At 46.1% G+C, this 56,657-nt stretch carries 60 protein-coding genes and 1 pseudogene (1 of these 61 running past the window's edge); 29 read left to right on the top strand and 32 right to left on the bottom strand.

The annotated features are described in order from the left end of the window. Window positions 1–347: 347 nt before the first annotated feature. Entirely contained in the window at window positions 348–764 is a 417-nt protein-coding gene (locus IQ217_RS04020) for a hypothetical protein (RefSeq protein ID WP_194018997.1), read from the top strand. 73 nt (window positions 765–837) lie between these two features. Here IQ217_RS04020 and IQ217_RS04025 read toward each other — a convergent pair whose 3' ends face one another. The 13 genes from IQ217_RS04025 to IQ217_RS04085 form a co-directional block, all read right to left on the bottom strand. Continuing rightward, window positions 838–1,839, bottom strand: a complete 1,002-nt coding sequence (locus IQ217_RS04025; RefSeq protein ID WP_194018998.1) for a cache domain-containing protein — start codon at window positions 1,837–1,839, stop codon at window positions 838–840. Between the two features lie 7 nt (window positions 1,840–1,846). Continuing rightward, window positions 1,847–3,238, bottom strand: coding sequence for an ABC transporter substrate-binding protein (locus IQ217_RS04030; RefSeq protein ID WP_228024095.1), 1,392 nt, complete (start codon window positions 3,236–3,238; stop codon window positions 1,847–1,849). Between the two features lie 48 nt (window positions 3,239–3,286). Beyond that, window positions 3,287–4,354: an AEC family transporter gene (locus IQ217_RS04035; RefSeq protein ID WP_194018999.1), complete on the bottom strand. Its 1,068-nt coding sequence runs from the start codon at window positions 4,352–4,354 to the stop codon at window positions 3,287–3,289. A gap of 13 nt (window positions 4,355–4,367) precedes the next feature. Beyond that, on the bottom strand, window positions 4,368–6,503 hold the full coding sequence (locus IQ217_RS04040; RefSeq protein ID WP_194019000.1) for a hypothetical protein: 2,136 nt from the start codon (window positions 6,501–6,503) through the stop codon (window positions 4,368–4,370). 104 nt (window positions 6,504–6,607) lie between these two features. After that, complete coding sequence (locus IQ217_RS04045; RefSeq protein ID WP_194019001.1) at window positions 6,608–7,039, bottom strand: ATP-binding protein; 432 nt, start codon at window positions 7,037–7,039, stop codon at window positions 6,608–6,610. Between the two features lie 5 nt (window positions 7,040–7,044). Continuing rightward, window positions 7,045–8,934 (bottom strand): PP2C family protein-serine/threonine phosphatase, encoded by a 1,890-nt coding sequence (locus IQ217_RS04050; RefSeq protein ID WP_194019002.1) that lies wholly within the window; start codon window positions 8,932–8,934, stop codon window positions 7,045–7,047. A 115-nt stretch (window positions 8,935–9,049) separates the two neighbouring features. Further along, window positions 9,050–9,376 (bottom strand): anti-sigma factor antagonist, encoded by a 327-nt coding sequence (locus tag IQ217_RS04055; RefSeq protein ID WP_190599736.1) that lies wholly within the window; start codon window positions 9,374–9,376, stop codon window positions 9,050–9,052. A gap of 49 nt (window positions 9,377–9,425) precedes the next feature. Continuing rightward, the gene (glgX, locus tag IQ217_RS04060; RefSeq protein ID WP_194019003.1) at window positions 9,426–11,549 is read right to left on the bottom strand and encodes a glycogen debranching protein GlgX; all 2,124 of its coding nucleotides are present in this window, start codon (window positions 11,547–11,549) and stop codon (window positions 9,426–9,428) included. A gap of 6 nt (window positions 11,550–11,555) precedes the next feature. Continuing rightward, window positions 11,556–11,888 carry an anti-sigma factor antagonist gene (locus IQ217_RS04065; RefSeq protein WP_190599734.1) on the bottom strand — a complete coding sequence of 111 codons (333 nt, stop codon included), beginning with the start codon at window positions 11,886–11,888 and terminating at the stop codon, window positions 11,556–11,558. Between the two features lie 9 nt (window positions 11,889–11,897). Next, window positions 11,898–13,721, bottom strand: coding sequence for an AGE family epimerase/isomerase (locus IQ217_RS04070; protein ID WP_194019004.1), 1,824 nt, complete (start codon window positions 13,719–13,721; stop codon window positions 11,898–11,900). Between the two features lie 24 nt (window positions 13,722–13,745). After that, entirely contained in the window at window positions 13,746–14,342 is a 597-nt protein-coding gene (locus tag IQ217_RS04075; protein WP_194019005.1) for a DJ-1/PfpI family protein, read from the bottom strand. A gap of 41 nt (window positions 14,343–14,383) precedes the next feature. Continuing rightward, window positions 14,384–14,725: a carboxymuconolactone decarboxylase family protein gene (locus IQ217_RS04080; RefSeq protein ID WP_190599731.1), complete on the bottom strand. Its 342-nt coding sequence runs from the start codon at window positions 14,723–14,725 to the stop codon at window positions 14,384–14,386. A gap of 12 nt (window positions 14,726–14,737) precedes the next feature. Beyond that, entirely contained in the window at window positions 14,738–15,313 is a 576-nt protein-coding gene (locus IQ217_RS04085; RefSeq protein ID WP_228025674.1) for a hypothetical protein, read from the bottom strand. 546 nt (window positions 15,314–15,859) lie between these two features. On the opposite strand from IQ217_RS04085, the gene IQ217_RS04090 reads away from it, so the two are divergent. From IQ217_RS04090 to IQ217_RS04125, 8 genes are all read left to right on the top strand, one after another. Further along, window positions 15,860–16,267 carry a putative quinol monooxygenase gene (locus IQ217_RS04090; protein ID WP_338116553.1) on the top strand — a complete coding sequence of 136 codons (408 nt, stop codon included), beginning with the start codon at window positions 15,860–15,862 and terminating at the stop codon, window positions 16,265–16,267. Window positions 16,268–16,291: 24 nt separating this feature from the next. After that, a complete protein-coding gene (locus IQ217_RS04095) occupies window positions 16,292–17,089 on the top strand; it encodes a cupin domain-containing protein (RefSeq protein ID WP_194019006.1) in 798 nt (265 codons plus the stop codon). A 27-nt stretch (window positions 17,090–17,116) separates the two neighbouring features. Then, complete coding sequence (locus IQ217_RS04100; RefSeq protein WP_190599728.1) at window positions 17,117–17,287, top strand: hypothetical protein; 171 nt, start codon at window positions 17,117–17,119, stop codon at window positions 17,285–17,287. 45 nt (window positions 17,288–17,332) lie between these two features. Beyond that, a complete protein-coding gene (locus tag IQ217_RS04105) occupies window positions 17,333–18,136 on the top strand; it encodes a cupin domain-containing protein (RefSeq protein ID WP_194019007.1) in 804 nt (267 codons plus the stop codon). Then, window positions 18,133–18,996: a sugar phosphate isomerase/epimerase family protein gene (locus tag IQ217_RS04110; RefSeq protein ID WP_194019008.1), complete on the top strand. Its 864-nt coding sequence runs from the start codon at window positions 18,133–18,135 to the stop codon at window positions 18,994–18,996. The genes IQ217_RS04105 and IQ217_RS04110 overlap by 4 nt, the downstream gene beginning before the upstream one ends. A 19-nt stretch (window positions 18,997–19,015) precedes the next feature. Next, window positions 19,016–19,891, top strand: coding sequence for an alpha/beta fold hydrolase (locus IQ217_RS04115; protein ID WP_194019009.1), 876 nt, complete (start codon window positions 19,016–19,018; stop codon window positions 19,889–19,891). A 38-nt stretch (window positions 19,892–19,929) separates the two neighbouring features. Beyond that, entirely contained in the window at window positions 19,930–21,039 is a 1,110-nt protein-coding gene (locus IQ217_RS04120) for a TRAP transporter substrate-binding protein (protein ID WP_190599724.1), read from the top strand. A gap of 370 nt (window positions 21,040–21,409) precedes the next feature. Next, complete coding sequence (locus IQ217_RS04125; RefSeq protein ID WP_228024096.1) at window positions 21,410–22,117, top strand: WD40 repeat domain-containing protein; 708 nt, start codon at window positions 21,410–21,412, stop codon at window positions 22,115–22,117. 17 nt (window positions 22,118–22,134) lie between these two features. On the opposite strand, the gene IQ217_RS04130 is transcribed toward IQ217_RS04125, so the two are convergent. Then, window positions 22,135–22,680: a GlcG/HbpS family heme-binding protein gene (locus IQ217_RS04130; RefSeq protein WP_194019011.1), complete on the bottom strand. Its 546-nt coding sequence runs from the start codon at window positions 22,678–22,680 to the stop codon at window positions 22,135–22,137. 346 nt (window positions 22,681–23,026) lie between these two features. On the opposite strand from IQ217_RS04130, the gene IQ217_RS04135 reads away from it, so the two are divergent. From IQ217_RS04135 to IQ217_RS04145, 3 genes are all read left to right on the top strand, one after another. Then, window positions 23,027–23,767, top strand: coding sequence for an SDR family oxidoreductase (locus IQ217_RS04135; RefSeq protein ID WP_228017230.1), 741 nt, complete (start codon window positions 23,027–23,029; stop codon window positions 23,765–23,767). Window positions 23,768–23,852: 85 nt separating this feature from the next. Further along, entirely contained in the window at window positions 23,853–24,086 is a 234-nt protein-coding gene (locus IQ217_RS04140; protein WP_228024097.1) for a hypothetical protein, read from the top strand. Between the two features lie 178 nt (window positions 24,087–24,264). Then, window positions 24,265–24,534, top strand: coding sequence for a YciI family protein (locus IQ217_RS04145; RefSeq protein WP_194019013.1), 270 nt, complete (start codon window positions 24,265–24,267; stop codon window positions 24,532–24,534). A 64-nt stretch (window positions 24,535–24,598) separates the two neighbouring features. Here the strand turns inward: IQ217_RS04145 and psbN are convergent, their stop codons facing one another. Next, entirely contained in the window at window positions 24,599–24,730 is a 132-nt protein-coding gene (gene psbN, locus IQ217_RS04150) for a photosystem II reaction center protein PsbN (RefSeq protein WP_010872260.1), read from the bottom strand. A gap of 85 nt (window positions 24,731–24,815) precedes the next feature. Here psbN and psbH point away from each other — a divergent pair, with 85 nt between their 5' ends. From psbH to IQ217_RS04190, 8 genes are all read left to right on the top strand, one after another. Beyond that, window positions 24,816–25,010 (top strand): photosystem II reaction center phosphoprotein PsbH, encoded by a 195-nt coding sequence (psbH, locus tag IQ217_RS04155; protein ID WP_010872259.1) that lies wholly within the window; start codon window positions 24,816–24,818, stop codon window positions 25,008–25,010. 324 nt (window positions 25,011–25,334) lie between these two features. Continuing rightward, window positions 25,335–25,877 (top strand): cytochrome b6-f complex iron-sulfur subunit, encoded by a 543-nt coding sequence (petC, locus tag IQ217_RS04160; protein WP_194019014.1) that lies wholly within the window; start codon window positions 25,335–25,337, stop codon window positions 25,875–25,877. A gap of 112 nt (window positions 25,878–25,989) precedes the next feature. After that, the gene (gene petA, locus IQ217_RS04165; RefSeq protein ID WP_190599718.1) at window positions 25,990–26,976 is read left to right on the top strand and encodes a cytochrome f; all 987 of its coding nucleotides are present in this window, start codon (window positions 25,990–25,992) and stop codon (window positions 26,974–26,976) included. 174 nt (window positions 26,977–27,150) lie between these two features. Next, the gene (locus IQ217_RS04170; protein WP_223342983.1) at window positions 27,151–27,567 is read left to right on the top strand and encodes a DUF3110 domain-containing protein; all 417 of its coding nucleotides are present in this window, start codon (window positions 27,151–27,153) and stop codon (window positions 27,565–27,567) included. Between the two features lie 156 nt (window positions 27,568–27,723). Next, entirely contained in the window at window positions 27,724–28,644 is a 921-nt protein-coding gene (gene murQ / locus IQ217_RS04175) for an N-acetylmuramic acid 6-phosphate etherase (RefSeq protein WP_194019015.1), read from the top strand. 56 nt (window positions 28,645–28,700) lie between these two features. Continuing rightward, window positions 28,701–30,215 carry a site-2 protease family protein gene (locus tag IQ217_RS04180; protein ID WP_194019016.1) on the top strand — a complete coding sequence of 505 codons (1,515 nt, stop codon included), beginning with the start codon at window positions 28,701–28,703 and terminating at the stop codon, window positions 30,213–30,215. A gap of 131 nt (window positions 30,216–30,346) precedes the next feature. Next, window positions 30,347–30,730, top strand: a complete 384-nt coding sequence (locus IQ217_RS04185) for a hypothetical protein (RefSeq protein WP_228024098.1) — start codon at window positions 30,347–30,349, stop codon at window positions 30,728–30,730. A 66-nt stretch (window positions 30,731–30,796) separates the two neighbouring features. Next, entirely contained in the window at window positions 30,797–31,291 is a 495-nt protein-coding gene (locus IQ217_RS04190) for a M67 family metallopeptidase (RefSeq protein WP_228024099.1), read from the top strand. On the opposite strand, the gene IQ217_RS04195 is transcribed toward IQ217_RS04190, so the two are convergent. Continuing rightward, window positions 31,274–33,046, bottom strand: a complete 1,773-nt coding sequence (locus IQ217_RS04195) for an N-acetylmuramoyl-L-alanine amidase family protein (protein ID WP_228024100.1) — start codon at window positions 33,044–33,046, stop codon at window positions 31,274–31,276. The genes IQ217_RS04190 and IQ217_RS04195 overlap by 18 nt on opposite strands. Before the next feature lie 209 nt (window positions 33,047–33,255). On the opposite strand from IQ217_RS04195, the gene uvrC reads away from it, so the two are divergent. After that, the gene (gene uvrC, locus IQ217_RS04200; protein ID WP_194019019.1) at window positions 33,256–35,166 is read left to right on the top strand and encodes an excinuclease ABC subunit UvrC; all 1,911 of its coding nucleotides are present in this window, start codon (window positions 33,256–33,258) and stop codon (window positions 35,164–35,166) included. An 87-nt stretch (window positions 35,167–35,253) separates the two neighbouring features. Here the strand turns inward: uvrC and IQ217_RS04205 are convergent, their stop codons facing one another. From IQ217_RS04205 to fabG, 5 genes and pseudogenes are all read right to left on the bottom strand, one after another. Continuing rightward, complete coding sequence (locus IQ217_RS04205) at window positions 35,254–35,643, bottom strand: clan AA aspartic protease (RefSeq protein WP_194019020.1); 390 nt, start codon at window positions 35,641–35,643, stop codon at window positions 35,254–35,256. A 499-nt stretch (window positions 35,644–36,142) separates the two neighbouring features. Next, window positions 36,143–37,366, bottom strand: a pseudogene (locus IQ217_RS04210) (ABC1 kinase family protein); the annotation flags it as partial. Window positions 37,367–37,386: 20 nt separating this feature from the next. Continuing rightward, complete coding sequence (locus tag IQ217_RS04215) at window positions 37,387–37,893, bottom strand: hypothetical protein (RefSeq protein WP_194019022.1); 507 nt, start codon at window positions 37,891–37,893, stop codon at window positions 37,387–37,389. A 217-nt stretch (window positions 37,894–38,110) separates the two neighbouring features. Next, on the bottom strand, window positions 38,111–38,920 hold the full coding sequence (locus IQ217_RS04220) for an aminotransferase class IV (protein WP_194019023.1): 810 nt from the start codon (window positions 38,918–38,920) through the stop codon (window positions 38,111–38,113). Then, window positions 38,920–39,663 carry a 3-oxoacyl-[acyl-carrier-protein] reductase gene (gene fabG, locus IQ217_RS04225; protein ID WP_194019024.1) on the bottom strand — a complete coding sequence of 248 codons (744 nt, stop codon included), beginning with the start codon at window positions 39,661–39,663 and terminating at the stop codon, window positions 38,920–38,922. The genes IQ217_RS04220 and fabG overlap by 1 nt, the downstream gene beginning before the upstream one ends. Window positions 39,664–39,822: 159 nt before the next feature. Between fabG and IQ217_RS04230 the strand changes: the two genes are divergently transcribed. The 3 genes from IQ217_RS04230 (at window position 39,823) to aat (ending at window position 42,769) form a co-directional block, all read left to right on the top strand. Further along, the gene (locus tag IQ217_RS04230) at window positions 39,823–41,073 is read left to right on the top strand and encodes an aldo/keto reductase (protein WP_194019025.1); all 1,251 of its coding nucleotides are present in this window, start codon (window positions 39,823–39,825) and stop codon (window positions 41,071–41,073) included. Window positions 41,074–41,195: 122 nt separating this feature from the next. Further along, a complete protein-coding gene (gene lipA, locus IQ217_RS04235) occupies window positions 41,196–42,089 on the top strand; it encodes a lipoyl synthase (RefSeq protein WP_194019026.1) in 894 nt (297 codons plus the stop codon). A gap of 62 nt (window positions 42,090–42,151) precedes the next feature. Then, a complete protein-coding gene (aat, locus tag IQ217_RS04240; RefSeq protein ID WP_194019027.1) occupies window positions 42,152–42,769 on the top strand; it encodes a leucyl/phenylalanyl-tRNA--protein transferase in 618 nt (205 codons plus the stop codon). Between the two features lie 155 nt (window positions 42,770–42,924). Here aat and IQ217_RS04245 read toward each other — a convergent pair whose 3' ends face one another. The 3 genes from IQ217_RS04245 to IQ217_RS04255 all read right to left on the bottom strand — a co-directional run bounded on the left by IQ217_RS04245 (window position 42,925) and on the right by IQ217_RS04255 (window position 45,267). After that, window positions 42,925–43,500, bottom strand: coding sequence for a Uma2 family endonuclease (locus IQ217_RS04245; protein WP_194019028.1), 576 nt, complete (start codon window positions 43,498–43,500; stop codon window positions 42,925–42,927). A 574-nt stretch (window positions 43,501–44,074) separates the two neighbouring features. Next, on the bottom strand, window positions 44,075–45,094 hold the full coding sequence (gene gap, locus IQ217_RS04250) for a type I glyceraldehyde-3-phosphate dehydrogenase (RefSeq protein ID WP_194019029.1): 1,020 nt from the start codon (window positions 45,092–45,094) through the stop codon (window positions 44,075–44,077). Continuing rightward, complete coding sequence (locus IQ217_RS04255) at window positions 45,094–45,267, bottom strand: hypothetical protein (RefSeq protein WP_194019030.1); 174 nt, start codon at window positions 45,265–45,267, stop codon at window positions 45,094–45,096. The genes gap and IQ217_RS04255 overlap by 1 nt, the downstream gene beginning before the upstream one ends. A gap of 189 nt (window positions 45,268–45,456) precedes the next feature. Here IQ217_RS04255 and IQ217_RS04260 point away from each other — a divergent pair, with 189 nt between their 5' ends. Further along, window positions 45,457–45,885, top strand: a complete 429-nt coding sequence (locus IQ217_RS04260) for an Npun_F0494 family protein (protein ID WP_194019031.1) — start codon at window positions 45,457–45,459, stop codon at window positions 45,883–45,885. 112 nt (window positions 45,886–45,997) lie between these two features. Here the strand turns inward: IQ217_RS04260 and IQ217_RS04265 are convergent, their stop codons facing one another. Next, window positions 45,998–47,443 carry an LCP family protein gene (locus IQ217_RS04265; RefSeq protein ID WP_194019032.1) on the bottom strand — a complete coding sequence of 482 codons (1,446 nt, stop codon included), beginning with the start codon at window positions 47,441–47,443 and terminating at the stop codon, window positions 45,998–46,000. Then, window positions 47,433–47,669: a hypothetical protein gene (locus IQ217_RS04270; protein ID WP_194019033.1), complete on the bottom strand. Its 237-nt coding sequence runs from the start codon at window positions 47,667–47,669 to the stop codon at window positions 47,433–47,435. The genes IQ217_RS04265 and IQ217_RS04270 overlap by 11 nt, the downstream gene beginning before the upstream one ends. Window positions 47,670–47,768: 99 nt before the next feature. Between IQ217_RS04270 and IQ217_RS04275 the strand changes: the two genes are divergently transcribed. Then, complete coding sequence (locus IQ217_RS04275; protein ID WP_190598820.1) at window positions 47,769–47,918, top strand: hypothetical protein; 150 nt, start codon at window positions 47,769–47,771, stop codon at window positions 47,916–47,918. Window positions 47,919–47,946: 28 nt separating this feature from the next. Here IQ217_RS04275 and IQ217_RS04280 read toward each other — a convergent pair whose 3' ends face one another. Beyond that, window positions 47,947–49,125 (bottom strand): LptF/LptG family permease, encoded by a 1,179-nt coding sequence (locus IQ217_RS04280; RefSeq protein ID WP_190598821.1) that lies wholly within the window; start codon window positions 49,123–49,125, stop codon window positions 47,947–47,949. 193 nt (window positions 49,126–49,318) lie between these two features. After that, window positions 49,319–49,630: a hypothetical protein gene (locus IQ217_RS04285; protein WP_194019034.1), complete on the bottom strand. Its 312-nt coding sequence runs from the start codon at window positions 49,628–49,630 to the stop codon at window positions 49,319–49,321. A 153-nt stretch (window positions 49,631–49,783) separates the two neighbouring features. Here IQ217_RS04285 and IQ217_RS04290 point away from each other — a divergent pair, with 153 nt between their 5' ends. The 3 genes from IQ217_RS04290 (at window position 49,784) to IQ217_RS04300 (ending at window position 52,773) form a co-directional block, all read left to right on the top strand. Then, on the top strand, window positions 49,784–49,927 hold the full coding sequence (locus tag IQ217_RS04290) for a chlorophyll A-B binding protein (protein WP_190598823.1): 144 nt from the start codon (window positions 49,784–49,786) through the stop codon (window positions 49,925–49,927). A 139-nt stretch (window positions 49,928–50,066) separates the two neighbouring features. Then, on the top strand, window positions 50,067–51,230 hold the full coding sequence (locus IQ217_RS04295) for a carboxyaminopropylagmatine decarboxylase (protein ID WP_194019035.1): 1,164 nt from the start codon (window positions 50,067–50,069) through the stop codon (window positions 51,228–51,230). A 115-nt stretch (window positions 51,231–51,345) separates the two neighbouring features. Further along, window positions 51,346–52,773, top strand: coding sequence for a DNA cytosine methyltransferase (locus tag IQ217_RS04300; RefSeq protein ID WP_194019036.1), 1,428 nt, complete (start codon window positions 51,346–51,348; stop codon window positions 52,771–52,773). On the opposite strand, the gene IQ217_RS04305 is transcribed toward IQ217_RS04300, so the two are convergent. The 4 genes from IQ217_RS04305 to IQ217_RS04320 form a co-directional block, all read right to left on the bottom strand. Then, entirely contained in the window at window positions 52,765–53,526 is a 762-nt protein-coding gene (locus IQ217_RS04305) for a SinI family restriction endonuclease (protein WP_194019037.1), read from the bottom strand. The two genes, IQ217_RS04300 and IQ217_RS04305, sit on opposite strands and share 9 nt — an antisense overlap. After that, window positions 53,527–55,299, bottom strand: coding sequence for an Rqc2 family fibronectin-binding protein (locus IQ217_RS04310; protein ID WP_194019038.1), 1,773 nt, complete (start codon window positions 55,297–55,299; stop codon window positions 53,527–53,529). Window positions 55,300–55,392: 93 nt separating this feature from the next. Beyond that, window positions 55,393–55,791: a glycine cleavage system protein GcvH gene (gene gcvH, locus IQ217_RS04315; RefSeq protein WP_194019039.1), complete on the bottom strand. Its 399-nt coding sequence runs from the start codon at window positions 55,789–55,791 to the stop codon at window positions 55,393–55,395. A gap of 97 nt (window positions 55,792–55,888) precedes the next feature. Continuing rightward, window positions 55,889–56,657 carry the 3' portion of a peptidoglycan DD-metalloendopeptidase family protein gene (locus IQ217_RS04320; RefSeq protein WP_228025679.1) on the bottom strand. It continues 176 nt past the right edge of the window, so only the last 769 of its 945 coding nucleotides appear in the window; the start codon falls outside the window, past its right edge; its stop codon occupies window positions 55,889–55,891.

Raw genomic sequence — 56,657 nt, forward strand, 5'->3', positions numbered from 1 at the left:
TGTCTCGTCTTCAGCTTCTTTCTTCCATTTTTCACTACCCGTTCACTTTCACAATAGATACAGTTCATTTTTTTCAACCTTATACTGCGTAACAATTCTAGCTCTCACTCCCTAAGCAGACAATGCCGAGGTTCCACCACCTTCATAGGTCTTGACTATCCTTTCTCTTAGATCAACTGATAGAGCTGGCATTTTACTTTTCGATGAACTCCCCTGAATATTTGTCCCTCATTGTACCACCTCGTCATAGAATCTGCCGTAACCGGTCAAAGGGACAGGATAGATCCCAAAGTATCTGCTCGCTTCAGACCGTTGCGCTAGTTTTATTTATCAATTGGTGGAATCCCATGAACAATAGTTTATTTATCATCCAATCCTATTGGTTAGGCCATACTTGGCTTTTTGATGCACCGGAAGTTGGGCTTTGGGCAGAATCATTTGTGGCTGGAGCTGATGCAGTTTTAACTCATTTAGTCAAAGCTCGTCTCGGCCTTGAAACTAGGGATGGCTCAACGTTTCAGTTGATTTTTAATGCCCAGGGTTTTCCTAGTTATCATCTGCAGTTTGAAAATCGAGAAGAGGAATATGGAGGCTATTGGTACACCAGCAAAGATAAGGATTGGGGCTGGCTTTGTCTGGCGACTCTACATTTTTTTACCAATGGGCATCCGGAAAATTTATACATTAGGGTTTGTCCCATTTTTGATAGCCGCAAAATTGATGCTGTTTCTGCCAAGAAAAAAAGCTTGATTTCCTGTGTTTAAAATACGTTCTGTAAATTTAATGATGGCCATCCATGCTTATGTATTTATAACTTATTTGGGAGATGATTTTAAATTAAAGTTTAATCAGTAATAAACAGAGGGAGGCCACCACAATAAACACCAGACCACCAACAAATAATTGCCCAGCACGGAACCTTGCCAATTGAAATACTTCAGCCTGCTGAACTTCCACCAGTAAGGCAAAGCGATAAGCTGGCAACCAACGGTAAACTCCCAAAACAGGAATTTGTTCATAGTTTAAATACAAGCCTTGACCACTTTCCATTCCTAAAGCATTATTAATACCATCGCTTTTCAAGGTAGAAATTGAGATAGTATTTTCAGCAAAATTAGTTTGATTTCCCTCTCGATGAATATTCTGGCTGACGAAGGTGTTAGTAGTTAAAGACAACTTTCCCACTAAGTAACTATCTATTTCCCCTGATAATTTGCCGACATTTTTCTTGGGTTTTATAGGTTGGCGAATCCACCGGTCAAGATCAGATAAATTTAAATCTATGGTCAACACTCCAATTCTTGTTTCTGACTGGTCCAATAATGGACTTGCCAGGGTTATCATTGGCAGTTGGTCGGTGGCAGACTGGTAAAAGTTTGGTGTCAAATCATCAATATTTTCCAGCTTAAAATAGGTTGTAGTATTTTGTAGGGGACGATATTGTCCTTCCTGATTAGGGTCAGTGGAAAAAATTACTATGCCACTATTGGTAATTAAGGAGGTAGCTAGGCGTTGCTGATATTTTTCACTAAAGCGTTTATGTAGGTAGTGGTAAGCTTGTTGATAGTCTGGACTAATATTCAGTCTTTCAGTTAATAAAACAATGGCATTTTCTCTGACTTGAGTATCTGTTAAATCTATTTTAAAATCAGTTTTTAATTGACCAAACCAATGATTTGATTGCTCAATTTTGGCTTCTGTTACCTGTGCTAAAAATTCAAAAGTGGGTTGAATTACAGCTTGGCGTAGACTAATGTAGGTAATGAAAGCAGTAAAACTAATGCAGGATAAACAGGCTATAAGCACATAACTTAGGAACCTGCGTCGCCAGCTTTGCATAGGGAAATTATTTCCATTGACTAAAAATATCAGTTATTTTTTCTATGGCTTGGTCAGCTCCTTTTTCAGGCGTTATTTGATTGGTAGCAATGGCATGGATAACTTCTCCCCAGACGTTTTGGGCTAAGACTTCACTGTAGGCCGGGTTAAGCACTACATAAGAACTACGGGCGTTGTCGAATTGGGTGATGGCCACTGCAATATGGGGATCTTTTCCACTAGACCAAAATTCATTAGCGGCGATCGCCGGCATGACAGGTAAAAATCGTCCCTGGGCTCCCTGCAAATATGCTTCCAAATTTTCTGTTTCGACCAAGAACCCTACCAAACTTTTTGCTTCCTCTAGGCGATCTGTCTCGGCTAGGATAGCAATTTGTTTAATAGAGGTGACATAGCGCATGGGGGTATTGTCCGGCTTATTAGGCCAGGGAATTGTCCGCATTCTTCGGAAATAATTAATTGGATCTCCCTTTTGAGAGCCAGGAATTGAGAGGGAACCGTTGGCAGTCATCAAGGTACCATTGCTCAGAAAATTAATATTATTGTCCGGGTCTCCCCATTCTATGGCATTGGGAGGAACAAAATTTTCTAAATAGGGATTAGTATAGGCTTGCAATGCTTTAATAATGCTTTGACGGACTTGGGGATCATCAAAGCGGAGCTTGCCTTGATCATCTAAAAGTTGCACATTGTAGGCTTCTAAAAACTGTTCAAATACCGTAAAAGTATCCGTTGCCACCGCGGACATAGGCAAACCAATAGCGTAAATGTTGTTAATATTCTGCTTAGTCAAATTTGTTTGAGCAACTTCCCAGAGGCGCCAAAAACTATCCCACTCCTTAGGAAGTTTATCATTACTAATTCCTGCCTGGTCTAGTAAATCTTGCCAATAATGGATGTAGGTTGTTTGTTGAGAAATGGGGACAGCGTAATAGGAACGCTTTTGAATTTGATTATTGAAATAATTGACGTTTTTAAGCGCTTCTTGATCATAGGATTGTTTAATCGGATCAATGATGCTAGAAACGTCTGCCAATTTTCCCTCCCAGGCTAGCCGGGGTAAGAGCACCAGATCAATACTGTAACTATAGATAATATCCGGTGCATTGCCTGCTTTTATGGCATTTTCTACCTGTTGCACTAAATCTTTTTCACTGAAAAAAGTTATTTGAACATCAACATTATTTTTAGTTTGCCAGGCATTAATTGAAGATTGAATTGCTTCTGTTTCTTCTGGGTAATAACCTTCACTCCACCATACATTTAATACGTTATCATCAACAGGGGTTAAAACCGTGTTAACTGGATTAGAATCACAGCCAAATAAAACGAAAGAACTGAAAGTTACCAGACAAATGGTAATAGGAAAGGATAAAAATCTTGGTAAAGTTTTATGCAAAATGTTGATACCAGTCAGTGATTAATGGAGAGTTTTAGGTAACCAAACTTACCAAGTGGTAAAACCCCATAGCCAGAAAGGCAGGGTGAAAAACAACATCAACGAGCTTAGCCCCAAGCACGTTACTACCAAATCCCGGTCTAGATCATAAGCTTCTGCTAATATGAGGCTGGCAAAAGCAGAGGGCATGGCGGATTGCAACACCAGGACTAGGCGAGGCGGTCCACTCAGTCCAGCGGTGGTCAGGGCCATGGCTATAACTAGGGGAACTAAAAGCATTTTAATCGAGACGGCGCTGAAAGCGATCTTAATGTTGCTCCATGAGTCAAGTTGTTGTAGTCTCATACCCATTAATATTAGGGAAAGCATGATTATTGACCATGCAAACCATTCTAAGGAAATATCTAGCCAGGGAGGAAAGACTATAGAACGCAAGGTTAAGCCGAGAATAAAAGCAATTAGAGTAGGATTTTTAACTAAGATGACTAGGTTATTTTGTAACCAGCGAACAATTTGCAATATAGATGATTTGATGGAATGGAATATAGTGGTTTGATCAATGGAAACTATTGATAATCCAGAGCCAAAGTTTATTACTTTATTGCGGGTAAGTAAATTGCGACTTGCTAAAATCGTCCCCAAACCATAAGCTGCCAAGAAGGTTCCCAAAAGATCATATAAAATTGCCCAACCAAAATAGTCTGGTCCCAGTTGGGGAAGCAATAAAATAATGGGGAAGCCGATGTAGCCAGTATTGCCTACTGTGCTAACGAGAGTAAAACTAGTTTGGGAAGCAAGGGAAGGTTTTGGGAAAAGGGTTTGGATCCAGAGCCAGCTTAAAAAAAGCCCCAGTAAAACTGCGCACCACGCCACAATGGGAGAGAGCCAAATTCCTCCAGATAAGTTTGCTTTGTGAATGAAATTGATTACCCCGAGGGGAACTCCACACCAAAACAGAAACTTACCTAAATAATCAGGAATAATTAAAGAAAGATGATTATTTTTGAGAATTTTTACCTGTAATTTTTTAAGAAAAAAACTCAGTAAAATACCAATTAAAATTGCCACACCAATGGGTAGATAGAGATGAAAAATAATAATCAAGAATGAATTCATTAGTTAACCATAACTAGTGGTAAACAATTAATGGCTCTTGCAAGAAAGCAATACGTAAATCTTGAGACTGGTGATTATAATATTGCCCATAGTTGATCGCTAACTCCAAACATTGCTGGGGTGAGTAAGCCTTTAAATCAATGCCCCAAATACCTAGTAAATTTAGACGAATTTTGTGTTCACTTAATTTTTTTCTCAACGTTGAAGGAAGATAGTTGTCCAAATTTGGATCAAGCTTTGCTAAATAATTTAATACGATTTGATTATCTGTGGCCAGCAAGAACGTTTCAAATTTATGCAGTAGCTTTAAACACCGCAAAGCCCTTTGCCCCCCTTCTCCTAAACCCTCAGAAAATTGATAATATTCTTGGAATTGATCAATTTTAGTAATCACTGCCATTAAATTTTGCTGGTTAAGATAAATATCAAGTAATTCTTGAACACATTTTCCTTCTTCACTGTAGTCACTGGCATAATTTGCCAAAGTTGCCTGCAGAAATTCCCTAGTATTAATTTGATGTTTAGATAAGCTGGATAGTTCTTGGATTATCAACACTAGATTCTTGATCATTACAAGAAAATCATCAAATTCACTAATCAATTGTAAATGGTGATGCCAAGCGGTCAAAACTTGTCGACGGTAACTTTTTATAATACCGATAGCATCGTCTAAATCTTTACAAATCTGTAACTGTTTATCAAGCAAATTTATTTTATTGCAAACTATTTTTTGTAAAACATCTAATTGTTTTTTTGTCCCCTGATTACCAATGCCGCCATGGTTTTGCTGTTCTCGACAAGGGTTAAATAGTAGGGCAACTCTTTGACGGGGAGTATCCGCTAACAGACAATTTTCCTCACTATCCCACTCGCAGAAGTATTGTAGAGCCCTAGCCCCAGCTAAAATATCCGTACCTTTCTTCTCGTCTGTATCCGCCACCAAAATATGAATTTTTTCAGGTAAGTGAACAGTGTGACTTTCTTTGGCGATCGCCGTGAGAGCTTGCCGATTTTTATCCTTTTGACCGAACCAAAAACCGTTAATATGCTGATTTTGTAAGGAAACAATGGAAAAACCAAGGGGATAGGTACGGGCAAGGCAAGGAGTATGGGTTAATAGCGATTGATTAAAACACTCCACTAAATGATCCAAGGTATGAACGAAGGCATTTTCTGCTGTGTTGAGGTTGACCGGCGCACTAAGCAAAACTTTAGTGCTGTGACTACGGCGAATGGCCTGAATATTGGCTAAACCTACCACCAACATTTTATTCAAGCCGCCACTTCCGCTTCTTCTTTCGTAGGGATGTAGCTCCGTATCTCCTGCCACAATGGTGAGATGGTGTTGCCATAATTCCTCAGGCAAGGAAAGATAATATTCTTGGGATGGACTTAAATTATCAAATAAATCTGTCGTAATTTGTTGAGATTCTTTATTTAATTCATTCGCTTGATCAGTGAATCCAAATTGATTTTTTATTAATAAATTTTCATCTAAATCCGATAAGTTAACTGTATTTAAATGAGCTATCGTTTGATGTAATTGTTGTTGTAATTGGGCAGTGTTCCTATTCAAACTGGCAAAGCTATAATCAGAAACTTCGTCCAGCTTTAACTGGTCTTGCACCTTAATTTCAACTTGAGGTTTCACTGGAGAAGTTGTAGTTTGTTGACGAATAGTAACCCCTAGATCAATCAGTTTTTGATAACGATCCTCTCCCAAATAGTGGCTGACACTTTCGTCTCTCATAGGGGGATGGGTACCTAAACCAAAAAGTATAGTAAATTTTAAATGGTTATAGGTTTCTTTGAAGTAAAAAATAACGTCTAAAAGTAGACGGGTAGCAATGGCAGTGCGGGTGTGGTCAGGAAAAACTAGCAGTAATTTAGCTGAAGTATTGCTGTCTAACAGTCCTAATTTTTCTAAGGCTTTTGCCAGATAATCAATGCAAGCATTAAATACTTGATTATGGTTAAACTGTTCATACAAATACTTTCTAGCCGTTAAATAATAGCCTCCTTCAGGCAAACTTAAACTAAGTCCTGGAAAACTTTGCAAAGTAATAGGCCGCTGGCTATGACATTCTTGCAACGGCTCTGGTTGGCGGGGGGCAATTCGGCAATAGTTTGGCAGAGGTAACATCGCCATGAGTAGGGGCGCAATAACAAGGGAAGGACTACAGTGGCCAAATCAAATATTCAAATGTTAGGAATTTTTGTAATTATTCAATTAATTTGCTTCCCATTGCAATATTAGCCATTGCCTGAGGAGTCTAGGTTCATCACCAAACAACTAATATTTTTATCATCCCTCGCTTCATAGGTAAATTCATCTACGCTTTGCAGGGCCAAAAAAATTCCTAATCCACCAATTGGTCGGTCCTCCGCCTCCAAGCTCAGAATTGATTGATCAAATTGGCGATCACGGGGATCATAGGCGAGACCAGTATCCACCATAGTGACCTTTAATTTACGCTCATCCGCTTCTACTTGGATACTAATTTGATTGTGTCCCGGTGCATTAGCATAGCCATAATTAATAATATTAGTTGCCAATTCATCCACTGCCAATCTCAATTTATAAGCTCTTTTTTTTGGTAATCCTACCACTTGAGCTTGATCTAAAATATGTTTTCCAATACTATTTAAGGCGTCTAAATCAGCGGGAAAATTTAAAATAGTCATGGCACTTAATTACGATAAACAGCAATCATAGTAATGTCATCGAACTGAATGGAACCATCAATATGACTGATTAATTCTTGTTTGACTATGTCTAGAATTTTTGTTCCTGTCGAAAAATTTGTTGTTAACGTTTCCGCTAGTCTTTTGCGTCCAAAAAATTCCTTAGTTGGCGATCGGGCATCGGTAACACCATCAGTATAGCCAATTAATATTTCTCCAGGGTCGATTGTTAGACTATCAATTGTGAAAGTGGAGTCGGGCATCATCCCCACAGCGGGACTAGTGGATTTTAATTTGTGCTTAATACCCTCAGAATTTAAAATAAAAACTGGTTCATGACCAGCATTGATATAACTTAGATTGCCATTACTAATATCAATTACACCAAAAAATAAAGTGGCAAACATGGCCATGTCTCCATGTTCAGTGGCAATGTAATCATTAGTAAGTCGCACTGCATTTAAAAATTGTACAATAACCTTTTTTTTGTCATCACTATCACTGACACTACATTTATAGTTAACGTCACGAATACAGGTATCTCCTGGCATGGTTTCTCCAGAAAATACCCTTAATAAACTACGGAATAGACCCATAAACATGGCGGCTCCTACTCCTTTGTCGCATACGTCACCGATGACGATCGCCAAATAGCCATTGCCTAGCAAAAAAGCGTCATAAAAATCGCCAGAGACGGTTCGAGCCGGTTCAAAAACAGCATTTATTTGCCATTGGGGTAACTGGGGTAAGCTAATGGGCAAAAAGTTCTGTTGGATTTGTCGGCCTTTTTCCAGCTCCAAGCGGTTCATACCATCTTTAATTTCCTGGGCAATCAAGGTTTTAATTTGATTTCTCATATGGATGAAGCTGTTACCCAAAATGCCTATTTCATCCTTGCCCTGAACTGTGATGGGATAGTCCAAATTTCCTTCGGCGATCGCCTGGGAGGCCTTAGTAAGTTCTAAAATAGGAATTGTGCTGTGGTGGACGACACTCCAGGAAGCATAGGCCACAATCACCCCAATTACTAAAAGCAACAGATAGCCAATTCTATTAACATTCAAAATAGCTGTTTGAATATCAGATTCTGAATTTTCTACAATTAGCCCCCAGGTTTTTGTTCCACGCAAATGAACGGGAGAAAGATAAGAAAACCGGCCTTGGCTATAAACAAATCCACCTTGATTATTGAGCAATTGATTAACAAGAAGAGAATTTTTTCTGTTTTCTAGTACGCTATAGTTTTTGATATCGGTATCGGCATAAACATATCCTTGGTAATTGACTAACAAGATACGCTCAAGCTCAGCATCCTTTAGAATTTTTTGAACAAAATCAGCAATAATTGGTAGGGGAACACAGCCCACAACAATGCCAATTTGAGTTTGATCATTTTTGTTGTGGATAGGCACAATTAAACAATCCTTACTCTCTGCATAGGTCTTTCCAGGAAATAAACGGTTTACATGCCGCTTTGTTTCTTTTACCTCTTCAAACCAACGTTTCAGAGGCAATTCTTTTTCTTGATTGGCACCATCACTGCCGGCAACTAACTCTCCCTCTTGGTTAGCAACGACGAAGAAGCCATTCCATTGATGAAATTTAACGAACTCGTTTAAAAAATACCGGGATTCTTCGACATTGAATTCAGTTATTACTGGTTCGGAAGCAACAAAAGCAGTACTTTGTTGCCGCTCCCGATCTGCACGGGAAATTAATTGGGTAATCAACCTTGCACGGCCTTGAAGATCTTTTTCTGCAATTTTTTTTAATTGCCTTCCCGTATAGGAGTCGATGAGAAAAATCCCTCCCAGTGTAGGAGGAATCAGACAAAGTAGTAGAAGCCCAACAATGCGAAACCGAATTGATTGCATGAACGGTTGAATCAGTTTCATGGGGTGCTGTACCAAGAATAATTTAGGTTTCTACCAATGCGGTTTCTACTTTATTGTTAGGCAATTAGTTCCTCTCTCCCCGAGTTAATAAAAGGATTATGGGTATTTAGCGGCCTCAGACTGCAAAATCGTAACTATCTACCATGTGAAAGCTTTGATGTAACCCCGTTTGCTCAATGGTATCGTTAACCATTTCCTGGGTTCCCACCAAAAAAATCTCTACCCCCATTCCCATTTTTTGTTTGGCGAACACCAAAACCCTTAAACCGGCGCTAGACATGTATTCTAACTGATCCATCATCAAAACTAATCTGGTGATATCAGCTTGGGCCGCTGTTTCGATTTGTTCTTTAAACAAGGGAGCCGTACCCCCATCTAGTTCGCCGATGAGGGTTAATTTTGCCTGACCATTAATGGTTTCCAATTCAATGCTAAATGCCATGGTTAATAAGAAAAGAATAATTGAATAAAAGTAGATTTGCCTTGGCAATTTACCTCGCCAATAAAATTACTACACTCCGATCGCCAATGAGCATGGACGACTGGCATTCCAGAGGGGGTTCCTGGCCAGGGGGATGAATATCTTCCGGGGGCATAGCTCCGGTGTTGGCAAAAACGTGCCAAGTAGTGCCCACCGGGGGGGCTGGCAGCTCAAACCAAAGACTTTCGTAGTGCATATTCATGGCCACATAAATTTGATTGTCCTTAACTTTGCCTCCTTTGGCATGTTGACCACAGAGCATAAAAGCTAAAACCCGGCTATCGGCGGACCAATCGGCATGCCAGGCCCTCACCCCATGCCAACTGATATCAGGAAAACCCGCCCCTAGGTAGTCGCAGTTCTGGAAATGTTCACTGTTGCGCAGCACAGGATGAGCCAAACGGAAGGCAATACAGTGTTTAACAAACCGGAACCAGTCCTGATTTTGTTGGAGTAAATTCCAATTGAGCCAATTCAAGGGGGAATCATGGCAGTAGGTGTTGTTATTACCCCCCTGGGTTTTGCCCATTTCGTCCCCCATCAGTAACATGGGCACCCCCTGACTAACCAACAAAATGGCGATCGCGTTACGCATTTGGCGCGCCCGCAGTGCGAGAATTCCCTGGTCATCCGTGGGGCCTTCTACGCCGCAGTTCCAACTGTAATTATCGTTGGCTCCGTCATTGTTATTTTCCCCGTTGGCGTAGTTATGTTTGTAGTTATAGGCCACCAAATCCGCTAGGGTAAAACCGTCGTGGGCCGTAACAAAATTGATGGAAGTGGAAGGAGGTCGCCCTGCCCCTTGGTAAAGATCGGGGGAACCCTGGAGCCGTTGGGCCATTTCCCCAATGACCTCTACATCCCCTTTGATAAATTTCCGCACCGTATCCCGGTATTTGCCGTTCCATTCCGCCCAGCGGCCATAACTAGGAAAACAACCTACTTGGTATAGTCCCCCTGCGTCCCAGGCTTCGGCAATTAATTTAGACCGGGCCAAAATGGGATCAAAAGCCAGGGTTTCCAATAGGGGCGGATTGGCCAAAGGATAGCCCCAGGGATCGCGACCCAAAATGGAGGCTAAATCAAAGCGAAAACCATCAATGTGAAATTCCGCTGTCCAGTAACGCAGACAGTCCAATACCATGCCCCGCACAATGGGGTTATTGCAATTGAGGGTATTGCCGGTGCCACTGAAATTGAAATAGTAACCCTCCGGAGTGAGCATGTAATAGGTTTTGTTATCTAATCCCCGAAAGGAAATGGTGGGGCCCCGTTCATTGCCTTCCGCCGTGTGGTTAAATACCACATCTAAAATTATGGAAATGCCCACTTTATGCAGTTCTTTGACTAGGTTTTTCAGCTCGTCAATCTGCATGCCAAATTTGCCTGTGGCCGCGTAGCCTGCTTTGGGGGCGAAAAAATTAACGGTGCTATAGCCCCAGTAGTTAACCAAAAACTCCCCTGTTTCTGGGTGGTAACGGCTATGTTCAAACTCGTCAAACTCAAACACCGGCATCAATTCGATGGTGTTGACGCCTAATTCCTGCAGGTAGGGAATTTTGGCCAGAATGCCAGCAAAGGTCCCCCGATGGTTTTCCTTAACTCCGGAGGAAGGGTCTTTGGTGAAGCCCCGCACATGCATTTCATAGATGACCATGTCTTCCAGGGGAACCTCTAGGGGAGAGTCATTTTCCCAATCAAAATCGTCAAAGCTCAGGCGTCCCCGGTGTTGGTAAACGTCATCCCAATTGGGTTGGGTGCCCCAGACGTCCCGGCCGCTGACTACTTTGGCGTAGGGATCAAGCAAAATTTTACTGGTATCGAACCAATGGCCTTGCTGGAAGTTGTTGGGGCCGTCCATGCGGTAGCCGTATTCCAGATTTTCGAAATCCAGGTCAAATACCACCATGCAGTAGACATTGCCAATGCGAAAAGATTCTGGAAAGGGAATTTCCACAAAGGGTTGGGAGCCCTGTTTCTCGAATAGCACGAGGGTACAGTCGGTACTATGGCTGGAATAGATGGAAAAGTTAACTCCCCCCGGCACAATGGTGGCCCCAAAGGGGAAAGGCTGGCCACAGCGGAGCTGATAACCGTTAATGGTGTGGGTCGGATGGACATCAATGCGTTCCATGGTGGCCTAAGAAAATGCGTTCTTGCCTTCAGCAAGGGTGGGACAAATCGAAAAAAAGTCGAGAAAACCAGTTACGGCCATGGTGTCCAGCAGTTCTTCTGACAGGCCGACTAGAACCAATTGGGCGGAGTTACCTTTTGTTTGGCGATAGAGGTAGAGCAAAAGCCTTAACCCGGCGCTGGACATGTAGGGCACCCCAGTCATATCCAAGAGAATTTTTGCCCCTGGCTGGGCATGGGGAAGAATGGCTTGGTGGATTTGGGGCGCAGTGTTGGCGTCTACTTCCCCCCCTAAGGTGACAAGGACAATGTCTTCCTGTTGGTCAATCTGAATGTCCATGGATTTCGGTTAGTTGGTGGGAATTAAACGAACTTTTACTTTGACCCTTTCCTGGGTGTCGGGAAGCTGGACTGTCAGCTTTTGGGCATCAAAATTTTCGTATGGTTGGCCGTCAATTTCCACACTGGCGATCGCCACACTGCCGGGGGGAAGAATATCGGGGGCGACCCTCAAAATTCCGTCGGGGAAACCATTGGGTAGGGGCTTAAAGTAAAAGTCCATGGGGTGCTTGGCGATCAAGAAATTGGTGTACACCGCCGCCAGATAGCACAATTCAAAGGAGTGGTAACCACTCATGGAATGACTCCCCTTAGCCCGTTCGTTACCACCAGCTAGGTAGGGAATGCCGTTGGCGAGAACGTTAAAATAAATGCCCCCATCTTCCAAATCTAGGAACCAAGCATTGTAAAAAGCCGCCGCTTCCCGACCATGGCGATGGTATTCGTCGCTATCCAAAGCTCCCCCCATGATCAGGTAAGCCAAAATGGCCTGTTCCTGTTGCCACCAGGCCTTGCGGTCATGCCAAACAAATTGATGATAACCACTGTTGTTGTCCAGGAGGCGCTCCACTACGTCGTACCAGCCGCCCCGCTGTTGGTCACTGCCCACCGCCGGCATAAGGTCAGAAATTTTCTTGGCCAACTCCACATATTTTTCCTTGGGTTTGAGGCTATTCATGCGCATCAAATTCCAGGCAATTTTGAGATTATGGCCCACCACGGCTCGATTTTGCTGCCACCCCCAGGTAGTGTCATGGCTCCAGTCCTCGTAAAATCTTTCCTGCACAAAAGGGCTGTTGTCGTAGTCGGGAAAGTACTTTTCAATGGTGTCGAAGGTATATTCCAACATGTCTGCATATTTTTGTTCGCCCGTAGCCAGCCAAAGGTTAATCAAATAAGCCGGAGCATGGTCCCCAACGGAATTCCAGTTTTTTCTGGCTTGGTTGCGCCCCAAGGATTCACTGCGGGGATCCAGCATTAACGGGTCGAGGTGGGAGAAGTAACCACCATATTCACTTTGATCGAGGAAAAATTTATCGAACAATTTGATGGTCTGCTCGGCATCGTGGAGAATGCGGCGATCGCCAGTGCAACGGTAGGTCTGGATTGGCCCAGCCAAAGCATAGATTTGTTCGTAGGCGGGAATGGCATCGTAGTCATCACCAAATTCCGAAGCAAAGATTTTCTGTTCCTTTTCCCCCTGCACATCAATGGCATGGTACCAATAAATAATATCTTCGTCCTTATCGACAAAGCGCATATGCTCCCGCAAGTATTCCGTCCCTTTCTCCGCCGCTTCCAGGAATTGGTCTTCACCGGTCATCATAAACGCCGTGGCAAAACCATAGACTAGGCGAGAAATGGTATCGGTTTCCTGGCGAAAATTGACGCTGGATCGTTGCCCACTGACGGAAAGATCAGTGCGGTAATAACGATAATCAATGGCATCTTCGCCAAATTGAGCCTTGATATAAAACTTACCCAGGGCATAAACCTGTTTAATCCACCAATCTTGTTTTTCAAAAACATATTCCTCGGCTTTTTTCCCTGCAAAAACCACCTGTTTACCGTCAAAAACATCGCTGTCTGGATAAAAAACACCGTAAACAAACAAAAATCTGCCGGGAGTTAACCATGCCCCCATGGTCCCCGTTGCGTCTATATAAGCCTCATCAAAATTTTGGATTACTTTAGCATAGGCCATGGGACTGAGCTTAACTTTGAATTCCCGGCGATCGGAGGTGTGGAGGACAAAAATGCCATCCTCGGCGTCATAGCTCACCACATAACCAGCAATCAGATCAGAAACGGGGAAATTAATTTGAGCATTCATGGGGATTCAGTACCGATTTAAAATCTAAGCTTCGATTTGCTCAACAAAAACTTTGACAAATTGTTCAATCATGCCGGGATGTTTGCCGGTAATTAGATCGCCGTCAATCACTAATTCGGAGGTTTGGTCTCCTTCGTACACCACATCAGCCCCAGCATTTTCCACGTCACAAATAATGTTATGGGCACAGGTAACCTTTTTCCCCTTAAGTAAATCGGGATCAGCACAAAATAGCCACAAACTATGGCAAATGGTGCCTAATTTCAAACCTTTAGTGGCCACCGCTTTGCGTAGAAAAACCACCCCTGGGGCCTGATTTTTTTCTCCTTTTTTTACCGTGGCTTGGTAACGCAGGCGGTCCATGGCATAGGCCCCAATGGCAATGATGCCTTTGTAATCTTTGGGGTCTATATCATTGACTTCCGTTGTGACGGTGACATGGTATTCCACTTGATCATTTTCTGGGTTAGAACCAAATTTAAGTTCTGGTTGACCCCAGAGGTGGCTGATGTATTCAACTTCATAACCATGGGCGGGAAAATATTCATTAAACCAGCGGTATTCAGTGCCGTCAAAGTGTTCTTCGATCAAGACACCAATTTTGCCTTTTACTGTGGTCATAATTATTGTTTTTCTATGAGCTAATAAGCTAATTAATTTAGTTAGGAATCCGTTTCAAAGATCGCCTTTAAAGCAGCAAAAGCACCGGCGGCTTTATTAAATCCACCATAGACACACATCAATAAAAGCACCTCTTCAATTTCCTCTTTGGTTGCCCCTTGTTTAAGGGCCATATCCACATGGGCTGGGAAGGGAACATCAAGGGTCTGATTTGCCACATCCACCGCAATCAAAATCAAGGCTTTGGTCTTCTGATCAATTAAAGGCAATCCCCAGGCTTCTCCAGCAACCCTGGTGCAGAAGTCACCAAATTTAGGATTAATGCCGCTTAAACCTGCCTGTAAATCCTGATCGTCCAACACGGCATTTTTAAACTTACTCATTGGGTCCAACTCCTAGGTGGTAATAAGTTTCAGCAAATTATCCGGAGCAAACACATCCCGGTAAAAGGTCAGCTGCTCGGTTTTTAAATAACAACCGCCCCGGTGACCTCGACGCACCCAGGTGACATTCCCCTTCGCAATGGTTTCATGGGTTTCGTCGTCCACACACTTCCACTCAAAAAAAGTATGCTCGCCATAGAACATGACAATGGGCCAGACCATAGTTACCCCGGGCTGGGCTATGAGGGCCCACCAGTGCTTTTCCCGTTCCTGTTGTTGTTCCAAACCGGAGTAAGGGCCGTCCTGGCAAAAATACACCAAATCCTCTCGATACTCCCCGGTGAGAATATCTCCCCGGCCCTGGCGGAGAGCTTCACAGTGGGTAGGCCACCAGTCTTTATTTTCCTGCTCAATGATTCCTAAGGTGTAATTGGCATCAATGGCGGGCAAGGTGGCTTCTTTCATGGCCACATATTTGAGCCCTTCTTCGATTAGTTCCTGCCGCAGACTTTCTGGCACCAGCCCTGGTTGGGAATAGTTAGCCTTCAGGTTTAAATAGTAATTTCTTCTTGCTGGCATAGATGACATAAAGATAACCCAAAAGAAATCTAATGACGCGAACAATAGGGCAGAAACAGGATTTTGTCTTCCCTGTCAGCCGATGGTTTGTTGAAAAGCATACCATGGCTTTTTACTATGTGCTCCACTGTGACAAAATGTTACCAAAGCTTCCCCTGAACTGAGTTCATTTACCTTGGATTTCTTCTGCTCAGCCCTACGCCGCAGTCCCATTAGTCAGGAAAGTTTGACTTTGGCGATCGCCGAAACACTTACCTCCAGGACAAGAATTATGGCTAACTCTTGAAATAACAATAAGCTATGCTGATTAATGTGAAAAAATGTTAAAAAAATAATGCCTGTTTAAAGTTTTTCTTATAATGGCTGGGGACAGCCAAGCGTGTTATTGTTTTTGTCAAAGCTCTACGCAGGGTGCCCTAACCCTAGAATTTAAGGGGACGCGGGAAATCCTGAGTTTTCCCGCACTATTTATGTTACTTGTTTTCCGACTGACCTTTAACTACTTTTGCAATTATCGATGCCATGAAAACTAGAGCTTTATTCCGTGGTCAGGGGATGTTGGTCGGGGTACTTTTGACCCTAGTAATTCCACTGTTTTTTTTATTAAGTATTCTTTTTCTTCCCTTGCCGACTTTAGCAGATGGTGATGGCGGAGCCAATCAGTCTATTATTGTGGCGGGTAACATCAAGGTAAAACCGGAGAAAAGGGAAGAATTTATCGCCCTATCCCAGACTTTTATTGGACCTTCTCGGTCGGAACCCGGTTGTATATCTTACAGCTTTTATGAGGATGAAACAGAGAATAACACGTTTCTTTTTTTTGAAGTATGGCGAAATCGTGCGGCCTTAGAATATCATTTTCAGACCCCTTACTTTCACGAATTTGTGGAAAAATCTCCAGATTTACTGGCTAAGGCAGCAGAAATTAAAATTTATAAAATAGCCGAATTTGAAACATTATAAATTTCTGTCAACCTCCATAAAAACATGAAAAGCTTTCCTCTGTTGTTGTCCCAATTATTGCTGGTACTATTGATAGCTCTGGGGAGCCTGACCATAATTTGCCCCAAAGCATTGGCGATCGCCACGTTGGATAATTTCCCTAGCCCTAACATCGAAAATACAGAAAAAATATTAGGGCCAGCGGGGGAAATTTTTGAGTTTTCCACCTGTAATGCCGAGGGAATTGGCTTCACCATTGCCAATGCCCAAATTCCAGCGGGAGCCGGGCCCTTGCCTCACATTCACCACTACACTAATGAGTGGTTTTGGACTCCCCAGGGGGGCTTGGAATTATTTCAAAGCACAAAAGAATACCCCGATCTAGACAATCCCGCCACTGTGACCCAGGGGGGAAATGCCACCATTTACACAGTGCAAACCGAGCCTAATCAGATTGTCTACGGTCCCAAATATCGAGTGCATGGTTTCGTCAATATCACCTCGGAAACCCGTCCCCTTACTTTCATCTGGCGACAGGATCCCACTTCTCCAGAATATGAATTCCACGACGGTGGTATTCGTGAATATTTTAAAGATGTGGGTATTCCAATTAAAAATATGAAAAAATTGCCGAAAATCACTGACCAAGCCAGGGAAAAATTCGTTACCCATGCCCCTGACTACGGCATTAACCAAAGCTATTATTTTCTCCAATATGTTAATAAGCTTGATAATCAACCACCGGCGGCACTAGCAAACCTCAAAGATGATCAAAGTTTAAACGAGATTATCGAGACAATTAATGCCTATAATCAAGGCGATAGTTCTGTTACTTGTTTTTAGTCTTTCTAGGATTTCTAGGGAAAATTTATGAATAAGGAATTAGGGTTTGCTATTCTTGGTGGTTGGATTTTGGGAGTGATTTTTGGCTTTTTCAAATTACCCTTACCCGTTCCTCCTTTTGAAGGTTTGGTGGCGGCGGCGGCCTGTCTTTTGGGTCAAGTTACTTATACCTTAATCAAGCAGAAATTTGGATTTTAGAAATATATTCTTGATAACTTATCTTTAATTTAAAGGAAATCAACTATGTTCAAACTTAGGAGTTGGGGTTGGGCTCTGGTGTTGGCGATCGCCGTGGGAGGAGTAGTCTTTGGGCAAAGCTTGGCGCTATCCAAAAATTCACTGACCCATAGCATTGAAAATATTCCCATGCCGAAGTTGGAGAATCCATTGCGAATCCTAACCCCCGCCAACGAAATTTTTGAAATTGCCTCCTGCTCCACCAAAGACTTTGGCTTTGCCATTACCAATGCCCAAATTCCCCCCGGTGCGGGCCCTTTGCCCCATGTCCACTACTACATCAACGAATTTTTCTGGCCTCCTCAGGGGGGGATCGAAATTTTCCATAGTGAACGTAAGTTTCCCGACATGGGCAAGCCTCCCACCATGGAAGCCGCTGGCCGAGCTTCGCTTTATGCCATTACCCCCCAACCCAAGCAGGTGATTTATTCTCCCCATACTTTTATGCACGGCTTTGTGAATCCCACCGATGAAACCTTGCCAATTACGATGATTTGGGTGCGGGATGCAATTGCTCCAGACTTTGAATATCACGATGGCGGTATGCGGGAGTATTTCTCCGCAGTGGGGGCCCATATTGAAGACTTGAATAATTTACCCACATTGACCGAGGCACAACGCAATGCTTTTGTCACTGAAGCCCCCAAGTTTGGCATTAATCAAAGCTCCTATATGATGCAGTATGTTTCTGCCATTAGTGACGAATTTCCGAGCAATTTAGCCAAACTAGAAAATACACAAGCCTTGACTAAAGTGATTGAAACAATTGAGGCTTTTAACCGTGGCGATAAATCGGTAACTTGCTCATGATTGCCCCTCCCCCAATCAAATTTGGAGTTCATACCTTTATCTGGAAAAAGGAATTTCTGGGTCAAGAAGAATATATTTTTCGAGATGCTAAGGTCTGGCAGTTTGATGGGGTTGAAATCGCCAGCCATTTCTTTGATCAAATTGATCCTGGACGGCTGAAGGATTTTGCCCACCAATCGGGTTTGGAGTTAACTTTTTGCACCAGTTTACCCCAGGGTCTATCCCTGACCAGCGAAGATGAAACCTGTTGGCGGGATTCCATTGCCTATCTACAAAGGGCAATTGTATTCTGTCAGCAATGTGGCATCACCCAACTGTCGGGGCCGTTTCCCCATCCCGTGGGTTATCTCAGTGGGGAACCTCTACAAAAAAAGGAAGCCATCCGCATGCAGGACGCATTTAAGTTGGTGGCAGAAACCCTAGTGAAAACCGATCTTAAATTGGCGATCGAGCCTTTGAATCGTTTCCAGGGTTATGCGCTCAATACTGTTGAGCAGGGTTTGGCGCTACTTGATGCGGTCAATTGTGACCAATTGGGGCTTTTACTGGATTTATTCCACATGAATATTGAGGAAAAGGACGTGCTCCAAGCCTTTCGGCGAGCAGGCAACAAATGCTTTCATATCCATGCCTGTGCTAAAGACCGGGGCACCCCAGGTAGTGATTCCTTTGCTTGGAGTGATTGGTTTAAGGTTTTGCAGGAAATTAATTATCAAGGCTGGGTAACCATTGAAAGTTTTAATTTTGAAGATCAAGAATTAGCTTCTGGAGCCCGTCTTTGGCGGCCCCTCGCCCCCACCAGTGCAGATATTGCTAGGGATGGAGTGAAATTTCTGCGGCAAACTTACCAAAACCAATAAATTTACCAAGTACATCACCATGAATCAGCCCTATATTCCCATTACTTTGCCCTCTGGTTTTAACCACACTTATACCACCGTTGGAGATGTCACTCTCCATGCCATAGAAGGGGGAAGGGGAGAACCTTTATTATTATTGGGAGGCTGGCCCCAAACCTGTTACGTCTGGCGACTTTTGTGGGAACAATTGGGGCAACATTTCCACGTTATTGCCTTGGACATGAGGGGTCAAGGGGATTCAGACATTCCTGATGGCCCTTACGACTGTGGCACTGCGGCGAAGGAAATCAAAGATTTTTTAGCAAAAAGGAAGATTAATTCTTTTTACTTAGTAGGTCACGATGTAGGGGCTTGGGTTGCCTTTACTGTGTTGAAATTTTTTCCCGATGCCGTACTGGGGGCCGGGCTCATTGATGCGGCAATTCCCGGGTTGGTCAGTAATGATTTCTTTTCTGTGGTTAATGCCCCCAAGGTATGGCAATTTTATTTCCATATGGTGCCGGATTTAGCCAGTAGCTTGGTGACGGGGAAGGAAAAGGAATATCTCAGTTGGTACTTCACCAACAAGTCTAAACGAAAGGAGAATCTTACCCCGGAAGTGATGGATTACTATGCCCGTTACTATAGTCGTCCTGGGGCGATGAAAGCTGGTTTTCTGTGGTATGCCGCTTTGGAGGAAACAACTAAAGCTAATACGCCGACGGCAGATACCCATTTCAGCCAGCCTATTTTTGCTATGGGGGGAGAGTTTGCCACTAAATCTTTAATTTATAACGGTATTTCTCCCTATTGTGATGACATTACAAGTTATGTAATTGAACAGTGTGGTCATTACATTCCAGAAGAGGCGCCAGAGGAAATTTTGAAAGCTATTGTCAACACCTTCAAACCCTAAAAAATTAACTTTATTAGTAACACAATTTAGTACTAACTATGAGACATTCACGGAGAAATTTTTTAGCTTTGGCTGGGGCCAGTTCCCTGTTGGCGATCGCCGCTCCGAAGTTGTTAGCCCAGGGCATCCCCCAGGAAATTTTAAATAAAATCCTGCCCCTTCCTGGGAAATATGGAGAATATTATGGTCAAGCAAAAATTAGGGCCTTCCACCTCCATAACCAACCCGATACTAGCCCCTTACATAAAGCTTTGGAAGAGTTATGGCTGGAAGTATTTAAGCAAACCGATGGAGAACTATTTGTCTCCCCCCTGCCCGAGGATGCTTCCCTTCCGGCGGGCGATCCCCAGGCAGTGCAATTTATTACTGGCGGACGTTTTGAAATTGTTAGTGTAGCTGGCCCCATTATTGACAAAGTCTGTCCCGATGTTATTGGCATTCAAAATATTGGACTTTTTTATCAATCACCTCAAGAAGTTTTTGAAATTATTAATCAGCCCTTATTTGCTGAAATTCTTAATCAATCCGTCTCCCAATACAATCTCACCTATTTGCCCAATGGCACCTTTGACAATGGCATGAGAAGTGTTACGTCCATAGAGAGCAAACCAATTTATCAACTAGAGGACTTTCAAGGCCTGATAATTCGTACTCCTCCTTCCGCTGATATGATGGCGACCATGGAAGCTTTAGGTGCGGTCCCTAAGCAATTTACCATGAATCAAGTTTTCGAAGTTCTTAAAAATGGTAATGTCCAAGCTCAGGAAAATCCCATGTCTGTAGCCCTAGGCTTTAAGTTATATGAAGTAACCAAATATTTAAACATAACCAACCATGCCTGGTCGGGGTATAACACATTTTTCAATACCAACTTTTGGAACTCTCTCTCTGCTTCGACCCAAGGCGTAATAAAAGAACTGCTCCCCATCTATCAAGCTAAACAAATCAAAGCCCAGGAAGAATATAATCAACAGGCGTATGAACAATTGACTAAAAAATTAGGCATGGTGGCAACTAATCCGGATTTATCCCAGGGCACTGAGAAATTAATGAAAGTTTATCAGTCCCTTTATAGTCGCTTAAATCCCCAAGCCCAATCATTGATCCGAAATAAATTAGAGGAAAAAACTGGCATCAAATTCAGCTAATTTCTGTAACTTTATAAAATTCAAAAATATGAACGAAATATTGAACGTTCTTCCCTGGGGGAAATTGAGGCACAACAAAATTGATTGTTTATTGTTTATTTTATTTCTCCTAATCAGCCTTTGGCTCTTTCCCCACCAGGAAAAGGCCTGGGGACAGGAAAAAGACTTTGTTGTTAAAAAGATTGATCTTAGCCAGTATGGAACATCAGCTTCCATCGCTCAAGATCCTAAGTCGGAACAACTGGCGATCGGTTTTAATAACTGTAATTTGATTTTTTTAGATAATAGTTTAAACTGGAAAGACGAGCTATTTCTCAAGGATTGTAAGAGATTTTTTCGGGCCAGATATGGAAATCTTGAGGGAAAATCATTGCTAATTTCTTCCATTTACACAGGCAGTAGTGTTCTGTCCAACTCCCAAGCAAAGTATGATATTCCCCTCCATAAAGCGGCGGTTACTGACTCTCTAATTATCCAAGATTATTTACTATCTTCTTCCGACGATGGTACTGTACAAATTTCCAGGATCATTGATCTTTCTCCGCCCCAAGTCAACACATTAAAACTCTATGAGTCCATTGGTGTAGCTAGAAATCTCGCCTTTTTTCGTGCCCCCAATGCCGAAGTTGACAAGGTAGCTGTTAGCTATGACAGTGGTGAAATTACCATTTTCACCATCGACCGCAACACGTTGCGTAATCCCGTCCAACCAACTACCTTCAGAAATATAAATAGTCGGGTTAACACGTTTAAATTTACCCCTGATGGCTCAAAGCTACTGATTGGTTACTTCACGGGGGAACTGGTGGAAATAGACCTAATTAGCGGTGCCAGTAGGACTCTTTTCAAAGTGGATTCCTGGCTAAATGCGTTAGACATTAATTCCCAAAATTTAGTGGCGATCGCCGATGATCAAGGCTTTGTGAGAATTATCTCTTTAGCGACAGGAAAAGTAGTCGAAGAACATCAAATTTCCTCGACCGGAATTAATGCAATAATTTTCACAAATGATCAAACTATCCTGGCCGCCGATGCCGCTGGGATAGTCTATCAAGGAAAACTAATGGGTGGTCATTAATTTTCTTCAAAACATTTTTAAAGAATTAAACGGGGCTTGATTTTTTCAATACCTTGGAGGGCACAGGCTTGGTCTAAGTTTCCATTGGGGGAACCAGAAACGCCGATCGCCGCCACTAATTGGTCTCCGACTTTAATGGCCAGGCCGCCGGTGCTATAACTCAGACCGGTGATGGGATTGGGAGCCAGAGGCACGGAACCCACAGGCAACGGAGCTGGGGTCATTTTTTTTGCGATCGCCTCTGTGGAATCTTCTTTGGTGATAGGTCCTAAGGTGATCACAGTATAAGCTTTATAAAGGCTATTTTCTATGGTGTGGGGAGTGGCTCCGTCCCCTCGGATAACAGCTTGCACTAAACCTTCTTGATTGACCACTGTGGCGGTAACGTTATAACCATTTCCCTGACAACTGTTAACAGCTTCCATGGCCGCTTCCACTGCCAAAGAGAATGGCAATTGATAAAGGGTTTTTAAGGCAAAGGCTCCAGGGGAAAACGCCAAAGATAGGCCAAGGGAAACCCCTAATACCAAAAGGGGTTGAAAAACTACTTTTTTCAATTTCATGGAAAGCTCTCTGTAGTGAAACAATCCTAATTCTACTTACATTTACGACCTTATTTTCTGGATCTAGTGCCCACCCAATGTGGTAAAATTCGTAGGGGGTATATTAACAAGGGTTCTGAATATTTTGTTTTTTGACAGCCCGATACGTGTACTACTGTATTGGTCCCTGCTCAGAAATTTTCTTCCCTTGACTGGAGTCATTTCCAAAAGGGCGATCGCCACTCAGAATTTACTCCCATTGCCATTTTTTCTGCTGATTTTCCCAACATCTAGCAACTTTTGGGACTCCACACTGATGGTTTAAGTTTTCAAATAACTTTCAAATAACATTTCTGGAGATATGCCAATGACTTGCGATATTGCCAACAAAATCATTCTCGTGACCGGTGCTAACCGTGGCATAGGGAAGGTGCTGGTGGAGTCTTTTTTGGAGCACGGAGCCGCTAAAGTTTACGCCGCCGTTAGAAACCTGGACAGTGCCGCCCCCCTAGTCGAGCAATATGGCGACAAAGTAGTCCCTATTTTTATTGATCTGGCGGACCCAGAATCCATTGCTACCGCCGCCCAAACCGCCACGGATGTAGATATTGTGGTCAATAATGCCGGGGTGCAAAAAGTAGCATCTCCCTTGGACGAAGGGGCGATCGCCTGTCTAAAATCTGAAATGGAGACCAATGTGTATGGCTTAATTGCCATGGCCCAAGCCTTTGCGCCGGTGCTCAAGGCCAATGGGGGAGGGGCCTTTGTGCAACTTAACTCAGTAGTTTCCCTAAAATCATTTTCCAATGTGGCCACCTACTCCGCTTCCAAAGCCGCAGCCTATTCCATTACCCAGGCATTGTGGGAATTGCTTGGTGAGCAAGGCACTCTGGTTCTGAGTGTCCACCCCGGCCCGTTGGCCACCGAAATGACCCATGCCTCTGGAAGAGCCGATATTGCCGAGCCCCCCACCTTAGCGGCAGATGCCATTATCGACGCCCTCAGATCCGGCGAATTTCATGTTTTTCCCCACGATACTATGGCCAAACAAATGGGTACTGCCTATCAGACCTTTGCCAAAAGTGTAATTGAAGTTAATTATGGCTAAAAGCTAGAGTGCCGGTGAGGATTTTAGTTTTTCACAACAACGGTTCAGGGTCAAAATATAGCCAAAATGTAAACTTCATCCACCCATGAAACATTCCCGCAGAAATTTTCTTACCTTGGCTGGGGAAAGTTTTCTCCTGGCGATCGCCGATGATCAAGGTTTTGTGGGAATTATCTCCTTAGCCACGGGAAAAGTGGTAGAAGAACATCAAATTTCCTCGACGGGAATTAACGCTGTAATTTTTATGGATGATCAAACTATCCTTGCCGCTGACGCCGCTGGTATGGTCTATCAAGGAAAACTAACAAGTTCTAACTAAACTAACTGCCGACCAAATGTCCGATTCTGATCAATACTTCCCCGAGACAATTCGAGGAAATTCCTGAGCCATGGTTTATGGCCACTGGTTACGGTGGGGAGGGCAAGGCCCTGGCCATTATCATTTAAAATTCTAGGTGACTTTGTGAATTCGTTGCTGAGAAAGGAGTGTGTAGCCAATGGCTAAATATGTACTTTGGGGGACCTATTGCGACAATGTGGAAGAAAAAAGAGCGCCCCATCGTCAAGCCCATCTGGACGGACTCAAAGCCCAAAAGGAAAGTGGCGTGTTGGTTACCATTGGGCCCACCAAGGATTTACAGCAGGTTTTTGCCATCTATGACGCACCAGACCAGGACACAGTGGAGAAGTTGGTGCAAGATGACCCCTACTGGCAAAACGGTATCTGGACGGAGTACGAGGTCAAGGAGTGGATTCAAGCTTTTTAGCGTTGCTACCACTATTACCCCAAGTCAAGGGTAGGGGCAGGGGCCCATTCCCCCAGGAAAAATTCTAATCTTCGTGGTCATCGAAGGGATCACCCAGCTCGGCGGAGGGGGGACCAAAAGAGGTGTATACTGCCAAGCCAGTGATGGCAATGAGAATGACAGCAAAAGTAATGCTAAGAACTGTTGCGGATTCCATGGGGTAAGATTGATAGTTGTTTCTGTTGTCTTATATTATTACAGAACATTACAAAAACTCATTTAGTCATTTTTACGGGAAATCTATGGCACAGCGCACTCGGTTAGGAGATATCCTCAGACCCCTCAACTCGGAATACGGTAAGGTCGTACCGGGCTGGGGTACCACTCCTGTCATGGGGGTATTTATGGCACTTTTTCTGGTTTTCTTACTGATTATTTTACAGATTTATAACTCTTCTCTGATTCTCGAAGGCTTCAGTGTGGACTGGGCTGGTTGATTTGGGGTTGTCGACGTATTCCTGACCCAATTTAATCTCAACCTAATTTTGGTTAATCTTTTTTGCATCCCGCCCCGTCGGGATTTTTTTGTCTTCTAAGGCACGGGGGGACGAAAACTGTTACCGGCAGATCAAGAAATGTAGCCCAAAGCCTTGTCTAGATGGGCTGGTGCGTTTTCTGTCATAATCGAACAGGACTTGTTACATTTTTTATTGCAAATCCCCGGGGTGACGGTAACTTAGCCGGTCTGCCTCTCTGTAACGATGTTGCCGGGCTTCCTCCGGTGAATGTTAGTAAAAATCCTTAAATTTAGACGGTTCATTATGACACAGATTTCTGGCTCCCCTGATGTCCCCGATTTGGGTCGGCGTCAGTTTATGAACTTATTGACCTTTGGTACGATCACTGGGGTGGCGGCCGGAGCCCTCTATCCAGCGGTTAAGTATTTGATCCCTCCTTCCAGTGGTGGGACCGGTGGCGGCGTAACTGCGAAGGATGCCTTGGGTAATGATGTTAAGGTGACGGAATTTTTGGCTTCCCATAACGCTGGCGATCGGGTGTTGGCCCAGGGTTTGAAGGGCGACCCGACCTATATTGTAGTCCAGGGGGATGACACGATCGCCGACTATGGTATTAATGCGGTTTGTACCCATTTGGGCTGTGTGGTGCCCTGGAATGCCAGCGAAAATAAATTTATGTGCCCTTGCCACGGTTCCCAGTACAACGCCGAAGGTAAAGTGGTGCGTGGCCCGGCTCCCCTCTCTTTGGCTTTGGCCCATACCACAGTTACCGACGATGACAAATTAGTGCTCAGCCCCTGGACGGAAACCGATTTCCGCACCGACGAAGATCCCTGGTGGGCTTAGGTTTAGCTTTGCTATCCGTTGAGTAAGCAACACTGTTGTAATTTTGTGTAATTGTCTGAGACTGGTCTTTTTCCCCTACTGTTTACCTAAACCTAATCCGTTCAACTTAACGATGAGAAACCCTGATACTTTGGGGCTGTGGACGAAAACCATGGTTGCTCTGCGCCGCTTCACGGTGTTGGCGATCGCCACAGTCAGCGTCTTTTTAATCACCGATGTCAGCCTCCCCCAGGCCGCCTCTGCCTATCCCTTTTGGGCCCAGGAAACTGCCCCTTTGACCCCCCGGGAAGCCACTGGTCGCATTGTTTGTGCTAACTGTCACCTCGCCCAAAAGGCGGCGGAAGTGGAAATTCCCCAAGCAGTTTTGCCCGACACCGTGTTTGAAGCGGTAGTGAAAATTCCCTACGACCTCGATAGTCAACAGGTGCTGGGGGATGGTTCCAAGGGTGGCTTGAACGTAGGGGCCGTATTGATGTTGCCCGAAGGATTTAAAATTGCGCCCCCCGATCGCCTGTCGGAGGAACTGAAAGAAAAAGTTGGTGGTACCTACTTCCAGCCCTATCGGGAAGATATGGAAAATGTGGTCATTGTTGGTCCTTTGCCCGGTGAGCAGTATCAGGAAATTGTTTTCCCCGTCTTGTCCCCCGACCCTGCCAAGGATAAAAGCATTAACTACGGTAAATTCGCTGTGCACCTCGGGGCTAACCGTGGTCGTGGCCAAATCTATCCCACCGGTTTGCTGAGCAATAACAATGCCTTTAAAGCGCCCAAAGCTGGCACCATCTCAGAAGTTAACGCCCTGGAAGCTGGTGGCTATCAACTGATTCTCACCACTGCTGATGGTACGGAAACCGTAGACATTCCTGCTGGTCCCGAATTGATCGTCAGTGCCGGTCAAACTGTCGAAGCAGGGGAATTTTTGACTAATAATCCCAATGTGGGCGGTTTTGGCCAGAAAGATACGGAAGTGGTGCTGCAAAATCCCACCCGCATTAAATTCCTGGTCCTCTTCTTGGCGGGAATTATGCTTTCCCAAATTCTGTTGGTGTTGAAGAAAAAACAAATTGAAAAAGTTCAAGCCGCTGAACTTAATTTCTAGTTCATTTCTCCACCGGATTATCCCACCATAGGGGCAGAGCCTAGGTTCTCCCCTGGGGGCCATCGAAGAATGCTCAGCTTGAGTTATGTCGTCGGTGGCCCCATTGATTTTTGCAGAACTACCCTAGCTCGATATGCTGGTAGGAATAGACAACTTTTAGATTTTGCTGACTCTATGCGTGTTTACGTTCTTTTATTCAACGCAGGTACGGATAATGAAGGCATCCACACCGTACAAATGGGGGGACGCAATAAGATTTTGATGTTCGCTTCCGAGGATGATGCCACCCGTTACGCCCTGCTTTTAGAGGCCCAGGATTTTCCGCCGCCCTCCATTGAAGCCATGGATTCCCGGGATATTGAAGAGTTTTGCCAAGAAGCTGGCTACGATTGCGAAGTTGTGGCGGAAGGTATGCTGGCCATTCCCCCGGAAAAAAATGTGGCGGAACCGGAATGGGACCCAGATGGGGTCTTGCAGGCAGCCCGGGAAGCCCAGAGCAATGACCAAGGCCAGGAGGAAGAAAAACCAGACACTGAATTTTCCGATGCGGAGCTGGAAAATATTCGCCGTCGCTTAGAAGGATTGTTGTAGAAAAACTGTGGTTATGCTTGTCCTGACTTTAACTAACCATGGTTTTAAAGCTTAGTCCTGGTTGGTTCACTAAATTTGGTTTGGTTGATTTTGTTTAATTTCTAATTTATTTTTTCTTTACCTAATAATCCTGCCCCCAATCCCCACCCATACCCCATGCCTAGTACGGAAAGCATAGAAGAACGCGGTCATTTATTAACAGAGCAGGCCAATCCCCAAAGCCAAAATTTGGACCAGTTGTCTAGCCTGGAGTTGGTAGATTTATTTAACCAACAGGATCAACTGACGGTAACGGCGATCGCCGCAGCGAGGGAAGATTTAGCGGCGGCCATTGAAATTATTAGTGGGGCTTTGGCTAAAAAGGGCCGTCTTTTCTACATTGGGGCCGGCACTAGTGGCCGCCTGGGGGTGTTGGATGCGGTGGAATGTCCCCCCACTTTTTGTACCCCGCCGGAGTTGGTGCAGGGTATTTTAGCCGGGGGAGCTAGTGCCCTACTCCGCAGTTCGGAAGGGTTGGAAGATATTGCGGAAGATGGAGCCCGGGCGATCGCCGACCATCGCATTACCCAATTGGACGTGGTGGTGGGCATTACGGCCGGGGGAACCACTCCCTATGTCCATGGAGCTTTGGATGCGGCCCGGGCCAGGGGGGCAAAAACAATTTTCATTGCCTGTGTGCCGGAAATCCAAGCCCCCAGGCCAGCGGATGTGAATATTCGATTGTTGACAGGGCCAGAAATTTTAGCTGGCTCCACCCGTTTGAAAGCGGGTACGGTGACTAAAATGGCGTTGAACATTCTTTCCACCGGTGCCATGGTCAAATTAGGCAAAGTTTACGGCAATCGCATGGTGGATGTGGCTGTAACCAACCGCAAACTAGAAGACCGGGCAGTGCGTATTTTGCAAGATTTAACTGATTTAAATCGGGAGCAAGCGGGCCAATTACTGAATGCCAGTGGCCAACGGGTTAAGTTAGCGTTGTTAATGCATTGGTCCGGACTCAGTCTGGAAGCCGCCGAAGCCCAACTGCTCAGCCATGGTGGTAATTTACGCCAGGCCATGGATGCCTTGCCCTAGCCCCCTAACCTTGCCCAGAGATAGTTCCACTCCCAACTCCCAACATTGCTTTACCCATGCCCACTACCCTAGACCAGTTTTTAACCCCCATTGTCTTCGTCATTTTTGCCCTGGCGATCGGTGTTTTAGTCTGGGGCTACCGGCGGGCCAAACCCTTCGGTAAGCTTGGCAAACTTGCTTGGCTACAGTCCGTGGTGCTGATGGCCCCTTGGCTGTTGTATTTTGTCCTTTTTAGCTTAGGGTTGTTCCTCAGTTTGCCCGCAGTATTAATTCTGCTTTTGGTATCGGCGGGAATTTACATCTATCTCGGTCGGCAAATGCGGGAGGCAGGGCAAGCGGAACTGTTGCGTCAAAAAGCGGCCCAACGATTGCAGAATTTGGCCAAGGAGCCAGATCAGGGCACAACTGTTGGCGAAGTCAATGCCACCACTAGCCTTGAAGAGGATGCTTCCCCCATTCCACCGGAAGATTTGGCAATTATTAAAGGGATTTTTAGCATTGATAGTTTTTTTGCCACGGAGACCATTGCCTACCAGGAGGGGGCAATTTTTAAGGGCAATTTACGGACGGAGGCGGAGGACGCCTTTGGCAAACTTTCGGCTAAACTCAAGGATTTGATGGGGGATAAATACCGTCTCTTTTTGGTGGAAGGTAGCGAAGACCGGCCGGTGGTAGTTATTCTCCCCAGCAGTAATGACCCCCAGCCCAGCACCCTGGCCCAGAAAAATTTGGCGGTGGTATTACTGGTGGCCACCATTGTCACTACGTTGGAGGCAAGTGCGGCCCTGTTGGGCTTTGACTTAGTAGACAATTGGCAACGGGTGGGGGAAACGGTTCCCCTGGCGATCGCCGTGGGCATTATTTTACTAGCCCATGAGCTAGGCCATCTCTGGCAGGCGAAAAAGTGGGATGTACGCCTCAGTTGGCCATTCTTTTTACCCAATTGGCAAATTGGTTCCTTTGGGGCCATTACTCGTTTTGAGTCCCTGTTACCTAGTCGTAATGCCCTATTCGACGTGGCGATCGCCGGGCCGGCGGTGGGGAGCTTAGTGTCCCTGTTATTCCTGATAGTGGGTTTAATACTTTCCAGGGAAGATAGCCTTTTTCAGTTGCCGGTGCAGTTTTTGCAGGGTTCATTGCTGGTGGGCACTGTGGCCAAAGTCATCCTCGGCGATGCCTTGACTAAGGACATTGTGGCCATTCATCCCCTAACGGTGCTCGGTTGGTTAGGTTTAGTCATTAATGGTTTGAATCTACTCCCGGCGGGCCAATTGGACGGTGGCCGCATTATTCAAGCTATCTACGGCCGCAAAGTAGCTCGGCGGACCACCATTGCCACGTTGATTATTTTGGGGGGCATCACCCTCTTTAACCCCGCTAATCCCATCCCCCTCTACTGGGCGATCGTGGTTTTATTTTTGCAACGGCAACTAGAACGGCCCAGTCTAAACGAGTTGACGGAGCCCGATGACACCAGGGCCGGCCTGGGACTGCTGGCTCTGCTATTGATGTTACTCACCCTGATTCCCTTTAGCCCCAACTGGGCCCTAAGGTTAGGTATTGGAGCGTGAACTACCCCGACTCGCTTGCGCTGAAGTCGAATCTTTCTACCCCAAGGAGTAGCTAGTCTTACATTCTGACAATAGACGGAATCCCCCGTTCCAGAGTTAACGGACTTAATTTCGTGAAAATTTCAACATCAATGCCCCATCGCTTAATGCCCGATCAGTGTTTGAGCAAACCCGCCTATCGTCTCTACCAAGCGGGGGTCTATGGTCGTTGGCTGGTGGTGGCGTTAATTTGGTGTACCCTTATCCCCTGGTCCCTCTGGCAATTCCGGGAAGACATTGTTCTATTACAGGACCATTTCACCTGGGTAGCAATTCGTTATGGTTTTGCTTTTCAGTTGGTGCCGGCCTTTACTTTGTTTGCTAGCATCGGTTTCACTGGGGCGGTGTTAATCCGGCAAAGCTGCCATCTTCTTTGGGGTCTATCCATTAAAGAAAGGAATAATCTCATCCGGGGCACCGCTAGAATTCGTAAAATTGGCCCCCGCCATCCCCTCTGGCGCTGGTTATTTCACTAAAGTTTGAGAAATGGCCGGGATTTTTACAGGATTGCTGAAAGAGCGCAGGGAGAACTGACAGAAGTGATGCAACTAAGTCTTAGTCGGACTCACCAGGCCCAGATTTATCGCCATGGGGAACTGTGCTACCCAGAGGAATGTTGTGGTCTCTTACTAGGACAGGTAGTTACCCAAACAAACGGCGCACCGCCCAGCGGATCTCTGCGAGATCGCCATTGGCAAGTGTTAGAAGTTCAACCGACGGAAAATTGCTGGGGAAAAGTGGAGGAATTTGGACAGGATCATAATCAAGGCAGCAAGTTACATTACTTTGCCATTGACCCTAAAGTTTTGCTCACTGCCCAAAAGGATTGTCGCTCTAAGGGTTTAAGCATTATTGGTATTTTCCATTCCCATCCCCATGGCCAGCCCATACCATCCGAATTTGACCGGGCGATTGCCTGGCCAGAGTATGTTTACCTCATTGCTGCCGGTAAGGATGGCAAGTTCAGCACCAGCAGAAGTTGGTACTTAAACGAAGCGGGAAATTTTCTGGAAGTGGACTCAACGTTGTTGCTGTAACCAAGTGGTAATTCCCGTCGCCAAAGCTTGCACCAATTGTTCCTGGGCTTGGGCGTTGGTAATCCACTCAAATTCCCGCGGGCTGATCATAAATCCCAATTCCAGTAGCACCGCTGGGGCGATGGTGGGACGAGTCAACGCTAAATTATTCCAATAAACCCCATGGGAGTTTCTACCCAAATTCTCCACTAAATAACGTTGTAAAAAGTTGGCTAAATCGGCGGCCTGGGCATTGTACCAAAACGTACTAATACCGTCGGTTTCATTGGGATTACCGCTATCGGGCAAAGCGTTGTAATGGATAGAAATGGCGATCGCCGGTTGCACTTGGTTAATTTGGGTTTGGCGATCTACCAGGGACACAAATTCATCTCCGGTGCGGGTCAGATGGACATTGGCTCCCTGGGCCCGGAGGCGATCGGCCAATTGTCGGGAAATCAACAAATTAATATCCTTTTCTGGATAGCCAGTGGGGCCCACTGCCCCCGCTTCACTGCCCCCGTGGCCTGGGTCGAGCAAAATTTTTACCCCCTGCAAGTTACCTGGTTGGGAAGAAATACGGGGGGGATGGCGTAGGGACAAAATTAACGTGGTGCCCTCATAACGGAGGTCGTAGCCCCACTGTTGATCGGTTTTAAAAGTAAAGTAGTAATCAATGCGGTCTGGGCTAATTTGTTGCCAAGTTAAATTCCGGATAATGAGGTCATTATCAATGCGAATAGTGTCAGTTTGGGCGGTGGTATTGTAAAGACTTAAAGTGAATCCTGTTTCAGTTTGATGTACTGTGACCGGCACCGGCAATTGCAGGGGGAAACGCATTTCTGTGCGATCGCCAAAAACCTGATAACCCACACTGCGAATGATAGAACGGGGCGCAGCTTGACTAGGTAGAGTGACAGTTTCATCCGCTTTAATCCAGCCGCCATAGTCTAAGCGCAACCAGTCCCCATCCCGGCCAGTAACACTGGCTTGACTCCCCTGGGGCAAAGGGGTCAACCGGGAATAATCAGTGCCAGGGCCTGTGCGGGCCACCCCTGCCTGACTGGTCACTGCAACTACCTGGGGGCGATCGCCGTTAAGTAAGGTAACGCTGCCAGGGCCAGGGGCAGAAAAAGTTTGTCCCCGCCATTGCAAATTAAATTGGGGTGTGCCCAACAAAGTCGGCAATTGTTCAGAAGTAAAGCTTTGACAGCCCTTATACTGATCCGCTGCCGTTACTTTGGGCTGGTTTTCTCCGTGCAAAATTGTGTTATTTGCCGGCAACTGCACTACATTGCCCTGGGGGGTGAGGAGAATGGTTTGCCCTGCCAAAGTTACTGTAGCCGTAGCATCGGTGGGGGCGATCGCCGTAAAGCAAATCGGTTCATCGGCGGGGCGACTGATGGACACCGCCGGGGTAAGGGAACCCGGTGCAAAACCACCTTGGGCCGGCAATGTGGGGCCAGTGCTAATGCGGGTAATAGTGCGCTCAATCCGTTGGGAGCCCGCCTGAAAGACAAATTGATTTTCCCCCACCTGGAGAGGAATCACAGGGGCAAAATTGCCTTGGGCACTGCGTTCAATCACCTGAGCATTCAGGGTAACCGTCACATCCGGGGCGGCGGAACCGATGAAAAAAATCGTCGGGCTACTGGTCTGGTGATTTTGGGGTGGATAAGCTAAAAATAAGGGCTGATTTTGGGCTAGAGCCGGCATGGCAACCACCGTCATTACACCAACACTCACTATTGCTCCCAACCAAGATTCCATCACCATTCTTAATAATCTCCTCGATGCGATAACTTTCTAGAAGTTGACCTGTTTGTCGACAACCATACCATCAAAGCATAGTAATATTTTATCGTTCCAGTGTTCATAAGAACAAGTGGTAATATTCGTCGACTATTATTCCCAAATTAATTTGCTACAGTGTCAGCTTTTCTAAAACTTCCTACAATTGAAATTTAAACCTTTCTTTTTTAGCAATGGTAGTCACGGCCAATCCCATTCCCTTAATACAACAGCCGGATTTATTGGAGCAAAGACTGCAACAAATTCCCCAGGAGCCCGGGGTTTACTTCATGGGCGATCGCCAGGGGGAAATTCTTTACATTGGTAAGGCAAAAAAATTGAGAACTAGGGTGAGATCCTATTTTCGGGACTCCCAACCCCACACTGCTCGCATTGCTTTGATGGTGCAACAGATAGCGGACATAGAATTTATTGTCACCGATACGGAAGCGGAAGCTTTAGCCTTAGAAGCAAATTTAATTAAACAACATCAACCCCATTTTAATGTCTTGCTCAAGGATGACAAAAAATACCCCTATGTTTGCATAACTTGGTCGGAAACCTATCCCCGTATTTTTATTACGAGAAAACGCCGTTTAAATCAAGCTAAGGATCGCTATTATGGCCCCTATGTGGATAGTTTCAGTTTACGGCAAACACTAAGATTAATACAGCGTATTTTTCCCCTGCGACAACGCCGCCAGCCTCTGTTTAAACATCGTCCCTGTTTAAATTATGACATTGGTCGCTGTCCTGGAGTGTGCCAAGAATTAATTACCCCAGAAGAATACCGCCAAACGTTGCAGAAAGTAGCCATGGTTTTCCAGGGTCGTACCCAAGAGCTACACCAACTATTGACAGAACAAATGGAAAAAGCCGCGACGGATTTAAAATTTGAACAAGCGGCCACCATTCGAGATCAAATTAATTCTTTGAGTAAACTCAACGCCGATCAAAAAGTTTCCCTACCCCAGGACACCATTTCCAGAGATGCGATCGCCGTGGCCAGTGACGGACAAATTAGCGCCATTCAGCTATTTCAAATCCGAGCGGGGAGATTGGTGGGAAGGCTGGGGTTTTTCGCTGACGGAGTAGAGTCAGAACAAGAAAAAGGGGAAGTATTACAACGGGTGTTGGAACAGCATTATCAACAGGTGGATGCGGTGGAAATTCCCAGTGAAATTATTCTGCCCTGTGCTTTGCCTGAAGGGGAATTGCTCAACGATTGGTTAACCAGCCAAAGGGGAAGAAAAGTAACTTTTAACCTGCCCCAAAGACAAACCAAAGCTGAACTACTAGAAATGGTAGAACGCAATGCCCAATACGAGTTGGAAAGGCTACAAAAACAGACTGCTAAGAACGTTACAGCCTTAGAAGATTTAGCGGAAATTTTAGATTTAGAAACTTTGCCAAAACGTATCGAAGGCTATGACATATCCCATATTCAAGGTTCTAACGCTGTGGCTTCCCAAGTCGTATTCATTGATGGAGTGCCAGCCCAACAATATTATCGCCATTATAAAATCAAAAATCCATCCATTAAAGTTGGCCACTCCGACGATTTTGCCAGTTTAGCGGAAGTAATTAGCCGTCGTTTCCGTCCGTCTGGAAAAAGTCAACATAGTAACCAAGATTGGCCAGATTTAATTATGATTGATGGTGGCAAAGGACAGCTATCTGCAGTGGTTAAAGTGCTAACGGAAATGGATTTACTGGATAAATTTACCGTGGTTAGTTTAGCTAAACAAAGGGAAGAAATTTTTCTACCGGGGGAATCTCAACCGTTGCTCACCCATGCGGAGCAGCCTGGAGTGCAATTATTGCGTCGTTTGCGGGATGAAGCTCACCGCTTTGCTGTCAGTTTCCACCGTCAACAAAGACTTAGTAAAAGTCGGCGATCGCGCCTGGATGAAATCTCCGGTTTAGGTTTTAGTCGCCAAAAACAACTGTTAGCCCATTTCCGTTCTTTGGACTATATTCGGGAGGCCAGCGTCAAACAATTACAGGAAGTACCGGGAATTGGCCCCCAATTAGCCCAGGCGATTTATGATTACTTTCATCCCACAAGTGAACAAACTGTTATTTCCACAGCGGAGTCTTTATGAGTCTTAGTTGTGAACAGCAATGCGGATGGGTTGACAATATGTCTTACTACCAACATTTTCAGAAAATTTGTTGCCCATGAGAGTAAATTACCGTATATTTTTTACCAAAGCAGTAGGAATATTAGGACTTTCAGGATTGACCATAATGGTTTGTGAACGGGGACTAATAACCAAATCCATATCTTCCAAGGGCACAGCCCCCAGCAACACTGCATCCCCCAAGACTAAGGCCCCAGTAAAACAGTTGCGATTGCCAAACCTCACTTGAATTGGCCCCACATAATCAACTAATCTTTTTTTGCTATCTGCGGTGGTGACTTCCCGCTGTTCCAGCTTTTCTAATTTGAGTTGAATGACAACATGCTCAGGAATGCAAAGGGTGATCGCTCCTGTATCAACTAAGGCGTTGACCTTCATTGGTTGTAGCGTTTTTTCTTTGGGATTAATAAGCTCAATATTGGCATAAACTAAACCCATTTTATTGACCTCAAGGAAAATTATAATTTGCTGGCTATGATCGCATAACTATAACCGTTTTCAGGCGAACTAATTATTATTTTAATCTTCCTGATCGAAGAATACTAATCACCAACCAAAAACCAATTACCGTAGCGGCCACAAACAGAACATTGGCAATTAAAGTTAGCTGTTGATCATTGCCGGTGGAAAGGATTGCCGCCCCCATAATTAGGGAACCCAGCACAATACTAAAAGATAAACGATTCGCTGATTTATCGATGGTGCGTCGTAGGGGTTCCAGACCCTCAATGCGGACATTCCATTGCAACGTTTCCGTTGTTAGGCGATCGAGCAATACATCCATTTGCCTAGGGGTTTTAAGGGAAACTGCTTTGAGGTCTAAGACTGTTCTTAAGGCTGTTTGCAAAGGGTTAGTGCCAAACAATTGCCGACGAAAAAGATCAGTAATCAGGGGATTAATTTCGGTAAATAAATTTAATTCGGGATTAAATTGGCGTCCGGCCCCTTCGAGGTTGGCTAAACATTTGGCGTATAGTCCCAAACAAGCGGGAACTTTCAGTTTATTTACCCTGGCAATGCGAAGAAATTCATACACTACTTCACTGAAGTTAAATTCCGACAAGCTTAGGTCATAATATTTCCGCAACATGCGTTCATAATCTACCTCTAACCGCTGGAAGTTAACGTGGCCCACCGATTCCGACAGCTCCACCGTTAACTGGGCACAACGTTTGGCATCCAAATCAACGATCGCCAATAGCATTTCCGTTAATAACTGCCTGGTGCGGGGATCAAGGCGACCCACCATGCCGCAATCAATTAGAGCTAAACGACCATCTTCTAAGTAAAAAATGTTGCCGGGGTGGGGATCGGCGTGGAAAAAGCCATCGACATAAAGTTGCTGGAAAAAGGCCCGGAATAACAGGGTGGTAATTTCCTTTTTGCGTTCGGTAATATTTTTCTCGCTAGGGGGCTGACTTAAATCCGCCGTTAAAATTGGCACTCCATCAAGCCATTCCAACACGAGAAATTTCTCGTTAGTTAATTTCCAATAAACTTTCGGAATTACTAATTGATTGGGATCAAACCAGGTAGTTTTAGCTAGGTTAGACCGTAGGGTATTGGTATAAATCGCTTCGGTATCAAAATTTAACTCGGCTTTAACCGTTTGGGTAAACTCATCCGCTAGTTTGACAATGTCGTAATTCTGGCCAAATTCTGTCCGGGAAATCAACTCAGCTACATCTTTAATCAGTAAACTATCCTGCTCCACGACGGCATCAATGCCGGGACGTTTAACTTTAATGGCAACGGTTTCCCCACTCTGCAACACCGCTCGATGGATCTGACCAATGGAACCCGCGGCGATGGGTTCAGGCTCAATTTCTTGAAATGTTTCCCCCAGCGGTTGGGGAAATTCTCGCTGCAATAAATCATCGATCGCCGACCAAGGTAAGGGGGGAACGTTGGATTGTAGGGCAGTGAGGGCGTTGATGTAGCGGGGAGGTAAAAGGTCGGGGCGGGTGCTGAGCAGTTGCCCTAATTTGACGTAGAACGGCCCCAACTCGACGAGGATTTTGGTGAGAACTTCCGGTGTCGGAATTTGTGGTTCCCCCACTTTCCCCATGGTTAAGAGGCCGTTCATGTAGTCCCAGCCGTTGCTGAGCAGTACTTTAATGATCTCGCCACGGCGATCGCCGGCTTGAGGTAAGGCAAACATTAAGTGTCAATAAGAATTGGTCAATGGCGCACTGCTGCTTGGTAAGACCAGTGTAGGAGAGTTAGTCCCAGTGCCAATTTAACTAATTCTAGCCCCCAATAGAGCCAGTGCAAGGGCATCATCGCCGCAGGCATTTCCCCGGTGCTGGTGAAACTCGCCATATCAAAGCCTAAATCCGTGATGGCTGGGGTCAAAATGTAGGTATAAACAATGGCGATCGCCAACAGAATAATGGCGAAAATTCGACTAAATCGTTGTCCTGGAGCAGAGAAAAAGCCCTGTTGATGGAGTAAAAAACAGCCAGACGCCACTAGACCCGCAAATAAGAGTTCTAGGTGATTAAAAACGGAAAATAGTAAATGGCCAGCACTGATAAAACCCGGTTCGGCCATCATACCAGCGGCGGAAAGGCTGGGCACCACCAGTAAATCCATCACCAAGCTACCGGCGAGCCACATGGCCAAACTGCCCATCACGAGCAGTGGCCAATCCACCATGGCAATGGTTAATTTAGCGGTACGGTTCATAGATCACCTCACTCTGGTTAACAGAGTTGTATTTAAAGTTAAACAAAATTGAATCAAGCTGGAATAATGGGGCAAAAATTACCCAAGAAATAATTGCAGATATTTTTATTATTGGCAGGGGATTTAGTTCCGAGGAAAAAATTGAGATGGATCTTTACAGAATGGGCATAAATTGGAGCTTTTCGTAATCTTTGTTTACGTTGGCTTGAGTAAAAATTCAGCGATTCTTTATCCAATAACTCGCCAGCAGGCCATACTCCCGACTCTGGGCAGAAGCAAAATTTAACCAACCTTCTCCCTCCTTCCCGACCCGATTGATGGGGACAATTTCCACGCCGCTGTTGCTGTAGGCCAAACCCTGAAAAGTGTGGACCAAATCCTTTGACCACCGATCGCCATGAATGGTTAACCCTTGCTCCTGCAACCATCCCCTTAAATGCTGGAGAGTAATACCCGGTAACTGTTGCCCGGTTAAAGGGGGCGTAAAAAATTCGCCGTCCCGCCAACCCCAGAGATTCCCCGTGGACGTCTCCAACCAATGGCCGTTAGCATCGGTCAAAATGGCTTCCTGAGCGTTATTTTCCTGGGCAATACGTTGGGCTAACCAAGGAGCGAAATAATTGCCCGTTTTCAATTCCGCTAGGGAACGTTGGTAACGACCGGGGGCCATCAGCCAAGCATTAATGCCTAATTGTTGTCGTTGTTCCAAATCTTCCGCCAGTGCCCGCCCTGTTATTAATATCTGTCCCGAAGGAAAACAGGTTAGACGTAGGATTGGATACCGTTGGCTCAAATGCCGAGCCGCTTGATCCACCGGCCCCCAGTCTGGTGCAGGCCATTGCAGACTAACTAAACTTCGTCGCAGGCGATCGCCATGATCAACCCAGTGGGTAAAGGGATGGTCAAGACATTGCTGGTAAACCCTCAGAGTGGTGAATACAGTGGCCCCGTACAGTAAGCCAGGCTCATTAATCGGTAATTCGATTACATCCTGCTCAAACCATTGACCGTCCCACCAGTACAACATTAGAACATCACCATGCCGCCATCCACATTAAAGGTTTGCCCGGTAATGTAGGCCGCCGCTGGGTCCGTGGCCAAAAAACGAATAGTGCCGGCCACTTCCTGCGGTTGACCATAGCGAGCCAGGGGAATAAATTGCAAAATTGGCTCTGCATCAAGATTTTCAGTCATATCCGTGGCAATGAAACCGGGAGCCACCGCATTGACGGTCACCCCCCGACTAGCCAGCTCTTTGGCAACGGTTTTGGTGAAGCCAATTACCCCTGCTTTGGCGGCGCTGTAGTTAGCTTGCCCGGGATTACCCATCATGCCCGCCACGGAGGTGATGTTAATAATGCGCCCACTTTTTTGTTTGAGCATTAACTTAGACACTGCTTTGGTGCAAAGAAAGACTCCGGTTAAATTCAGATCAATGACCGCCTGCCAATCTTCCAGCTTCATTCTTAACAGCAACGTATCCCTGGTGATGCCTGCATTGTTCACCAACACATCGATGCGACCAAATTTGTCCAGCGTGGTTTTAATCAACTTATCCACGTCCTCACTGTTAGCCACATTGGCCTGTACGGCGATCGCCTCTCCCCCGTTGGCTATAATTTCCGCTACCACAGCATCGGCGGCAGTACTGGATTGGGCGTAGTTCACCACCACCTTCATCCCCGTGGCGGCCAGGGCCAAAGCCGTTGCCTTACCAATACCCCGGGATGCCCCAGTTACCAATGCCACCTGTGTCGTTAATGCTGTCATAAACTGTTCTCCTATGGAGGCGCAATCGATGGCCAATCAGCCATTACGCCATAATTTCACAATGCAAACCGAGTCTCATTTTAAGGGTTTGGCGCATCCATGGAGGAACTTCCCTGGGAGCCCAGGGAGCTTTGGGTTACCCTAAAAAATAATTAACCAATGACATTTCCTGATCGAAGTTCCGCAAATTTCCCCCACCCTATGCTTTATCGACGTTTTGGCCGCACTGCATTGTCCATGCCGGTTTTTTCCTGTGGAGGCATGCGCTATCAGTTCCAATGGCAGGATGCGCCCTTCGCTCAGGTTCCGCAGGATAACCAGCACAATTTGCAAGCCACCATTGAGCGTTCCCTGGAGTTGGGCATTAACCACATTGAAACTGCTAGGGGTTATGGCACTTCGGAAATGCAGTTGGGAAAAATTTTGCCCCAATTACCCAGGGAAAAATTGATTGTGCAGACAAAGGTTAGCCCTAAGGATGACCCTAAGGACTTTCGCCGGGAGTTTGATAAATCTTTGGGTTACTTAAATCTGGAATACGTCGATTTGTTGGGCATCCACGGCATTAACAATCGGGAAACCCTGGAGCAAAGTTTACGTCCTGGCGGTTGTTTAGCTGTTTGTCGGCAATTACAACGGGAAGGCCTAGTAAAGTTTGTTGGTTTTTCCACCCATGGCCCCACCGCAATCATTACCGAAGCGATTAATTCCGGGGAATTTGATTACGTCAACCTCCACTGGTACTACATTTTTCAAGACAATTGGCCGGCGATCGCCGCCGCCACGGCCCAGGATATGGGGGTCTTTATTATTAGCCCATCCGATAAGGGAGGACAACTTTATAACCCGCCCCAAAAGCTGGTGAATTTATGCCAACCCCTCAGCCCGATGGTATTTAACAATCTGTTTTGCCTATCCCATTCCCAAGTCCACACCCTCAGTATTGGTGCATCCCGGCCAACGGATTTTGATGAGCATATAAAAACCCTGCCCTATCTAGCATCGGAGCAGGAGACTGAAAAAGTTTTACAACCGATTTTGGCGAACCTCCATAGGGCCATGGTGGAAGCTTTAGGGGAAGATTGGGTCAATGGTTGGCGCATCGGTTTACCCAGCCCGGAAAATACCCCTGGGGAAATTAACATTCCCAAAATTCTCTGGCTTTATAATCTTTGCCAAAGCTTTGACTTGGTGGAATACAGCAAAATGCGCTACAACCTGTTGGGCAACGGCGGCCATTGGTTCCCTGGTCAACCGGCCAGCAACTTTGATGAGCAAAAACTCTGGCAATGTTTAGCCCACAGTCCCCACCGACAGAGGGTGTTAGAAATTTTGCAGGAAACGGATCGAATGCTTAAAGGGGAAACGGTGCAAAGATTGTCCCGTCAGGAGGTGGCCAAAACTAGTTAATTATTCTGGGAAGAATTGCTAATGTTTTGCTGTGCTGGCCAGACAAAGTACGGCGATCGCCATGGCTTCCAGTTCGATTTGATGAGGTTGACCCATTTTTGCCCTGCTACCCAACGACCACCATGAATACCCCTTCCCCGCCCCGTGAGTCCCCCCCACGTTTGCCCAGTTGGTTAAAACGCCCCATTGGTAGAGCTAGTGAGTTGTCCACAGTTCAACAAATTATTAAACAGCGTCAAATTCACACCATTTGCGAAGAAGGTCGTTGTCCTAATCGGGGGGAATGTTACGCCAACCAAACAGCTACTTTTTTATTAATGGGTCAAATTTGTACCAGAGCCTGCGGTTTTTGTCAGGTGGAAAAGGGCCAAGCTCCCATGACATTGGATCAGGATGAACCGAAAAAAGTAGCAGAAGCGGTGCAATTATTGGGGCTTAAATATGTGGTATTAACTTCCGTCGCTAGGGATGATTTGGCCGATGGTGGCGCTGGTTGGTTTGTGCACGTGATGGAGCGCATTCGTAAGGAAAATTTTGCTACCGACATAGAAGTTTTAACGCCGGATTTTTGGGGTGGTATTGGTCGAGAAATCAGCCAAAAAGAGCGGGTGTTGACGGTGGCCAAGGCTAAACCTATTTGCTATAACCATAACTTAGAAACAGTGGCTAGATTGCAGGGCAAAGTACGACGGGGAGCAAAATATCAACGTTCTCTGAATGTGTTGCGCTGGGTGAAAGAATTTGATCCCAGCATTTTTACCAAGTCTGGGTTGATGTTGGGGCATGGAGAAACGGTGAATGAAATTGTCGAAACCCTCAAGGACTTGCGTTCCGTGGGTTGCGATCGCCTGACGTTAGGACAATATATGCAACCGTCTTTAGAGCATCTAACCGTGCAAAAATATTGGACTCCAGAGGAGTTTGAACAGTTGGGTCAAATTGCCAGGGAATTGGGCTTTAGCCATGTGCGATCGGGGCCCTTGGTGCGGAGTTCTTACCATGCTGGAGAAGATTGATAAAAACAAAAAAGCAATGATTTATCCCCAAGAATTACCAGGGAATTGCGAGGAAATAAAGGGTGAAAATTAATGTTGACTATGCCATTGCCCAATATGCCCAGGGTCTGTTTTTAATGGCCGATGACCGCCATGGGCTGGGTTGGTATTCCAGCGATCGCCATGCCTTAATTCCCTTAGACGATCAATTTCGTTATCCCAAATCTTTGCAACGGGTGCTCAATCAAAATCGTTTCCAAGTCAAAATTAATCAAGCTTTCACCGCTGTTTGTGAGGGATGTGCCGCCCGCCCTGAAACCTGGATTTCCCAAGAATTAATTGAGGTTTACCATACCTTTCACGTTGCCGGTTGGGCCCACAGCTTTGAAACTTGGTACGGCGATCGCCTAGCGGGGGGAATTTTGGGCATTGCTATCCGGGGGGCTTTCATTGGGGAATCGATGTTTTACAATGTCCCTGAAGCCTCTAAAGTTGCCATGGTTAAATTAGTGCAGCATTTGCGACAACGGGGCTATAAGTTATTCGATGCCCAGCTACAAAATCCCCACCTGGAAAGATTTGGAGCCTACGAAGTGGAAGAAAAAGATTATAAAAAGCAGTTAGAGAAAGCCCTCAGTTATCGTTGTCAGTTTACTTCCGAGCCTGATTTTTATGATTATGTAATTAATTTAACTGATTGACCTTTTCTTTTTCATAAAGAAAAAAATTATACTTTCTGTTTATGTCCAATTTAACACTAGTTCTAACCTGACGAATAAGGATTAATTGCTGAGATTTAAATCGATTACTTCTAGGTTTTATCCCTAGCAATTTTTCGTTCTGGACGATGGAGAAATTATTTCCATAACCAGTCAATTTCTAAAATAAAGTTCAGTAAAATGTTCTCCCCTAATAATTGATTTGATTTGACTAAAATCTCTTTGGGTTGATTACTGCGATAAACCTCTACCTGTTGATTCTGGGGATCAATTAACCATCCTAGGCGTAATCCAGAAGCCAAATACTCTTCCATTTTCGTTTGGGTTGCAGTTAAGGTTTCACTAGGAGAAAGCAGTTCCAACACAAAATCTGGGCAAATGGGTGGAAATTTTGCTCTTTCTTCGGTAGATAAATCTAGCCAATGTTCTTTTTTGATCCAAGCTATATCAGGCGATCGTCGTCCTCCTTGGGGAAGCTGAAAACAAGTGGAAGAGTCAAAGACAAAACCCAATTTATGTTTTCGGTTCCAGATAATAAAATCAGCTATTAATTCTGCATTCTTGCGGCCAATCTCGCCACCAGTGGGAGACATAATTAGCAATTCTCCTTGGGCATTTTCTTCAATGATCAATTCGGGATTTTGTTGGCAAATTTGGAAAAATTTATCTGAATCAATGGCGATCGCTGGCTGTAGCTTAAGGGTGGTTGTCATATTCTCTCCTGAGCAAAAAGGTGACGATGATGATTGTTCCAGCTCCTCTTTTAAAAGTATATTGGCAATATTTCTTTCAGTTTGTCTCCTAAATCGACCTAGTAAGGCGATTGCAGTTCTGGAGGAATTTTCTCTAGTTTTTCCCAGGCATGGGGTACCAAGGGGGCTTTTAAAGTATTCTCTGACTGGCGTGTCTTTACCTCAAATGTAGCTTCCATTTTTTGAGGCATAGTTTCCTGACATCCCAGTTAAACTCTAGCCCATTGTCAGCAAACCACTTCTCCGAAAATGGTGAAAAATCAAAAATGTCCGTTACCATGCCCATAGGGTTTGTCCCTCACCTGGGCTAATGGCTTAGGAATTATGAATTTTTTGCATTAGTGGGATTTTTACCATGACCGCCGATCAACTGTTGATGTTAGTTGTCCTCCTCGTCCCCGGTATTTTGCTATCGGCCCTAGTGATGGGTAGTTTTGCTAAAGGGGGTTAACCAAACACAAAAAAGTTACCGGGGTGGAAATTGATCCCGGTAAATCTAGCTAGGCTAATTGGGACAACCTAACAAACATCAAACCTAAACCAGGCCGTCTTTGCTCGCCATGGTCAACATTAAATCAATGACTCGACAGGAATAGCCCCATTCGTTGTCGTACCAAGAAACCACTTTAAAAAAGTTGCTGTTCAAGCCAATGCCGGCCCCGGCGTCGAAAATACTGGAACGGGGATCGGTGCGAAAATCCATGGACACCACATCATCTTCTGTGTAACCCAAAATGCCCTTGAGTTCCCCCTCGGAAGCGGTTTTCATGGCGGCACAAATTTCCTCGTAACTGGTGGCTTTTGCCGTTTTAAAGGTTAGATCCACCACCGATACGTTGGGGGTCGGTACCCGAAAGGCCATGCCGGTCAATTTACCCTTTAGCTGTGGTAGTACCAAAGCCGCTGCCTTGGCCGCTCCAGTGGATGAGGGAATAATATTTTGGGCGGCTCCTCTACCCCCCCGGAAATCCTTTTTGCTCGGGCCATCGACGGTGGGTTGGGTGGCGGTCATGGCGTGGACTGTGGTCATCAATCCTTCCACAATGCCGAAATTGTCGTCTAATACTTTGGCGATCGGGGCCAGGCAATTGGTGGTGCAACTGGCATTGGAAACAATCTTGTCGGTGTCAGCGTTGTAGTCGAGATGATTTACCCCCACCACAAAGGTAGGAATTTTTTCAGGATCCTTACTAGGCGCGGAAATAACCACCCGTTTAGCGCCGGCTTTGAGATGATTTTCAGCGGTGACATAGGTAGTAAATAGCCCCGTAGACTCCACTACATAATCTGCCCCTAGCTCTCCCCAAGGTAATTGGGCGGGGTCCCGCTGGGAAAAACAAGGAATAAATTGGTCGTCAATGACAATGCCATCTTCTTTGGCCACTACAGTGCCACCGTAGGAACCATGGGTGGAATCGTATTTAAACAGATAGGCTAAGTTGGAGGCTGGTACAAGGTCGTTGATGCCCACTAGGGTAACTTGGGGGTTGGCCATGGCGATGCGGGCCACAAGACGGCCAATGCGGCCAAAGCCGTTGATGCCGATTTTTAACATTAAAAAAACTCCTGGGGAATAAATAGCAAAAAGATGACCCGGTCACACCAGGACATCCGACTTGCCCTAACGTTAACCCAGCTCTTCGGCAGGGAGATTAGCAAGAATGCGAAAAAATGCTTAAATCTTTGCTTGGCGATCGCCGTGGTTGCCCGGGGAATAATTGGCAACAATGGTCGGATTTGGGCACAATGGGTAAATAGGACCGAATAAGGCCGGGCAAAAAAATTCTGACCACTGGGTTATGGGCTGGTCTATGTCCAGATTCTTTGACTGTTCTTAATTTTTTTCGAGACTGCAGAGCCTTGCCCGCCGATGGATTGCCACTGTAAATCGTTAGGTTTTTGACTGAATATTTTGCCATGAACACCTCTTTGGCCTCCCCGAAAGCATTAGCTAGTTACACTACTCGCACCTACGATCGGGCCCAAAGGGCTTTCCAGTGTTGTCCCTTTTATCTGGACTTGTTTCGAGCCATGGCCCAGGCCAGTGTGCCCCTACCCACGATCGCCGGAGCCGGGGGAGTTAAGCAAGGTTTTTGTGGGCAAGTGTTGACGGAAAATCGAGTGGAGCGGGAGTTGATGTGGCTCATTCAGGTGGGGCTATTGCGACGGGAGGTGGACGGCCAGGGTATTACCGACAGTTTTCGTCTCACACCGTTGGCTAAGCAAATCTTGGATCAATATCCTGGAGAGCAAAGGCAATTTCCTGCCCCTTCCCCGTGGAATCGTTTACAAAATCAGCTAGCCCGCTGGCTCACCCCCCTGGCCACCTTATTGGGTCGTGGGTAGTTTAAGTTCGTTCATATTTATCTTGAGGCAAAATTAAACAGGCAAAGAGCATTGCCCCAACTTACCCGTTGCTAATGGCAATGGCGATCGGGTGGGGAGAAGATCTGGAGCTTTAAAATTGGGGAACAGAGTCGTCCTCCGGGGTCGGTTCCTTGAGCCATTGGTCAATATCCATACCCACTTGGATAGTTAAATCCGATCCTAGGTCGCCAACGGAGGAAGCTTCCACTACGCCGCCCCCCAGAGTTTGCCGTAGATAATGGGCACCATCCAAGTCCCCCCTCTGAACCAAAATTTTCGTCTCTGCTAATAGTTCCGGCGATTCCGATGTTTCATAGAAATTGCGGAAGTCCTTGGCAAGTAAATATTCCTTCATCCGTTCCAAGGCCTGGGGATCGTCAGTGGCATTTTGTAGCGCAATGCGTAAACTTTCTGGCGATCGCCCGGGGGTCTCAGCCCAGGTGGGGACTTCTTCAATCACATCAAAGTAGTTCCTGAGCACCTGCCGTTTGCCGGCATCAGACATCACCCAATAACTACGGCCATCAAATTCCGTGGGCTGGCTAAACCGCCCTGGTAACATCACCATTTGTACTTCCTGGCGATCAAGTTGACGCCCAAAATTGACCAGGGCCAAAATTTCCTCCATGGTCAAATTGGTGTCCACAGTTTTTTGCATAATGCCGATCGCCTTAGGAATGCGGGTAATCATGCTGGGGTGGCTAAGGCGATTTTGTAGGGCTTTGAGCAGGGTTTCTTGGCGTTGCACCCGGCCAATATCCCCATTGGCGTCGTAGCGGAAACGAACAAATTGCTCTGCCTGGGCACCATTTAAGGTTTGCAGTCCAGCGGGCAAATCAATTAATAACTGCTGGGTTTTATCTTCGTAAAACATGGGGCGGGGCACAAACACTTCCACTCCCCCCACTAAATCCACCAATTCCTGTAACGCGTCGGTGGTGACCCGGACATAACGGTCAATGGGCACTTCCCCCAAGTTGCGATTAATCACCCTCGCTGCCAACTGGGGGCCGCCATAGGCATTGGCATCATTGATTTTCGTATAGCCCACATCGGGGATGAAAACCCTAGTATCCCGAGGAATGGAGAGTAATTTCAAGCTATTTTCCCTGGGATCGAACCGCACCAATAACATGGTGTCACTGCGCCCACCAAACTCATCCACATTGGGTTCAGTTTCCGTCGGCTCCACCCGGTCAATGCCCATAACTAAAATATTGACGGGACGACTGATGTGGTAAGGAAATAGATCTCCCTGACCCGCTTCCACTCCGGTGGATTGACCCGGTATAACCTGTTGCACCAATCCTCTTGGTCCAGGAGTAAAAAAGCCGATACCCACTCCGGCGATCGCCGCTACGGTGGCGGTTAAGGTGACCAAACTCCCCCAAACTAAACCCTTACCTAGGGGGGGAAGGGCCCTTTTGGATCGCGGGACGCCCTGGTCAGATTCAGGGGCAGTATGGGGTCGGTAATGGGAGCGAACTTTGACGGTGCTGGAGGACTGCAACGGAGCAGACTCGGTACTATTCGCCATACAACCTCAACACCACACTGATTTTGGTAAACAAGCGGAAACTTAACCTATACAGATAACACCAAAGAGTCGATTGTTCCACCGATCTGTGCCGGATGGCAACGACCCCAGGACAGATTATTGAGTATTTTTGCTTAACGTAACAGTGGGGAAAGTTACCGTTTTTACCCATTCCTCCCCACTGGCGATCGCCTTGGTGCCCTGGTTTGACCTGGAGCCGGAGCATAGGGGCTAATCGAAACATTGTCACAAAAATTTGTGTTTTTTCACCGAAAAAGCAGTATAATGCCTTCGCTTGATAAAACCCTTTATAAAAAACAATTCCATGACCAAATCTGCTGTTCTTGCCAAACCCGCTGGCGATCGCCAAAAACAGGTTTACGAAACTCCCCAACAGGTGCAATACCTATATCTAGAAGCAGAGATAGACGTACTTCTGCGCCAACTCCAGACCTGCGGCCAAAAGGACAAATAGGGTCAATAGGGCCGGCAACGGGGGCAGATCAACGCAGACGGGAAGATTGCACCAACAAAGCGATGCCCGCAATCAACCCCAGTAAATTGGGAAACCAAGCAGCGGTGAAGGGATCCAGGGCGCCCCAAATGCCCATGGACTCGCTCAAAAAAGAAAGTAGGTAATAGAAGAAAATTAAGCCCACACAGATCCCAAAGCTAGTGGCTTTGTTGGTATTCTGCGGCCGTACTCCGATCGCCGCCCCGATGAGGCCAAACACAAAACAGACAAAGGGCAGGGCATACTTCTTCTGGATGCGGACTTCTAGTTTACGTACCTTTTTGTCGTCCCCACTTAACCGCAGTACTTCCAGATAGCGGCGGGATTGGGCAATGGTCATTTCACCATCCTTCCGTTCCTGGCTAGCTAAATCCAAGGGTGCCCGGGGCAACGCCAATTGTTGATGACGAAAGCGGACAATATTCCGGTAAGAACCGTCGGGGGCAATGAGGTACACCGTGCCATCGTAGAAATCCCAAGTATTTTCAGAAATATTCCAACTGGCCCTTTCCGCTGTGAGCACTTGGTTAACCCCGCTCTGGGTACGGTCAAGAATGGTCAGCCCCTTCATTTCGCTGCCGTTGAATTCTTCGGCGTAGAATAGGCGCTTCAAAATATTTTTCTCGTTGCCGTCCGGTTGCCGCACTGGGCCGTATTCCGGATAAATAATATTTTGTTCTTGCCGGGGGGGGCGGTCTTGGTGTACAGCCCGGTCTAGGGTAGCTAACGCTTCATAACTGGCGGCCGGGGTAATACGGTCATTGAAAACAAAGGCAATGCCAGTTACCACCATGCCAAACAGGAGGGCCGGCACTACTAGACGGTAAATGCTCACCCCAATGCTACGGAGGGCAATCAGTTCGCTGTCGCTGGAAAGACGGCTATAGGCCATTAAACTAGCCAAAAGCATGGACATGGGAAAGGCCAGCACCACAAATTCCGGCATTTTTAAGAAGAGAATCTTCACCGCAATGTCCATGGGCAAGCCTGATTCCGTCACCCGTCGCACCAGGTCAAAAAGAGTCCCAATGGAAAGGGCCAGGGAGGTGAACATGCCCATGCCAAAAATGAACGGCAAGAACAGTTCCACAAACAGGTACCGGTCCATGACGGACAAACGGGGCCAACGGAATTGAAATCTACTTTGTTTGAAGGTGCCAACGGCCATAGTCGAGAAATAGTAGGAAAATAGGGCGGTGAAGCTAACTTAACTGCAATTTTTCGGATTAATGAGTTTAATGTAGGCAGTTCCGCCAATTAGAGTATTTTGGGCATTGTACCGGCAACAACCCATGGTCAATTGGTTATAGTCCATGGCAATGGTACCCCCACCGGACTTTTACCATACCAACAATCCTGAATTAATAATGGCGATCACGCTCCAGGTCAAAAATTGCCTTTTCCCAATACCAGTTTTCCGGGCGATCGGGATGTTTGGCCCGTAGGTTGCTCACCAACCTTTCCGCCACCTGGGCATTACCGGCAATGCGAATTAGATCCCGCCGCAACTTACCGGGCACCCTGACTGATGTTGGGCGGGAAGCTTGGATGGCTTGCTTGAAACCAGATGAATTACGGCGGCCCCTACCCCGGGCAATTTTCCGACCGGATCGGCGCCTAGCCCACCAGATCAAGGCCCACAACAGGGCGATCGCCAAAATTAGGGGCAACATTACCTTGCTCTCCCAGGATTAGTCCCTTCTGTTCTGTCTGAGCCTAACATTATCTTCCCATTGCTTTTTCATCACAGACTTGCCATGGGCGCAATACTCTGTTACATTTATTTACATAGACAACCCTCCCAGCTCGTAACTACATTCTTAACCATGAACAACGAAAACACTAAATTTGGATTCACCGCCTTCGCCGAAAACTGGAATGGTCGCTTGGCCATGATCGGTTTCTCCTCTGCCCTGATCCTCGAGCTCGTCTCTGGGCAAGGTGTACTTCACTTCTTCGGCATTCTGTAATTTTTCGATTTACCCTAACTTTTTTAGGTTTTCTCGCCTAGGGCATCTGTAGTAAAGTGCCCCGGCAACCTCCGTTAATCTCAAGACTTGATTGGGCTACTGTTTTAGCAGTAGTCTTTTTTTTCTTTTTGTAGCTGAAGTGAGCCTTTCTGCGGTGAGTATTCCCGAAAACCCCCTGTTATCCAACCTACCTTCCCCCTGTTTTGTGTTGGCAGAGGAATTGTTACAACAAAATTTGGCGATTTTCGAGCGGTTGCAGCAATCCGCCCCCATCGAGGTAATGTTAGCCCTGAAGGGTTTTGCCCTCTTTCCCTGTTTTCCTTGGTTGCGTTCGGGGTTGGGGGGGGCTTCGGCTAGTTCCCTCTGGGAGGCACGGCTGGCGGCGGAGGAATTTGGCAAAGAAGTGCATGTTTATGCGCCCACCTACCGCCCCGATGATCTGCCGGCCATTATCCCTTTGGCGAGCCACATCACCTTCAATTCCCTAGGACAATGGCACCGTTATGGGGAATTGTTGCGCAATACAACGGTAAAGGCAGGGTTACGCATTAATCCAGAATATTCCCCCGTGCAGACCGATCTTTATAATCCCTGTGTGCCCGGTTCCCGCCTGGGAGTACAAGCGGCAATGTTGGAGGGTAATTTGCCGCTAGGTATTACGGGCTTCCTCTCCCACAACCTTTGTGAAAGTGATCATTTGGCGTTGGCAAAAACCCTGGGGCAAATTGAAAAGTTATTTGGTCAGTATTTACCCCAAATTGAATGGTTAAACCTGGGTGGGGGTCATTTGCTGACGAGCCAGGGCTACGACGTGGACTACGCCATTGCAGTAATTCGGGAATTTCACCAACGCCATCCCCATCTGCGGTTGCTTATGGAGCCGGGATCGGCGATCGCCTGGCGGACAGGATTTTTAATTAGTACGGTGGAGGATCTGATCGAAACACCGGAATTTACCCATGCCATGCTGGATGTTTCCTTCACTGCCCATATGCCTGATTGTTTAGAAATGCCCTATCGGCCGGAGGTGCGGGGGGCCAGGGTACCGACAACCGGAGATCGAGTTTATCGCTTGGGGGGTTCTAGTTGCCTAGCGGGAGACTTTCTGGGGGACTACGCCTTTGACCAACCCCTACAAGTTGGCGATCGCCTGATTTTTGAAGATATGATGCACTACACCATGGTTAAAACCACCACTTTTAATGGGGTCCACCATCCCGCCATCGGTTGTCTGCGGCGATCGGGGGAATTTGAACTGTGGCGTACCTTTGGCTATGAAGATTATCGTAACCGCTTAGGTTAGACAATCATTGCTATTCGGAAAAAACGCCGAGGTAAAGGTATTTTTTCACAGTACTTGCCACTATGTCGCTTGGGGTGTAGACTTGGTACCTAATTTCAGTTTCGTATCCGAAATCATGGCCACCCAGTATTTTTCTGTAAAAGAGACCTCTGAAATCTTAAACTGCTCTGAGCAATATGTTCGTCAGCTACTCCGGTATGGCGAAATCAGCGGCGAGAGGATCAGCAGTCGGTGGATTGTAGCATCAGAGTCTGTTCAGAACTATAGTCTTAAGAAAGAAGATACAAGCTTAAAGATTCACGACCATGGTAGGCGTGCATTTAGCAAACCTGGCTTAAAAGCTTTGAGTTTTTTCTCTGGTTGTATGGGTTTGGACTTGGGATTAGAAAAGGAAGGTATACAGGTTTTACTTGCCTCTGAAATCGATGCAGCCGCCCGGAAAACCATTGAAATCAATCGACCAGATATAGCGCTAATTGGGGATATTCGGGATTACTCAGCCGCAGAAATTCGAGAGAAAGCAGGACTGAGTATAACTGATGAGATTGATGTAATAGTTGGCGGTCCACCATGCCAAGCCTTTAGCAGCGCGGGAAAGCGTCAAGGATTCAATGATGAGCGAGGCAACGTCTTTTTAACGTTCATCAATTTAATCATTGAACTTAAGCCCAGATTTGCAGTAATTGAAAATGTTCGAGGATTATTATCCGCCCCATTAAAACATAGACCTCATGAAATGAGAGGGAAAAATTTTCCACCATTATCTCAAGATGAACAAAGGGGGGGCGCATTACTTTTCATTACCCAAAGGCTAAAAGAAGCAGGGTATAGTGTCTCTTTTAACCTGTACAATGCTGCTAACTTTGGATCTCCGCAACGACGAGAGAGAGTTGTTATTGCTTGTAGTCGTGATGGAAAAAAACTGCCTTATCTCACACCCACCAATTCAGAGCAAGGTCTATATGGACTCCCAATATGGAAAAAATTGCGAGAGGCTTTAAAAGATCTTCCTAAAGATGGACATCATTTTGTTAAGTTTCCTGAAAAACGACTCAAGTATTACAGATTGCTGAAGGCCGGGCAATATTGGCGAGATTTACCGGAAGAGTTGCATCAAGAGGCATTAGGTAATTCTTATCATGCAGGAGGAGGAAAAACCGGTTTTTACCGTAGACTGGCTTGGGATAAACCCGCTCCGACATTAGTAACTCACCCAGCTATGCCTGCAACTGATTTAGCTCATCCGGAAGAGGACAGACCTCTAAGTATTGAAGAATATAAAAGAATTCAAGAATTTCCGGACGATTGGATGATTGCAGGTACCTTGCTTGATCAATATCGACAAGTTGGTAATGCTGTACCGTCCTCTCTGGGCAGGGCGATCGCCAGAATGTTGCTATCCTACTTGAGAGGTGAGTCCCCGGTTGCCTACCCAGATTTTCCGTATTCCCGTTACAACAAAACGGATGATGTTAGTTGGATGAAAGATATGGGCTATCTTGAAAATGCCTCAACAAAGCAACTATCTCTTAACTTAGTTTAATGAATCCGACAAATCCTTCCAAGGATTGTTCACCTCAATGGCTAATGCACCTGGATTACCGATTAGAACCTTTTGAACAAAGGTAACGAAGTTTTCTTCTGAAAAGCGATCCGTATTGTACTTGTCATTAAAATAAGACCATCGATGGGAACCTGTTTTAGAATCAACTCGATGCCATTTTTCGATAGGCTGATTAATTCTGACGCTTGAGGATGGGGCATTTTCCGTATTGCTGCGGTTCTTGACCTGCAAGAGAGAACCATCAACATTGCAAAAATCTACGTGCCGAATAGTTTCTCCCCAACAACAATGCCAACCATAATTAGAAAGTTGCTCAGCTAAAAATTCTTCCAGAAGTAATCCAAGAATGTTTTCAGCAGACATTGATAGCCGATGGGCATATTTGATTTGCTCAAGATGCTCTGTTGTCAGCCTTGTTAATTGAGTATTGATAATCGTATCGATGATCGGATCGGCAACTGTTCCCGGAGGATTGGAAACACGTTGAGATATTCTGTTGTTAAAACCGTCATTGTATTTTTTAAGCCAAACTTTTACTAGAGATTCTTGATCATGACCTTTTACCTTTTTTGAACTTGGAGAAAGTCCCGGGTTTCTGTAGCAGGCTGTGAGAATCGTTCTGTGTGCTTCAAGAAATGATTGATTTTGCTGAGAAAACACATCTTCAAAAACTTTTAAAAAGTCTTTTTCAGAACTTGATGTGGTAATAATGGTGTCGAAATTAACAGGCATTTAACTTTTCTCCTCTTTAGAATTAACCGCTCCGGGTTTACCCCAAATAACCGTTTCCTGTTGATAAATCACCATGCCTGGCTTACTGCCCTTGGGTTTGAAAACATATTTGGGTTGGGTATAGACCACGGGCACCTGTTCTTCCCCCCGGCCGCGGCTGTAATAGGCCGCCCAGTCCGCCGCTAATTGTAAATCTTGCTCGTCGGCGATCGCCCCTGGGGGTAATCGGAGTAACACATGGCTGCCGGCGATTTCCTGGGCATGGAACCAAAGGTCATACTCAGTAGCAACCCGAAAACTGAGGTAATCATTTTGGCGATTGTTGCGGCCAATCCAGAGGGGAAAACCAGAAGGGGTCAGGCCTTGGTGGGGCTCAAAGGTTTCCGCTTCCTTACGTCGGGGACGGCCATGGCTAAGGGTTAAATAGCCCTGCTCCACCAGTTCATCGCGAATTTCTGTTAACGTTTGCCAATCGGCCGGAGCATCAAATTCCGTCAACGCCTGCACACTGGTTTCCACCTGGGTGAGATAGGCCAATTCCTGATTAACTTCAGCCAGCAATGGAAGAATGGCCGCCTCTGCCCGGTTTAATTTTTGTTGTTGCTTATAAAGTCGTTGGGCATTTTGGATCAGGGTTTTATCCGGTTGTAGGGGAATGGTAACGGGAGCTTGGTCGTCAAAATCCGGCAGAGTAATGGCACTTAAACCCGGTTGCCCCTGGTGGAGATAGGCCATCAACAGATCAGCCTGCCGTTGATATTGCTGGGCATTGGCCGCCGCTGCTAACCTTTGTTGAAACGTCTGGGCCTTCTGTTGCAATTTACCAATCAAAGTTGCCAACTTTTGTTGAATTTGGTGCTGTAATTGCTGGAAATTTTCCCGTCCTAACTCCCTCCGGTAATATTCACTTACCATCTCATTAATGGCAAGCAAAGGGCGATCGCCTTTTTCCTGAGCTGGTTTAACTCCATGAACATCGCTACTTGCCGCCAAAACTGTGTAGCCCCGGGGCAACCTTTTGCCCACAAAATCTGCTTTTTCTAGTCGTTGTAACCAAATTTGCCAGGCAGAGAAAAGATTTTCCCATTGGTTGGGGGTTAAAGCTTGATTATTAATTTGGTCATCAATACCGGCCCAGGCAAGTAAACTTTTCACCACCATGGGACTGACCCCCCGGTAACTTTTGAGTAACTGCTTGCTCAATAAACCTGGAATTAATTGCACCCTTTCGCGCCAGTCGTCCAAACTTTCTGTTAACAAGGGAGGCGTAGCCAACAGGGGCGGTGGTGGTTGGTAGGGTTGCCCCGTTTGCACTGTCCTCACCCTGGATTGTTGGGCACTTACCTGGTGGGCGACGGTGATAATTTGCCGTTGGGCATCGGTCAAAATCAGGTTACTATACTTGCCCATGACCTCCAAAAAAAGATGGTACAGAGGTTCGTCTCCCGGCCGTTTGGCGATCGCCAAGTCAATGACCCGTTCCCAGGGCTGCAGAGGTGCTAGGGAAGTTAGGGCTAGTCCCTTCAACTGGTGACGCAGTTGGTCGCTCAAGGTAAACGTATCCGGTTCCTGGGGTGGGGGAACGTCTAAACAAAGCCTTGCTCCCTGGGGATGCCACGCTAGGGTTAACCAACCCCGTTTTTCTAAAGTTCGTAAAGCGAGGGATAAACCATGGCGATCGTGCTGGTAAACCTGTTCGATGCGAGCCGGTAACCAGTCATCTTGTAATTCAGCACAAATGGCCATTAGGGTGGTGTAATCAACAGCCTGCATAATGATTTCCTGCCCTGGTATCGAAAATTTGAACTGTTACAAACTATCCATGGGGTGGGAAAAGGTTTAATATCTAACCTCCGCCCCAACTGCCTAATCTCCCGTTTCTAGGGTGGCGCGGTAGTCTCCAGCGGCCATTAATCCTTCCTTGGCATCCTCCACGTCATCCAAGCGCACCTTAATCAACCAACCCTCTTCGCCGTAGGGATCCTGGTTCAGTAATTCCGGTTGTTGTTCGAGGACAGTATTTTTTTCGATTACAGTGCCCGTAACTGGGGAATAGAGATCCGATGCAGCCTTGACCGATTCCACCGCCCCCATGGATTGCTCAAATTCTACCTTATCCCCTTCTTCCGGCAATTCCACAAAGACAATATCGCCCAACTCATCCACGGCAAAGGCACTCAGGCCAACGGTGGCCGTTTCCCCATCAAAGCGGACATATTCGTGGGAATCCAAATAATAGAGATCGTCGGGATGTTCCAGTTCCATGGCAAAACCGCTAAAGGCAACAGCGTTGTTAGTTTACCAAAAATATGGCGAAGACAGAGGTTATCCCTGGGGCTAGGGGAGACTAAAAATCCCTTAACTATTGGCGGGGTAAATGCAATTTCGGATCCTGGGCCGCCCAACCAACGGGGGATTGGACCCTTACCTCGAAATGGAGATGGGATGGGGCAATATCTGGCCGGCCAGTGCTGCCGACGTAGCCAATGACCTTGCCAGCGGGGACTTTTTCCCCAGGGCCCACCGCAAAGCGACTGAGATGGGCATAGCGGGTTTGGCGGCCGTTGCCATGGTCAATGACCACTAGGAAACCATAGGCCCCTTCCTGGCTAACTAAAATTACCTCCCCAGCGGCGGCGGCCATAACGGGGGTATCCAGGGGAGCTAGCAAATCTACCCCACTGTGAAAAAAGGCATCTTCCCCGGCCCCTTGGTTTTGCCAGCCGTAATCTAGGCCAATCTGGGCGGGGGACTGGATGGGCCATTGGGCCAAACCTGTGTAATTATCCACCGCAGGGCTGGGCCGATTGCCCCAACTGATGCCGGGAATAAATGCCCGACCGGGCTTTTCTGTGCAACCGTTGATTTCAAATAAAATATCCGCCCGCAAGCCATAGGCCGCCGCCAGATCGCGCCAGGTGGCCCCCGCTGGCACGGTAACAAAACGACCGTTAAAAGGAGGAATTAAAATGGTTTGCCCTGGGGTGATAGAGCCGCTGGATAACTGACTGTTAACACTGATCAGGGTTTCCGCCACCAGTTGATATTTTTGAGCGATGCTATCGATGGTTTCCCCGGCTTTGACTACATGGGGAGTCATCCTCTTGGCGATCGGTTCGGGGCAAAGGTCA

It is taken from the genome of Synechocystis salina LEGE 00031, from assembly GCF_015207985.1.
Taxonomy (GTDB): domain Bacteria; phylum Cyanobacteriota; class Cyanobacteriia; order Cyanobacteriales; family Microcystaceae; genus Synechocystis; species Synechocystis salina.

Bases quoted from the DNA above. Each gene is read 5' to 3' on its own strand.
- IQ217_RS04020 (WP_194018997.1), top strand. From the start codon at position 348: ATGAACAATAGTTTATTTATCATCCAATCCTATTGGTTAGGCCATACT.
- IQ217_RS04025 (WP_194018998.1), bottom strand. From the start codon at position 1,839: ATGCAAAGCTGGCGACGCAGGTTCCTAAGTTATGTGCTTATAGCCTGT.
- IQ217_RS04035 (WP_194018999.1), bottom strand. From the start codon at position 4,354: ATGAATTCATTCTTGATTATTATTTTTCATCTCTATCTACCCATTGGT.
- IQ217_RS04040 (WP_194019000.1), bottom strand. From the start codon at position 6,503: ATGGCGATGTTACCTCTGCCAAACTATTGCCGAATTGCCCCCCGCCAA.
- IQ217_RS04045 (WP_194019001.1), bottom strand. From the start codon at position 7,039: ATGACTATTTTAAATTTTCCCGCTGATTTAGACGCCTTAAATAGTATT.
- IQ217_RS04050 (WP_194019002.1), bottom strand. From the start codon at position 8,934: ATGAAACTGATTCAACCGTTCATGCAATCAATTCGGTTTCGCATTGTT.
- IQ217_RS04055 (WP_190599736.1), bottom strand. From the start codon at position 9,376: ATGGCATTTAGCATTGAATTGGAAACCATTAATGGTCAGGCAAAATTA.
- glgX (WP_194019003.1), bottom strand. From the start codon at position 11,549: ATGGAACGCATTGATGTCCATCCGACCCACACCATTAACGGTTATCAG.
- IQ217_RS04065 (WP_190599734.1), bottom strand. From the start codon at position 11,888: ATGGACATTCAGATTGACCAACAGGAAGACATTGTCCTTGTCACCTTA.
- IQ217_RS04070 (WP_194019004.1), bottom strand. From the start codon at position 13,721: ATGAATGCTCAAATTAATTTCCCCGTTTCTGATCTGATTGCTGGTTAT.
- IQ217_RS04075 (WP_194019005.1), bottom strand. From the start codon at position 14,342: ATGACCACAGTAAAAGGCAAAATTGGTGTCTTGATCGAAGAACACTTT.
- IQ217_RS04080 (WP_190599731.1), bottom strand. From the start codon at position 14,725: ATGAGTAAGTTTAAAAATGCCGTGTTGGACGATCAGGATTTACAGGCA.
- IQ217_RS04085 (WP_228025674.1), bottom strand. From the start codon at position 15,313: ATGTCATCTATGCCAGCAAGAAGAAATTACTATTTAAACCTGAAGGCT.
- IQ217_RS04090 (WP_338116553.1), top strand. From the start codon at position 15,860: ATGTTGGTCGGGGTACTTTTGACCCTAGTAATTCCACTGTTTTTTTTA.
- IQ217_RS04095 (WP_194019006.1), top strand. From the start codon at position 16,292: ATGAAAAGCTTTCCTCTGTTGTTGTCCCAATTATTGCTGGTACTATTG.
- IQ217_RS04100 (WP_190599728.1), top strand. From the start codon at position 17,117: ATGAATAAGGAATTAGGGTTTGCTATTCTTGGTGGTTGGATTTTGGGA.
- IQ217_RS04105 (WP_194019007.1), top strand. From the start codon at position 17,333: ATGTTCAAACTTAGGAGTTGGGGTTGGGCTCTGGTGTTGGCGATCGCC.
- IQ217_RS04110 (WP_194019008.1), top strand. From the start codon at position 18,133: ATGATTGCCCCTCCCCCAATCAAATTTGGAGTTCATACCTTTATCTGG.
- IQ217_RS04115 (WP_194019009.1), top strand. From the start codon at position 19,016: ATGAATCAGCCCTATATTCCCATTACTTTGCCCTCTGGTTTTAACCAC.
- IQ217_RS04120 (WP_190599724.1), top strand. From the start codon at position 19,930: ATGAGACATTCACGGAGAAATTTTTTAGCTTTGGCTGGGGCCAGTTCC.
- IQ217_RS04130 (WP_194019011.1), bottom strand. From the start codon at position 22,680: ATGAAATTGAAAAAAGTAGTTTTTCAACCCCTTTTGGTATTAGGGGTT.
- IQ217_RS04135 (WP_228017230.1), top strand. From the start codon at position 23,027: ATGACTTGCGATATTGCCAACAAAATCATTCTCGTGACCGGTGCTAAC.
- IQ217_RS04140 (WP_228024097.1), top strand. From the start codon at position 23,853: ATGAAACATTCCCGCAGAAATTTTCTTACCTTGGCTGGGGAAAGTTTT.
- IQ217_RS04145 (WP_194019013.1), top strand. From the start codon at position 24,265: ATGGCTAAATATGTACTTTGGGGGACCTATTGCGACAATGTGGAAGAA.
- psbN (WP_010872260.1), bottom strand. From the start codon at position 24,730: ATGGAATCCGCAACAGTTCTTAGCATTACTTTTGCTGTCATTCTCATT.
- psbH (WP_010872259.1), top strand. From the start codon at position 24,816: ATGGCACAGCGCACTCGGTTAGGAGATATCCTCAGACCCCTCAACTCG.
- petC (WP_194019014.1), top strand. From the start codon at position 25,335: ATGACACAGATTTCTGGCTCCCCTGATGTCCCCGATTTGGGTCGGCGT.
- petA (WP_190599718.1), top strand. From the start codon at position 25,990: ATGAGAAACCCTGATACTTTGGGGCTGTGGACGAAAACCATGGTTGCT.
- IQ217_RS04170 (WP_223342983.1), top strand. From the start codon at position 27,151: ATGCGTGTTTACGTTCTTTTATTCAACGCAGGTACGGATAATGAAGGC.
- murQ (WP_194019015.1), top strand. From the start codon at position 27,724: ATGCCTAGTACGGAAAGCATAGAAGAACGCGGTCATTTATTAACAGAG.
- IQ217_RS04180 (WP_194019016.1), top strand. From the start codon at position 28,701: ATGCCCACTACCCTAGACCAGTTTTTAACCCCCATTGTCTTCGTCATT.
- IQ217_RS04185 (WP_228024098.1), top strand. From the start codon at position 30,347: ATGCCCCATCGCTTAATGCCCGATCAGTGTTTGAGCAAACCCGCCTAT.
- IQ217_RS04190 (WP_228024099.1), top strand. From the start codon at position 30,797: ATGCAACTAAGTCTTAGTCGGACTCACCAGGCCCAGATTTATCGCCAT.
- IQ217_RS04195 (WP_228024100.1), bottom strand. From the start codon at position 33,046: ATGGTGATGGAATCTTGGTTGGGAGCAATAGTGAGTGTTGGTGTAATG.
- uvrC (WP_194019019.1), top strand. From the start codon at position 33,256: ATGGTAGTCACGGCCAATCCCATTCCCTTAATACAACAGCCGGATTTA.
- IQ217_RS04205 (WP_194019020.1), bottom strand. From the start codon at position 35,643: ATGGGTTTAGTTTATGCCAATATTGAGCTTATTAATCCCAAAGAAAAA.
- IQ217_RS04215 (WP_194019022.1), bottom strand. From the start codon at position 37,893: ATGAACCGTACCGCTAAATTAACCATTGCCATGGTGGATTGGCCACTG.
- IQ217_RS04220 (WP_194019023.1), bottom strand. From the start codon at position 38,920: ATGTTGTACTGGTGGGACGGTCAATGGTTTGAGCAGGATGTAATCGAA.
- fabG (WP_194019024.1), bottom strand. From the start codon at position 39,663: ATGACAGCATTAACGACACAGGTGGCATTGGTAACTGGGGCATCCCGG.
- IQ217_RS04230 (WP_194019025.1), top strand. From the start codon at position 39,823: ATGACATTTCCTGATCGAAGTTCCGCAAATTTCCCCCACCCTATGCTT.
- lipA (WP_194019026.1), top strand. From the start codon at position 41,196: ATGAATACCCCTTCCCCGCCCCGTGAGTCCCCCCCACGTTTGCCCAGT.
- IQ217_RS04245 (WP_194019028.1), bottom strand. From the start codon at position 43,500: ATGACAACCACCCTTAAGCTACAGCCAGCGATCGCCATTGATTCAGAT.
- gap (WP_194019029.1), bottom strand. From the start codon at position 45,094: ATGTTAAAAATCGGCATCAACGGCTTTGGCCGCATTGGCCGTCTTGTG.
- IQ217_RS04260 (WP_194019031.1), top strand. From the start codon at position 45,457: ATGAACACCTCTTTGGCCTCCCCGAAAGCATTAGCTAGTTACACTACT.
- IQ217_RS04265 (WP_194019032.1), bottom strand. From the start codon at position 47,443: ATGGCGAATAGTACCGAGTCTGCTCCGTTGCAGTCCTCCAGCACCGTC.
- IQ217_RS04270 (WP_194019033.1), bottom strand. From the start codon at position 47,669: ATGCTCCGGCTCCAGGTCAAACCAGGGCACCAAGGCGATCGCCAGTGG.
- IQ217_RS04275 (WP_190598820.1), top strand. From the start codon at position 47,769: ATGACCAAATCTGCTGTTCTTGCCAAACCCGCTGGCGATCGCCAAAAA.
- IQ217_RS04280 (WP_190598821.1), bottom strand. From the start codon at position 49,125: ATGGCCGTTGGCACCTTCAAACAAAGTAGATTTCAATTCCGTTGGCCC.
- IQ217_RS04285 (WP_194019034.1), bottom strand. From the start codon at position 49,630: ATGTTGCCCCTAATTTTGGCGATCGCCCTGTTGTGGGCCTTGATCTGG.
- IQ217_RS04290 (WP_190598823.1), top strand. From the start codon at position 49,784: ATGAACAACGAAAACACTAAATTTGGATTCACCGCCTTCGCCGAAAAC.
- IQ217_RS04300 (WP_194019036.1), top strand. From the start codon at position 51,346: ATGGCCACCCAGTATTTTTCTGTAAAAGAGACCTCTGAAATCTTAAAC.
- IQ217_RS04305 (WP_194019037.1), bottom strand. From the start codon at position 53,526: ATGCCTGTTAATTTCGACACCATTATTACCACATCAAGTTCTGAAAAA.
- IQ217_RS04310 (WP_194019038.1), bottom strand. From the start codon at position 55,299: ATGCAGGCTGTTGATTACACCACCCTAATGGCCATTTGTGCTGAATTA.
- gcvH (WP_194019039.1), bottom strand. From the start codon at position 55,791: ATGGAACTGGAACATCCCGACGATCTCTATTATTTGGATTCCCACGAA.